Consider the following 57,304-nt stretch of genomic DNA (forward strand, 5'->3'; position numbering starts at 1 on the left):
GGTGGCCACCCCCACCCGCCCTGCCATCAATGACGGATGGCGATGGTCTTCAAGGTGGTGAAGCCGTACAACGCTTCGAAGCCCTTTTCGCGGCCGTAACCCGACTGGCGCGACCCGCCGAAAGGCAGTTCCACGCCGCCGCCGGCGCCGTAGTTGTTCACGAAGACCTGGCCGGCGCGCAGCTTGCGAGCCAGGCGCATCTGACGGCCGCCGTCGCGCGTCCAGACACCGGCCACCAGGCCGTACAGCGTGCCGTTGGCGATTTCCAGCGCCTCTTCCTCGGTGTCGAACACCATGGCGGCCAGCACCGGGCCAAACACTTCTTCCTGCGCCAGGCGGCTGTTGGGCGGCACGTCGCGGAACAGCACGGGCGGCTGGTAATAGCCCGCTTCGGGCGCGCCTTCCTTCAGCGTGCCGCGCGCGGCCACTTTCAGCCCTTCGGCTTCGGCTTCGGCCAGGAAGCCGCGCACGCGGTCCTGCTGACGGCCGCTGATCAGCGGGCCCACGTCCAGATCTTGCGCGGCGGGGCCGGTCACCGTGGCCGCGAACGCCTCCGACAAACGCTTCAATACGGTTTCGTACACGCCGCGCTGAATCAGCACGCGGCTGCCCGCCGAGCAGGTCTGTCCGGCGTTCTGAATGATGGCGGCCAGCAGCACGGGCAAGGCGGCGTCCAGGTCGGCGTCGTCAAACACGATCTGCGGCGACTTGCCACCCAGTTCCAGGGTGACCGGCACGTGATTGTCGGCGGCGGCGTGGGCCACCATCTTGCCCGTCTGCGGCGAACCCGTGAACGAGATGTGGTCGATACCGGGATGCGCGGACAAGGCGGCGCCGGCTTCATGGCCATAGCCGGTCACGATGTTCAGGGCGCCTGCCGGCAGGCCCACTTCGGCGGCAATCTCGGCCAGCTTCAACAGCGACAGGCACGCATCTTCGGCGGGCTTGACCACGCAGGCATTGCCCGCGGCCAGCGCCGCGCCCACGCTGCGGCCAAAGATTTGCAGCGGGTAGTTCCAGGGCACGATATGGCCGGTAACGCCATGCGCCTCGCGCACGGTCAACACGGTGAAGCCCGGGGTGTAGGGAATGGTCTCGCCATGCAGCTTGTCGACGGCGCCGGCATAGAACTCGAAATAGCGCGCCACGGCGGCGGCGTCGGCACGCGCCTGCTTGATGGGCTTGCCCGTGTCGGCGGATTCCAGTTGGGCCAACTCTTCCTGCCGATCCAGCAGCGCGAAGGCAATCTTCATCAACAGGCGGCTGCGCAAAGCGGGCGCCATCTGGCCCCACTCGCCTTCGAATGCCTGGCGGGCGGCCTGCACCGCGCGGTCGACATCCGCCTCGCCCGAGCGGGCGATCGACTCGAAGGGCTTGCCGTCGGACGGGTTCAGGACGGGGATGGTTTCACCGGTGGCGGCGGCCACCCATTGGTTGGCGATAAAGTTCTTCTGAGTCACGATGTGCGGAGTAAAGTAGCGGCCGAATGGCCTGGGGTGCGCGTCAAGGCGCGGGCGATGTGAGTGATGCGATGTGCTGAGTGCCGGGTGGCAAGCGCCCGAGGCAAACGCCTGGGGGTTAACGCCCGTGGCAAACGTCTGAAAGCAAATTAAGGGAGCCCCCCTAACTTGTCAATTGAATTGACAGCTTTCTTCCTAAGCTTCAGGATTTTTGGCGTCGACTTCGGGTAATCCCTTAGATATCAAGCCTCTGCCTGCCGGTTTGCCACCCGCGATTTCTGTCATGGCGACTGACAACCTTCGGATTTTTTCAACCTCTTCAGGAACGCGCCAATGAGCGATGTGCGTGACCCCCAACTGGATTCCCTGCTGGAATCCGCCTCGCGCCCCCGTCCCGAACTGGACGTGCTGGCAGACGTGGCGTCGGGCTTGGGCTATGTGCGCGCCGAGCGCTTTGCCGAGCGCGTCTATGAAAGCCTGTTCTACGCGATTGCCACCGGCAAGATCGCCCCCGGCAACAAGCTGCCCACCGAATTGGAACTGGCCGCGCTGTTCGAGGTGTCCCGCCCGGTGGTCCGGCAGGCGCTGGACCGCTTGCGCGAAGACCAGTTGGTGGATTCCATCCGAGGCTCGGGTTCCTACGTCCGCGCCAAGCCCGACCTGATGGGCGGCATGCCCGCCGTCGCCCCGGCACGCCGCGTCGGCCACATCCTGGAAGGCCTGGAACTACGCATGGTGATCGAACCCGAATGCGCCTACCTGGCCGCCCTGCGCCGCAGCAGCGACGACCTGCGCGAGATGGACCGCATGCTGACCGGCTACGAAGAGGCCGACGCATCGGGGGCCATCGCCCACCATTACGACTACGGCTTTCACCGCGCCATCGCCACCGCCACCAGCAACCAGCGCTTCGTGCAAGTGTTGAAGTCGCTGGAATACGACGTCAGCCACGCCGTCAACGTCATGCGTCACCTGGTACACAGCGAACCCTGGAAGCGCACCCGCGCCGCCATCGACGAACACCGCCACATCTACCGCCTGATCCAGGACCAAGACGCCGACGGCGCCCGCAACGTCATGCGCGCCCATATTGAAAAAGCGAAGAGCCGGATGCTGAACAGCGGCTCGGAGAGTTGATCAGGGTGAAGTATGCCGAAGCTTAAGCAAGGAACGATTGTTCCCACTCAGGAAGAGGACGAAGCCATCAATCGTGGCATCGCCGCAGACCCGGACACCTATGAACTCAGCATGGCCGAGTTCAAGCAGATGAAGATCCACAGCCCGAAGACCGACGTAACTCCGAAAAAGACCCCCATCCCCCATTGAGCGAATGCCGCGGCCAGCGTTCAGGCGCTGATCGAATGCAGCATGAGCAGGTATCATCTGGCCTTCTCCATGGCGCCCGCCAACCACGCCACGGATGAGTAGCCAGATTTGAAGCTAGATCGGTTTTTTGGAAGGCAGCACCCCTGAGAACCGCATAAACAAACGGTCTACGAAAGATATGAAACTCGCCACCTGGAACGTGAATTCCTTGAACGTACGCCTGCAGCAGGTGCTGGATTGGCTGGCGGCCAATCCGGTTGACGTACTGTGCATCCAGGAACTGAAGCTGACGGACGACAAGTTTCCCGAGGCGGCTTTCAAGGAAGCCGGCTACCACGCCGTCTGGGCGGGCCAGAAGACGTATAACGGCGTGGCGATCGTGTCGCGGGTGCCGGGCACGACGATGGTGCGCAACATCCCCGGCTATGAAGACCCGCAGCAGCGCGTGCTGGCACTGACCTTTCCCAGCCCTGAAGGCGATGTGCGCGTGGTGTGCGCGTATTGCCCCAACGGGCAGTCGGTGGATTCGGACAAGTACATCTACAAGCTGGCGTGGTTTGACGCCATGCGCAATTGGCTGGCCGACGAGATCAAGCAGTTTCCGCGTCTGGCCGTGCTGGGCGACTACAACGTCGCGCCCGCCGATGAAGACGTACACAACCCCGAAAAATGGGAAGGCCAGGTGCTGGTGTCCGAGCCCGAACGCGCCGCCTTGCGCGCCTTGCTCGACTTGGGCCTGACCGATTCCTTCCGCTTGTTCGAGCAGCCGGAGAAGTCGTTTTCGTGGTGGGACTACCGGCAATTCGCCTTCCGTCGCAACGCCGGCCTGCGGATCGACCACGTGCTGCTGTCCGCGCCGCTGGTCAAGCGCTGCGTGGCCTGCGTCATTGACAAGGAACCGCGCCGCAACGAGCAGCCGTCGGACCACGCGCCGGTCGTGGCCACGCTGGAATTCGTCTGAAAATAATTGCCCAGCGCCGTATTGCGCGGCGCTTTGAAGTTCAGGTATAGTTTTGCTCTTGCTTCATTGGGGCGGTAGCTCAGCTGGGAGAGCGTCGCGTTCGCAATGCGAAGGTCGGGAGTTCGATCCTCCTCCGCTCCACCAAACACCAGACGGAAAAGCCTTGGACACCAACATGTGTTCCAAGGCTTTTTTGTTTTTGGGGGGCTACACGGACCGCGTACTCAAACCGCATCCTTATCCAGCCGCCGCACCGCCGCGCTCAGCGTCGACAAATCAAACTCCTTTACCCCACGGCGTGCCAGGCGCATCAGCACCGTCACCACAACCGGCACGAACGCCGCCAGCAAAAACGATTCCAGCAAGAACGTGGGCTTGTCGCCCGGCGCCGGGAAGAAGAACAGCCCTACCGCCAGGCCCGCCGCCGTTGCCGTGGTGGCCGTCGCGCCATCATGCTTGCGGCTGAACAGGCCGTAGAAAACCGGAAACGCCGCGGCCGAGCACAGCAGGTCGGCCAGCAAAAATAGATACAACACGCTGTAGCCTTGCGAGGCCACGATCATCACGGGAATCGCCAGCAGCAGCACGGCCCAGCGGGCCAGTCGCTTCATGTCGCGGCCATTGGCGTGAGGCATCAGGCGGCGCATGTCCACCGCCACGATGCTGGACACCGCGCTGATCGCCGTGTCGGCCGTGCTCATGACCAGCGCCAGGCCCAGCGGAATCAAGGCAATCACGAACCAGGCCGGCGCGTGCGGCATGATGACGCTGAACAGCGCGACAGAGCTATCGCCCTGCGGCGCCAGGCCCACGAACGCCAGGCCGAAGAGACCCATCAAGAAGATGAACGGCGCGGCAAGAATACCGCCCAGCAGGAAACCATTGCGCATCGACCGCGCGTCTTTCGCGGCGTAGATGCGCTGCCAATTGCCCTGATGGAAGATGCCGGTCAACAGGATTGCCACGAAGAACGTCAGGCCCGCCTTCACGCCCACGGGGTCCGTCAAATCCAGCAATTGGGGCGCGCGGGCTTGCAACGCTTCGATGGTGGGCAGCGCGCCGCCCGCCGCCTGCCAGCCCACCACGCACAGGATCACCAGCAACGGCACGATGACCATCATCTGCACTTGGTCGGTGAAGATCGACGAACGCAGCCCGCCGTAGGTGGTGTAAAGCAGCGTCGTGCCCATCACGATGGCGGCGGTGGTCCACAGCGGCACGGGCGCCAGCATGGTGACCAGCTTGGCAATCGCCGTGACTTCGGCCGACAAGGCAATGAACAGATAGAACAGCATGATGAATAGCGCCAGCCCGTACATCGGGCGGCCATAGCGCGCCATCAGGAATTCGGTCAGGGTATGGCCGTGCGGAATCAGTTCACGCATGCGCCGCCCCAACGGAATCATCACCAGGCGCGGAGACATGGACCCCAGCGCATAGCCGATCACCGCCGCCAGCCCACCCCAGGTGGCGGCCTGTGCGGGCGAGAACAGGATCCACGCGCCCAGGGTTGACGCCATCAGCGTCAGGATGGTGCCGAACGCGCCCTGGCTGTTGCGGGCCACGATGTAGTCTTCCAGCGTGCCGCGCTTGCGACGGGTATAGAGCACGCTGGCAACGGCGAAGCCGCCTGAAAACAGCAGCAGCCACAACAAGGCGGTGGTTTGGGTCAGCATGAAAAACAGTCCTCCCTGGCCCGGCCGACAGCCGGACGCGCAACGCGGCGGCCCGTGAGAAACAGGGGCCGCTGATGGATGAAAGTCTAGGGAGGGCGCACGAACCGTGCGATGTCCTTCCCTTCGCCGGCATTACCCGGATCAGGTTCAAAGGGTTACCGCATGACGCGGAATCTCAGCCCAAACGGGCTCCCCCAGGAATTGCCGCAAGATTAGGGTCGCGGCGAGCCAATGTCAACGCATGGATTCGTGCTAAGTTCGCCCGCTTGCGGCACCTGTTTGCATGCGTGCCGGTGAACTGAAGAGCCCACCATGTCCATTGCCCATCGCTCCCCTGCCCTGAACGAACAACTGGTTATTGTCACGGGAGGCGCCCGTGGATTGGGCGCGCACATCACGCGGGCCTTCCTGCGCGAGGGCGCGCGCGTGGTGATCAATTATCTGAACAGTGCGGATGCCGCCCAGGCGCTGGCCGCCACCGCGCCCGACCGGGCGTTGGCGGTACAGGCCGACGTGCGCGACGCCGCCGCCGTGGCCGGGATGATCGCGCAGGCGCAAAGCCACTTCGGCATGCCAGTGACCACAGTGGTCAACAATGCGCTGCCCGCCTTTCAGTTCAATGGCGACGCGCGCCCCCACGCCGACACCCTGACCTGGGACAACCTGAACCAGCAGATCGAAGGCTGCGTGCGCGGCGCGCTGAACACCACGCAGGCCGCGTTGCCCGGCATGCGCAGCGCAGGCGTCGGCCGCATCATCAACATCGGCACCAACCTGGTCCAGAACCCGGTGGTGCCGTACCACGACTACACCGCCGCCAAGGCCGCGTTGCTGTCGTTCACGCGCACGCTGTCGCAGGACCTGGGCCCGGATGGCATCACGGTCAACATGGTGTCGGGCGGCTTGCTGCGCACCACCGATGCATCGGCCGCCACGCCCGAAGCGGTGTTCGACCTGATTGCCGCCAGCACGCCTTTGCGCGCCGTCACCACGCCGGACCAGTTCGCCGATGCGGTGCTGTTCTTCGCCTGCCCCTGGTCGCGCAGCGTCACCGGCCAGAACCTGGTCGTGGACGGCGGCCTCGTCAAGAATTGATCGCCATGCTGCATCTGAACCTGTTCATCTTCGGCTGCGGGCACCACCGCGCCGCGTGGCGCCATCCGGACTCCGCCGCCGAACGCCTGGGCGATATCGGCTATTACGAAGCGCTGGCGCAGACGGCCGAACGCGGCAAGCTCGACGCCATTTTCTTTGCCGACGGGCAGTCCACCGACAACATCGGCGACGGGCCGCGCTGGTACCTGGAACCGCTTACGACCATGGCCGCGATTGCGCGCGCCACCCATCGCATCGGCTTGATCAGCACGGTGTCCAGCACCTTTTTCACGCCCTTTCACGCGGCGCGCATGGTGGCGTCGCTGGACCACATTTCGGGCGGCCGCATGGGCTGGAACGTCGTCACGTCCATGTTCGACGCCGAAGCGCGCAACCACGGCTTTGAAGCCATGCCCGGCCACGATTGGCGTTACGCGCGCGCCGAAGAATTCGTCGACGTGGCCTTGCGCTTGTTCGACTCGTGGCAAGACGACGCCCTGGCCATCGACCGCAACGGCGTCTACGGCGTCCCCGAGCGCGTACGGCAGATCCACCACCATGGCGACCATTTCCTGGTGGACGGCCCGCTGACCGTGCCGCGCCCGCCGCAAGGGCATCCCGTGCTGTTCCAGGCGGGCGCATCCGACCAGGGCCGCGACCTGGCCGCCCGGCGCGCCGAAGCCATCTACGCCGTGGCCTACGACCTCCCGGCCGCGCAAGCCTATTACCGCGACATCAAGCAGCGAGTGCGCGCCGCGGGCCGCAGCGCTTTTGTGCCGATCATGCCGGGCCTGGTCACCTATGTGGGGTCGACCGAGGCCGAAGCGCGCGCCAAGCAGCGCGAGCTGGACGTGTTGTTGCCCAGCGATGCCTCGTTACGCCAGTTGGGCACGTTTGTGTTGCAGGATTGCGCCGCGTGGGAACTGGATGCCCCCGTGCCGCCGCTGCCGCCCCTGCATGAGTTCAAGGGCCCGAAGGGCCGCTACGCCACGATTCTGCGGATTATCGAAACGGAACAACCCACCGTGCGCCAATTGCTGGGGCGCCTGGCGGCGGGTGGCGGCCACTGCACCATGGTGGGCACGCCGGAGCATATTGCCGACCAGATGGAACACTGGTTCAAGAACGAAGGGGCGGATGGGTTCAACCTGATGCCGCCGTCATTGCCAGGCGGCATCGACGATTTCGTGGATCACGTCATTCCGGTTCTGCAACGGCGCGGGCTGTTCCGTACGGAATACGAACACAGCAACTTGCGCGGGCACCTGGGTTTGCAGCGGCCCGCGGGCTGACGGACCGGGCGCGCCCGTCAAGCGGAATTCCGTCTAAATCGCAACGAAATAGCAGACACAATTTATCAATTTGTACGCGACGAGGCGGCCGGCATTTTCCGTAATCAGATCAATGCTTGACGCAACACGAGCCGGCTGCCCGCCCCACGACTTGGCCCAGACTGTTGTAAGCAAGCCATAGCGCGCCCCGTTTTTAGATGTGAACGGGGTAACTGATATTTACTGCTTCAGCCTGCTGTCAGAGGGAGCGAAGCTGAATACGGCCCCAATATGTATATCCAGAACCATTACGTAGTTTTCAGTTTCATGTTTTCGAGCCGCCTTCCCTATTGTTGAGGCCTGGGCTGCTTTCACTCCCCTGAAAGCAGGCAACGCAAGCCTTAGAACCGGATGTGGATATGAAACTAACAAAAACTTTGCTCGTTGGCGCGATTTTGGCTGGCATGGCCGGTGCGGCGCAGGCGGAAACGTCCGTCACCTTGTACGGCATCGTTGACTTGGGTATGACCTATCAACGCGGCAAGGTCGGCACCACCGATTCAAACCGTGGCGTGAATGGCGGCGACTACCACTCCCGGATCGGCATGAACGACGGCATCCAGAACGGTTCGCGTTTTGGCTTGCGCGGCACGGAAGACCTGGGCGACGGCCTGTCGGCGGTCTTCACGTTGGAAAGCGGCTTTACGGCTAACAACGGCAACCGCTCGCAAGGTGACCGCCTGTTCGGCCGCCAAGCCACGGTGGGCCTGAACAGCGACCAATTTGGTCTGCTGGAACTGGGCCGCCAAACCAACATCGCATCCAAGTACTTCGGCGACATCGATCCGTTCGCGCTGGACTACCTGAACGCCAACATGGGCTTGGCCTTCAGCGCCGCGAACACGGTTCGCTACGACAACATGGTCATGTACCAGACCCCGGTCTGGAGCGGCTTCCAAGGCGGCGTCGGTTACTCGTTCTCGACGGACGACGTCGAAGGCCCGACCGGCTTCAAGACCAAGGAAAACAACCGCGCCTGGACGGCCGGCGTGCGCTACGACAACGGCCCCCTGAAGCTTGCCCTGTCCTATGACGTGCAATACCGCAAGCCGAACCAGCCGCAACCGCAGCAGTTCATCATCGGTGGCGCTTACGACTTCGAAGTCATCAAGCTGTCGCTGGCTTATGGCCGTTCCGAAGACGGCGTCTTCGCCGGACAAGACTTTTCGCTGATGGGTGGCCGCCAGCAAGCCGGTGGCACGGCCCAAGGCCAAGGCTTCACCAACGGCCGCTTCACCTGGGACGGCCTGCGCATCAACTCGTACATGGTTGGCGTGAGCGCCCCGATCGGCGCGGCCAGCAACATCTTCGCGTCGTGGCAGCGTGCTGACCCGAACAAGAACCTGTACGCCATGGACATCTACAGCGTCGGCTACACGTACGACCTGTCCAAGCGCACCAACCTGTACGCCCTGGCTTCCTACGCCGACGGCGCCGCCTTCATCAACGGCAACAAGATCAGCACTGTTGGCGCCGGCATCCGCCATCGCTTCTAAACAGGCTGCGGGCCGCCCCTGCTGAGCAGAGTCGGGGCGGCCTATCTGTACTTAGGCCATCCGTGATCGGATGGCCTTTTTTTATCTGGTGTGGGGAAACAGACGCGGCGGCGCTAATGAAAGCGGGCGCGGGAGATTCGCTGCGGGAGACTAGCGGGAGCGCCTCGCTGCGGAGGGCTAGCTGACCGACGGCGCGGGTTCGACACGCTTGGCGGCGTGCGCCGTTGCGCGGGGCGCGCCTGTCGCGCGGGTGGCGGCAATGCGGGCGGCAGTACGGGTGGCAATGCGGGCGACTCTGCGCGCAGCGAACCAGTCGTAAAGGACGACGCCGGGGTGGCGCAACAACACAGCGGCAAAAGCGATCAGTGCAACGCTTGCAATAACCAGGGTTGGCCAGGACATCTGACGCCCCTCCTTGAAGAACATTCCGGCTTGGAAACCAGACGAAAAATCGTGTGCGAAAAACTCACATACGGCGTATTTGGCAGCTACTGTACCGCACAAAACCAGCGAAATTGGCCGTTTCCCGGGTGGAAAACACTGTTCCGTAACTCAGAGAAACACGTCATGGCTGCTGCCGGATACGCCTGGAAAACGCGACGGGGTCCTCTTCCGGCGCGGTAAGAGGGCCGACCGAAGCGCGCTTGCGCAGTTCTTCCAAGGCCACGCTGTCGTCCAACCCGCCCTGCTCGTATAGGTACTCGGGCAGATAGCCCGACAGCAACAGCCTGTGATCCAGCGGCAAGCCCGGCACAATCGCGTTCACCATGTGGTAGACCAGCGTCGTGCAATTGGCGGTGACCGTGTGATAGAACCGGGGCGTTGTGACCAGCGTGTTGGCGGTATTCACGTAAGACAGGAACAGTTCACGCATGGCGCGCTCGGGCATGCGCACCGGATACAGGTAAACTCTTTCGCCGCGCGGCCCGGCGCGCACATACAGAATGTCGCGCTCTTCGGCGGCCACCACGCTCAGTTCGAACTGCTTGAAGAATCCGCCAATCTCCGAGAACTGTTCGCCGCGTTCCTTGCGGATTTCAACCGAGAACACCACGTGCCGCCCGTCGGAAAAGCCGAAGGAAACCAGCGTGTGCGCGATGGCGGGGCCTGCCCAATACGACAGCGCCATGTCCACGGACTCAAGCTGGTCCAGATCGTACTGCCGCGTTTCCCAGCGCACGGTGTAGTCGTCGTCCGCGCGCCAGTCGAAATTGCGGACGTTTTCAAGCGTGACCGTTGAGCCCTGCACGGTGCCGCGCAGCATCTTCGCCACGTCGTCGGCCCAGATGCGGTCATTGCTTGGCGCCAGGGTCTGCCACCAACCGCACAGCAGCGCCAACCCGATCACGTAGGCCCACCCCGCTTGCCGCCGCCACCGGCTTGCGCGCCACCGCGTTTTGCACCACAGCGCCAGCACGGCGCCCACGCATAACGCGGTCCACACCAGGCCCGCGGCCCCCTTGCCCCACGCGCCGCCAGGCGCTTGATAGGCCAGTGCCAAGCAGCCCCACACGGCGGACGCGGCCAGCAGCAGCGTCAACAACACCCGTCCTGCCACGGCCAACCCTCGGCGCAAGCCGCCCTGCCCCACCGGCCTAGCCACCGCCATGCTGGCTCACGATTTCCAGCACGCCGTTGATGACGAACTGGACCCCCATGCACACCAGCAAAAAGCCCATCACGCGCGAGATGGCTTCGACGCCGCTCTGCCCGATCACGGCGACGATACGGCCCGCCGAGCGCAGGCACACCCAGAACAGCACGCCCAGCAAGACGAAGACGATGACGGGGGTGACGACCACCACCCACTCGGGGTATTGCGGCGTAATGGAGGCATCCACCGAGGCCGCGCCGCTGATGATCATGGCGATGGTGCCGGGCCCCGCCGTGCCGGGCAGCGCCAGCGGCACGAACGCAATGTTGGGCACCTGCCGGGTTTGGGCGTCGGCCGCTGCTTCCGCGGCCAGCGTGCGAGGTTCCGCCGGCGGAAACAGCATGCTGAACCCGATGCTGACCACGATCAGCCCGCCCGCGATGCGCAGGCCCGGAATCGAGATGCCGAACGTGTGCATGATCCACGCGCCCGCGTAGTAGGTCACCAGCATGACGCCCACCACATAGAACGCCGCCTGCGTCACCTGGCGTTCTCGCTCTTTATAAGGAATCTGCCCGCCTAGCGACAGCAGCAAGGTCATGGACGTCAGGGGGTTGGCCAAGGGCAGCATCAGCGCCAGGCCCAGGCTGGTGAGCTTGGCCAGTTCGATCAGGTCATCAATCATGGGACTCCTGAAAAAAATGCGGGTAAATAGTGCGGGCAGAACAAGCGCGGACTTCGCCGCGCGTTGTGTAGCGCACTCTACCTTACCCATTTCCCGGTGTCGCCCCACCCGCGCCATCAGCATCAGGCTTTCTGATTATCAACATCCATTAAACTGATGCAATTGCCGTGGCGGATGGCGCTGCCTAGCATAGCTGGATAGCTGGGATAGCTGGCACAGCGAAGACGGCACGAGGCTATCGTGCCCCACCCGCAGCGCCTGTCAGCCCACCCACCGCCGCGCATTCATTTTGTGACCCGGAGTTTTCCCTTGAGCGACCTCTTTCATTTCAGCCGTGGCACCGCCCCGCTGCTGATTTCCATTCCCCATCTTGGCAGCCAGATTCCCGATGCGCAGCGCGCGCAAATGACGCCCTTGGGCTTGCAGTCCGGCGACACCGACTGGCACCTGGACACGCTGTACCAATTTGCCCAGGCCCTGGGCGCTTCCGTGATCGGCGCGCGCTATTCGCGCTATGTGGTGGACCTGAACCGCCCGCCCAACGACGAAAGCCTGTACCCCGGCCAGACCAAGACGGGCCTCTGCCCCACCCAGACCTTCCGTGGCGATGCGCTCTACCAGGACGACGCCGTGCTGACCGACGCCGAACGCGCGCAGCGCTTGCAGACCTATTGGCAGCCGTACCACGCGCAACTGCGCAGCGAAATCGACCGCATCAAGGCCGAGCACGGCACCGTGCTGCTGTGGGAAGCGCATTCCATCGCCAGCGTGTTGCCGCGCCTGTTCGACGGCAAGCTGCCCGACTTGAACATCGGCACGTCCGACGGCGCCGCCTGCGCGCCCGACATCCTGGCCGCCGTCCAGGCGCAACTGGACCCTTGCACCGACTACACCTGGGCCGTCAATGGCCGCTTCAAGGGCGGCTACATCACGCGCCACTATGGCTCGCCGGCCGACAACGTACATGCCATCCAACTGGAAATGTGCCAGTCCACCTACATGGACGAAACGCATCCCTACGGCTATCGCCCCGACCTGGCCGGCCGCGTCATCCCGGTGGTCGAAGCCATGGTGCGGGCCGCGCTGGAGCAGACCACGGCGCGCCAGCGCTAAGCACCAAGCGCTAAGCGCTAAGCGATAAACGCCAAGCGCCAGCCTTTCCTCCACCGTATCCAGGACAACCCAGGCCATGAACCGCTTTTCCTTCAGCACGACGGAAAACTATCCGGAATGGAGCCTGCTGTTGACCTGGGTGGCGGTGGTGGAAGCCGCGTCGGTGTCCGGCGCGGCGCGCCTGCTGGGCCTGTCGCAGGCGGCGGTGTCGCAGCGGGTCAAGCAACTCGAAGCCGCCATGTCGACCGAGCTGCTGGACCGCAGCACGCGCCCGGCCCGGCCGACCCCAGCGGGCGAACTGCTGTTCGATCACGCCGCGCGCCTATTGGCGCAAGCCGGCGACATGACGGAAAGCGTGCGCAACCTGAGCCGCGCCAAGCGCAACATCGTGCGCTTCGGCTGCGTGGATTCCTTTGCCGGCACCTTGGGGCCGACCTTGATCCATGGCCTGTCCGGCGCGTCGCGCCAGATTCGTTTGTGGTCGGGCATTACGCCCGTGCTGGACAAGCAACTGGAAGACCGGCAACTGGACCTTGTCGTCACCACCAGCGCCGTAGCGGGCAAGCCCACCATCCGCAAGATCAGCCTGTTCAGCGAACCCTATGTGCTGATCGTGCCGCGCACGCTGGACGTGGACAAGATCGGCTCGTTGAAAGACCTGGGCAAGCGCATGCAGTTCATCCGCTACAGCGCGCGTTCATTCATCGGCGCGGAAATCGACCGCCTGATCGAAGCGCACGACGTGATGATCGAACGCACCTTCGAATTCGACAACACGGACCCGCTGCTCAGCCTGGTCACGGCGGGCATCGGCTTTGCGATCAGCACGCCGCTGTGCATCTGGCAGTCGCGCCATTTCGTGGACCAGTTGCGGGTGCTGCCGCTGGCGCCGTATCTGGGCGTGACGCGCGCCGACGATCCCGGCCTGTCGCGCACGCTATACCTGGCCTCGCGCCAGCAAGAGGTGGGCAAGCTGCCCACCGAGGCGCGCGACGTGATCCTGATGGCGGTGGAACGCCTGATCCAGAAAGACATCGCGCCCGCCCTCGGCCTGCCGCCCGCCACGCTCTGGCGCAGCATGCGGCGTTGACGCGGGCGGGCGCTTAAGCTCTTACAGCCCTTACTGCCCTTACAGTGACGCGGTCAGCGTCGGCACGGCCTCGAACAGGTCTCCCACCAAGCCATAATCCGCCACCCCGAAGATCGGCGCATCGCCGTCCTTGTTGATGGCGACGATGGTCTTGGAATCCTTCATGCCCGCCAGGTGCTGGATGGCGCCCGAAATACCCACCGCGATGTAGAGCGCCGGCGCCACGATCTTGCCGGTCTGCCCCACCTGCCAGTCGTTGGGCGCATAGCCCGCGTCCACCGCCGCGCGCGAGGCGCCCAGCGCCGCGCCCAGCTTTTCGGCCAGCGGGTCCAGCAGCTTGAAATGTTCGGCGCTGCCCAGCCCGCGCCCGCCCGACACCACCACGCGCGCACCGCCCAGTTCGGGCCGTTCCGACGCGGCGATGTCTCGGCGCTTGAATTGCGTAAGGCCCAGGTCGGCCACGGCGGCAATGGGTTCGATCGCGGCATTGCCGCCGTCCTCGGCCGCCGCATCGAATGCGGTGGGGCGGATCGTCGCCACCACGACGGCATAGCCGCTTTTTACCGTAGCAATGGCGTTGCCCGCGTAGATGGGGCGCTTGAACGTGTCGCGCGCCAGCACCTCGATCACGTCCGACACCTGCTCCACATCCAGCAGCGCGGCAATGCGCGGGGCCACGCTCTTGCCCTGCGTGGTGGCAGCCATGAACACATGGGTGTAGACATCCACGGCCGCGGCGACCGCTTGCGCCGCCAGGTTCTCGGCCAGGCCGTCGGCCAGATGCGGTGCGTCCGCCAGCAGCACTTTCTGCACGCCCGCGATGCGCGCGGCGGCTTGCGCCACGGCCTGCGCGCCCGCGCCCGCCACCAGCACATGGATCGGCATGCCCAGCTTGGCGCCAGCGGTAACGGCGTTGCGCGTGCCGCTATTCAGGGTGTGGTTGTCGTGTTCGGCAATAACTAGGACCGTCATCAGATCACCTTGGCTTCGTTCTTCAGTTTGTCGACCAGCGCGGCCACATCGGCCACCTTGATGCCGGGCGCGCGCGCCGCGGGCTCTTCCACGCGCAAGGTCGACAGGCGCGACGCGGGGTCCACGCCCAAGCCCTCGGGCGTGTCGATGTCCACCGGCTTTTTCTTTGCTTTCATGATGTTGGGCAGCGTGACGTAGCGCGGTTCGTTCAAGCGCAAGTCGGCCGTCACGATGGCGGGCAGCGTCAGGTGCAGCACTTCCAGGCCGCCGTCCACTTCGCGCGTGACACGCGCCGTGCCGCCGTCGATCTCGATGGCGCTGGCGTTGGTGGCTTGCGGCCAGCCCAACAGCGCGGCCAGCATCTGGCCCGTCTGGCAGGCGTCATCATCAATGGCCTGTTTGCCCAAAATCACCAGCGCGGGCTGTTCTTTCTGCACCACGGCGCGCAGCAGCTTGGCGACGGCCAGCGGTTGCAGCGCGGCGTCGGTCTGCACCAGCACGCCACGGTCGGCGCCAATGGCCAGCGCCGTGCGCAGCGTCTCCTGCGATTGCGCGGGGCCGCAAGACACGGCGACAACCTCCGTCGCCACGCCCTGCTCTTTCAGGCGCACGGCCGCCTCGACGGCGATTTCATCGAACGGGTTCATCGACATCTTGACGTTGCCGATGTCCACACCGCTTTGATCGGCCTTCACGCGCACCTTGACGTTGTAGTCAACCACGCGCTTGACCGCGGTTAATACCTTCATGCAAACACTCCTGGGTCAGGGAATTTCGGATCAAATGGAACGAATAAAACAGAACAGGTCAGACGGCAGCAGGCGCTAGCACGCGCACATCCAGCACCGCTGCGGCCACGCCGTTCCGTGCCGTAGGCTGCGCAGGCGCAAAGGCCTGCCGCGCATCGATGTCACAGGACGGACCGACGATGTAGTCGCCCGCCGCCAGCGCCACGCCGGCATCTGCGGGGTGGTTCAAGCGTCCCGCCTGCGCGGCGACAACGATACGCAGCGTGTGCGTCGTGGCGCTGGCTTGCGCCAGCCCGCCCGCCTGTACCGCAGACTGCCCGCCGCCCACGCACAAGACGCTGGCCACCGCCGCGCCGCGCAACACAAACAGGTTCAGCACGCGCACCGGCCCATTCAACAGGCGCGATTGAAATCCCGCATCGCCCGCGAAGGCCGTGGCCACACCGGGTACAAGCGTGATGCGCTCGGCATCGGCAACGTCGGCCACATCCGCCCCCTCCGCAACCAGCTCCACACCGCCGCCCGTCAACACCACCGATACGCGGTCATAGCCCGGGAAGCGGGAATACGGCCCGTCGCGATCGATGTCCGCCACGCTCACCCGCCAGCGCGGCGGTTGCTGGGCGGCATCCACCGACAACGTGCGCGTGACGCCGCCGCCGTTCTTCCAGGGTTCAGGCGTAACGGCCAACCAGCTTGCGTGCAGCGGGCGCATCGCGTTACGAGACGGCGCCAAGGCCGTACTTGCCGGTCAGCAACGCACCGCTGGCAAAGCGGCCGATGTCATAAGGCTTGAGCGACACGTCCGTGGCCAGCCCCAGCGCTTCCTGCGCCAGCACGCGGCCCACGGTTGGCGACAGCTTGAAGCCGTGGCCTGAAAACCCGAAGCCCACGATCAGGCCCTGCACGCCCGGGACGCGGCCCAGCACCGGGTTCCAGTCCGGGGTGACGTCGTACACGCCCGTCCACGACGAGGCCAGGCCCGCCGTCTCGTAGGCGGGAAAGCGCGTCGCGACCTGCTCGCCCACTTCGGCCACATAGTCCAGCGGAATATCGCCTTGCTCGGCGTCGCAGTTTTGCAGCGCCTCGCCCACGATGCCTTCGCTGACCAGCATCTGGTTGCCGCCATAGCTGCGGCAATACAGCATGCCGGGCGAGGCCAGGTCCTTGAAGACCGGCATGGAATAGGTATAGGGCGCGGCGTCGCATTCCAGCGCCAGCACCGCGTGGCGCTCAGGCACGACCGGCATGGCCACGCCGGTCCAGCCCGCCAGTTCGGAGGTCCAGATGTTCTGCGTGCTGATCACCACGGGGCTGGCGTAATCGCCGTCAGAGGTGGACACGCCCACCACGCGGCCGTTTTCCACCAGCAGTTTTTTCACGTCCACGTTTTCGCGGATGGTCACGCCCCGGCGGCGGGCGCCGCGCGCGAAGCTGGTGGCCACCAGATAGGCGTCGGCAAAGCCTGCTTCCGGTTCAAAGCCGATCAGCGCGGCGTTGTCGAACGAGGCAATGGGCAGCAGCTCGCGGGCCTGGGCGGGGTTCAGCAATTCCAGCGCAATGCCTTGTTCACGCTGCTGGTCCAGCGCGCTCTGCAAGGGCGCCAGCTTGTCGTCGTCGGCGGCGGTGATCAGATAACCGCACTTGACCAGGCCGCAGGACGCTTCGTCGTCACCGACGTAGCTGGCGAAGTGGTTGAACACGTTCCAGGAACGCTGCGCCAGCTCCACGTTTTCGCGCACCGAATAATGGGTGCGCAAAATGCCGGACGACTGCGAGGTCGTGCCCGCGCCGATGGTCGCGCGGTCCAGCACCAGCACGTTCTTCGCGCCCAGCTCCGCCAGGTGGAACGCCACCGAACTGCCGATCACGCCGGCACCAATCACGATCACGTCATAACTTTTCACGACAAGGCTCCAAGGACAAGTGGCGCGAGTGTGAACCTGCGTTAGTGGGCCGATCGCAATATAAGCATCGCGAATACTTAATAAAAGCGCCGCAAGAACAGGGCGTGACAAAAGCAGATTGCTTAAGCGCGGCGAATTTTGACCATCGCCGCTCCTTATATTCATGGCTTGGCGCGGCGGCCGGGTGAAAGTCTCGTCTGCCGCACCATAGAGTGCCGGCGACATGGAATCTATCCGTCAATCTACATCCACGTAGGGGAAAAATATGAACATGAATCGCCGCGCCATGCTGGTGCGCACCGCTGCCCTGGCGGGCGCAAGCGCCCTGGGCTTTCCGATGATCGGCCGCGCCGCCAATGCGTCTTATACGTATGGCGGCTCGGCGTGGCTGGGCCACTATTCGGCCTACATCGCCATGAAAACGGGCCTGTTCGCCAAGCAAGGCCTGGACATCAAGTGGCAAAGCTTCGCCACGTCGTCCGACCGCATGAGCGCCGTGATGGCCGGCAACATCGACCTGGCCGGCACCGGCGTGGTGTCGTCGCTGGCCTTGATGGCGGCCGGCGCGCGCCAGTTTCAGGTGATCGCCACGCCCAACAACTTCGGCCGCGCCGAAGGCGTGCTGGTGCGCGAAGACGTGAAGTCGGTGGCGGACCTGAAGGGCAAGAAGATCGGCGTCACCTACGCCTCCAGCGCGCACGTGCTGCTGCTTGATGTGCTGCGCCAGGCCGGTCTGGACGCCGAGCGCGACGTGTCCATCATCAACCTGCCGGCCACCAACCTGCTGTCCGCCTACCAGGGCAAGCAGATTGACGCGGCAGTGGCCTGGACGCCCGCGTTCGACCGCATCAAGGCCGTGCCCGGCACGCACGTGCTGCTGGACGACACCGCGTTCTCGCTCTACAAGCAATACGCCATCACTCCCGGCCCGGACGTGCTGCTGACGCACGCCAAGCTGGGGCGCGAGAACCCGGAAGCGGTGAAGAAATTCCTGCACGCGGTGTTCCAGGCCAACGCCATGCTGACCGAGCAGCCCGATGAGGCCGCCGGCGTGCTGTTGGAGCTGACCGGCTTGTCGCGCCCCGAGCAACTGGCCGTCATCAAGCAAACGCAGTGGTATTCCGCCGCCGACCAGAAGGCCTTGATGGTGGACCCGGGCAACTTCGTCACCGGCATGCAGCAGTTGGCCCAGATGCTGGTGTCGCTCAAGCAGATCGACAAGGCGCCCCAGGTCAAGGACTGGGTCCAGGCCTCGTACCTGTAAACGCGGAACCCACTCGCCATGTCCGCGCGCTTGTCTTCAAAGGAAACACGGCTGATCTGGGTCAGCGTGTTTTCGCTTCTTGGCTTTCTGTTGCTGTGGGAAGGCCTGTGCCGTGCCGGCGCGGTCGACCCCATCTTTTTGCCCGCGCCGTCCCAGGTGCTTGCGCGGGCCTTGTCCATGTCGGACCAGGGCACGCTGTTCTACAACGTGCTGGCGTCCACGCGCCGCGTGATGGTGGGCTTTCTGGCGGCCGTTTTCGTGGCCATACCGCTGGGCATCTTGCTGGGCACCTCGAAGGTGGCGCGCGCCGTCTTCGACCCCATCATCTCGTTCCTGCGGCCGCTGCCGTCGATGAGCTGGATTCCGCTGTCGCTCTTGTGGTTCGGCATTACCGAAACGCAGAAGTACAGCATCGTCTTCATGGGCTCGTTCGTGCCCGCGCTGCTGTATGTGATGGAAGCCTCGCGCAGCATTGACCCGGTGCTGGTGCGCGCGGCGCGCAACCTGGGCGCCAACCGCTGGCAGGTGATGCGTGAGGTGCTGTTTCCCGGCTGCCTGCCGCAGATTCTGTCGGGCATGAAGATCATTCTGGGCCTGTCCTGGACCTGCGTGATCTCGGCGGAACTGGTCGCTTCGCGGGAAGGCCTGGGCTTCATGATCATGAACGGCAAGGAATTCTTCCAGACCGACACCGTGGTGCTCGGCATGGTGCTGATCAGTTTCACCGTGCTGGTGACCGATCTGTGTTTGCGGCTTCTTGAACGGTGGGTGCTGGCATGGCAACGATGAACGAAACGATGATCCAGCTGACCGACGTGTCCAAGGCCTATGGCGACGTGACCGTGCTGGACAAGGTCAACCTGGAGGTCAAGCGGGGTGAATTCCTGGTGCTGCTGGGCGCGTCCGGCTGTGGCAAGTCCACCTTGCTGAACCTGATGGCCGGCTTCATCCAGCCCAACACGGGCACCGTCGCCATCAATGGCAAGACGGTCACCGACGTGACCGCCGCCTGCGGCATGGTGTTTCAGCAGTACGCGCTGTTTCCGTGGCGCACGGTGCAAGAGAACGTGGAATTCGGCTTGAAAATGCGCGGCATGTCCAAACAGGAACGTGCCCCGATTGCCCGCAAGTTCATCGAGATGGTGGGTTTGAAACAGGCGGCGGACAAGTATCCGCATGCGCTGTCGGGCGGCATGAAGCAGCGCGTGTCAATTGCGCGCGTGCTGGCCAACGACCCGGACGTGATGCTGTTCGACGAGCCCTTCGCCGCGCTGGATGCCATGACGCGTCAGGTGCTGCAAGATCAGCTGCTGTCCATCTACGAACAAAGCGGCAAGACGATTGTGTTCATCACGCATTCGATCGACGAGGCGCTGACGCTGTCCACCCGCATGGCCGTAATGGGCTCCAAGCCCGGGCGCATCGTGCAAGACATCCACAATGACCTACCGCATCCGCGCAGTGCCGACGTGCAGTTGTCACCACGCTTTGTGGAATTGAAGCGGTCGATCTGGGAACGGGTGCAGGAAGAAGTCACGCGCAGCATGGAGCTGACGACCGACTAGGCGGGTCTGGTCTGGCCGCTACCAGGCCCCCTGGCTGCGGCCTTCTTCGGCCAGGAATTCCACCAGCGCGGGCAGCGACGCATCCATCGGCCGGTTGGCGTGGATGCGCATCACATAACCCCACGAGCCCGGCATGCGCAGTTGCGGCATCAACGGCACCAGGCGGCCGCTGGCAAGGTCTTCATCGATCAGCGGCGCGCGCCCCAGCGCGATGCCCACGCCCGCGGCGGCGGCCGCCACCACGGTGCTCAGGCCGCTCAAGACCATGGGCTCTTGCCAATCCGATTCGGCCAGCCCCAAGCGCGGGCCCCAGGTGCGCCAATCGGTTTCGGGGCTGTCGATATGTTTTTCCTCCAGCCAGCGGTGCCGCAGGAACACGCGGGGGTCGCCGCGTTCGGCCTCCGCGATCAGCGCGGGGCTGCACACGGGCACCACGGTTTCCGTCATCAGTGCAATGTCGCCCGGCTCGGCCAGATGCGGCCCCCGGGCTCGCACGTGCAGGAAGGCCAGGTCAATGTCCTGGCTTTTCCAGGCGGGGTCCTGGCTGGCGTGCAAGTAGACCTGCACGCCGATGTCGGGATGCAGTTCGATGAAGCGTCCGATGCGCGGCGCCAGCCACAACGCGGCCAGCGAGGGGTTGGCCGACACGTTCAGCGTGTAGCGGCGGCGGCCCCGCGCGCTGGCGCGGACGTCGCGGCAAGCGGACTCCAGAAGGGTCAAGGCCTGTTGTACCGAAGCCAGCAATTTGGCGCCCGCTTCGGTGGTTTCGGCGCGGCGCACCGTGCCGCCCCGGCGCAGCAATTGCACGCCCAGATCGGTCTCCAGCGCGCGTAGCTGATGGCTGACCGCGCTCTTGGTGACATGCAGCTCGCCCGCTGCGCGGCTCAGGCTGCCCAGGCGGGCAACGGCCTCGAACGCACGCAGCGCGGCCAAAGGCGGCGTATGCGTGGGCAGATCGGCGGATGGATTCTGGTTGGGCAGATCAGACATGGGGTTGAGTTTATCTCAACCCAAGATTGAAAAAGACTCGCTATCGCAACGGCGTCGGATCAGCGACCATGCAGGCTCTGCATGGAGCATTGATATGTATTTCGACTCTCGGTTGTGGCGCTTGACGGCGGGATTGCGCGCCGGCATGGCGGGCGGCATTTTCCTGGGCCTCTTGGCGCTGGCGGCGGGCATTGCCCGTTATGTGTTCCTGGGCCAGTTGCTGGCCCGCGTGTTCGACGGCGCGCCGTGGCAAGACTGGATCGTGCCCGCCCTGTGCGTGGGCGCCATGGTGCTGCTGCGCGCGCTGTTCGACCACTGGCGCACCGTGCAGGCCAACCACACGTCGGCGCAAATCCAGCAGACCTTGCGCGGCAAGCTGTACGACCGCATCGTCGCCCTGGGGCCGGCCTGGTTCGCCAACCAGCGCACGGGCGGCGTCATGCTGACCGTGGTGGACGGCGTGGAGCAGTTGCAAACCTTCTTCGGCCAGTACCTGCCGCAGGTCGCCATTGCGGCGGCCGCGCCCTTCGCCATCTTTGCCGTGATCGCGTTCTGGGACGTGCCCACCGCGCTGGTGTTTCTGGTGGCGGCGCTGTTCGCGCTGTTCGGCCCGATGGCGGTGCACATGCTGGACCGCCGCGCCAGCCAGGCGCGCACGCAGGCGCTGAATGCCTTCGGCGAAGACTTCCTGGACGCGGTGCAAGGCCTGCCCACGCTGAAGTCCTACGGCCAGGGCAAGGCCGGGGGCCGGCGCCTGGCGGCGCGCGCCCGCAGCCTGTCGGACAACACGTTCTGGGTGCTGTCGGTCAGCCTGTTGACGCGCGGCATCAGCGACCTGGGCGTGGCCCTGGGCGCGGCGTTGGCCTTGACGCTGGGCGCCTGGCGCGTAGCCGCGGGCGACATGAGCGTGGAAGCGCTGCTGATCGTGCTGATGGCCGGCACCGAGATCTTCCGGCCGCTGCGCGACCTGCGTTCGGTCTTGCACCGCGGCATGCTGGGCCAGTCGGCCGCCGTCAGCATCCATGCCTTGATGGACGCGCAGCCGCTGACGCCCGTGCCCAGCAGGGCCTTGGGCACGCGCAACACGGCCGCCCATCCAGCGCCCAACCCACTCGCACCCACCCACCTGTCGCCCACGATCGAATTCGACAACGTGGCGTTTTCCTACACACCCGAGCGCCGCGCGCATCAAGGCCTGGCGTTCCGCATCGCGGCGGGCGAACGGGTCGGCGTGGTCGGCCCCAGCGGCGCGGGCAAGTCCACCATCGTGCGGCTGCTGCTGCGCGAATGCGTGCCGCAGGCGGGCGTCATCCGCGTGGGCGGGCACGATGTGAACACGCTGGACACGCAGACGCTGCTGTCGCAAATTGCGCTGGTCAGCCAGGACATCACGCTGTTTCACGGCACCATCGATGACAACCTGCGCCTGGGCCGGCCGGACGCCACGCACGAGCAGGTGCGCGCCGCCGCCCGTGCCGCGAATATCGACGACTTCATCATGGCGCTGCCCGACGGGTACGCCACCCGCATCGGGGAACGCGGCCTGCAATTGTCGGGCGGGCAACGCCAGCGCGTGGCCATCGCGCGGGCGCTGCTGCGCGATGCGCCCATCCTGATCCTGGACGAAGCACTGTCATCGGTGGACACCGAAAACGAAGCGTTGATCCAGCAGGCGCTGGACCGCCTGATGGCCGGCCGCACCACGTTGATCCTGGCGCACCGGCTGGCCAGCGTCATCGGTGCCGACCGCAGCCTGGTGCTGGATCAGGGCCGCGTGGTGGAAGCCGGGCCGCATGAGCAACTGATGCAGGCGCGCGGGCTGTACTACCGCTTGATGCACGAGCAGGCCGAGGCGCACCGGAACCCGTCGGCCGGTGTGGCCACCTTGGCGTCGGCTCCGGTGCTGGATGCCGCCAAGCCCGACGATGCAGACGACGACGGCGGCACGCAAGGCCCCGCCCTGCGCCCGTTGGATGCCGATGCCGACCAAGTGGGTTGGCGCGCCACGCTGGGCACCTTGCTGTCCGTGGTCAAGCCGTGGCGCGGCACGCTGACCGCCACCATCCTGCTGGGCGTCGCGCGAGTGGCCGCCTTCATCGGCGTGGGCGTGTTCAGCGCACTGATCGTGGCCGCCATCCGCGATGGCCGCGAGATCTCCGGCCTGATCGTCGGCCTCTTGGTCTGCGCGCCGCTGGCCGCCTTGTTCCATTGGCTGGAATCCTGGCTGGCGCACGCGATGGCCTATCAGTTGCTGGCCGACATGCGGGTGAAGCTGTTCGACAAGCTGGAGCGGCTGGCGCCCGCCTACCTGTTGCAGCGCCGCTCGGGCGACCTGGTTGCGCTGGCCACGCAAGACATCGAGATGGTCGAGTACTTCTACGCGCACACCATCGCCCCGGCCATCGTGTCGGTGCTGGTGCCGCTGTCGGTGCTGGGCTTCCTGGGCGTGTATAGCTGGCCCGTGGCCTTGGCGCTGCTGCCCTTCCTGGCCTATGCGCTGGTGTCGCCCGTGCGCGGCCGCCGCCATATCGATACGCTGGGCGACAAGGCGCGGCAGGCGCTGGGCGAAATGAGCGCGCACACCACCGACACCATCCAGGGCCTGGCCGACCTGACCGCCTTCCAGGCCACCGACCGCCGCCGGGGCCAGTTCCTGAAAGTGGCTGATCAATACCGCATCCGCCGGCTGGACATCCTGCGCGATCTCTCCAAGCAAACGGCCTGGTTTGAAGTAGCCATGGGCTTGGGCGGGTTGGCCGTGGCGGTCGTGGGCGCCTTGCAGGTATCCGCGGGCGCGCTGTCGGCCAGCATGCTGCCCTTGCTGGTCTTGATTGCGATGGCGACCTTTCTGCCGGTGTCCGAGATTTCACAGGTCAGCCGCCAATTGGCCGACACCATCGCCGCCACGCGCCGCCTGCACGTGGTCAGCAACGAGCCCGAACCCGTCACCGACGGCCCGCTGGCGCCGCCGGTGGCCACGCATGGCTTGTCGTTAGCGTTTGAGCACGTCAGCTTCGCCTACCCCGGCAAACAGGAAGACACGCTGAAGGACTTGAGTTTCAAGGCGCCAGCCGGCGCAACCGTGGCCATCGTGGGCGCCTCGGGCGCCGGCAAAAGCACCGTGGCCAGCCTGTTGCTGCGTTTCTGGGACCCGCGCCAGGGCGCGGTCAAGCTGGACGGCCTGGATGTGCGCCAACTGCAATTGGACGGATTGCGCGAGCGTGTGGCCCTGGTCACCCAAGACACCTACCTGTTCAACGACACGCTGGAGGGCAACATCCGGCTGGCGCGCCCCGAGGCCACGCCCGACGAACTGGCGCGCGCGCTGGACCAGGCGGCGCTGACGGCATTCGTACAGCAACTACCCGACGGGCTGGCCACCAAGGTGGGCGAACGCGGCATGCAGTTGTCGGGCGGGCAGCGCCAGCGCATCTCGATTGCGCGGGCCTTCCTGAAGAACGCGCCGGTGCTGATCCTGGACGAGGCGACTTCACACCTGGACACATTGTCCGAGATGCAGGTGCGGACCGCGCTGGACGCGCTGATGCAGCACCGCACCACCCTGGTGATTGCGCACCGGCTGTCCACCATCCGCAACGCGGACCTGATCCTGGTGCTGGATCGCGGCACGCTGGCCGAGGCCGGCACGCATGACCAATTGCTGCGCAAGCAAGGGGCCTATGCGCGCCTGGCCAGCCACCAGGGCGGCTACACGGTCAGTAGCGCAACGTCTCAACCGACTTAGCGTTGGCGCGCACTTCCGCATCCGTGAACCAGACGCGCTTGCTGCCAAAGTGGTTGTACAAGTCGAACTGGTCGCGGGTGTGGACGGACGGCGTGCCGTCCGGCGCCACGAAACCGCTCTGCCCCGGCGCCACCACGTCCACCGCGCGCACGCCCTTGCCGTCGAACACCGTCATGTTGTTTTCGGTGCCCCGGTTTTGGGTGGCCGAAAAACTCAGCACCGCCTTGTCGTCCGCCTGCGGCACGCCCAGGAAGTTCTTCGGCGCAAACACCATCGGCGGCGCGGGGATGCGCCACGCGGCCGGGTCCTGGCCATACGCTTTTTGCAAGGCGGCCAGGGCCTCGTCCAGCGCGGCCAGGCTGACCGCTTCCGGGCGCTTGCCGTTGAAGAAGTCGTAGGGCTGGGGCACGCCGGCGTCGGGGCCGGCCAAGGCGTTGAACAAGACCTTCACGCCCACGGTCAGGTTGAGCGAACCGGTGGCCGGCGTGGCGGGGGTGGGATAGCCCGTGGCGCTGTACCACTTGAAGAAGTCGGCGGGCATCTCGTCGGCCAGCGTGCTGCGCAGCATGGCGCGCAGCCAGGCGTCCATCACGGCGGACCCGGCGTTGTCGTAGTAGCCGGGCTGTTTGTCGCTGGTGCCCATGCCGTCCCAGGTGGACAAGTCGGCCACCAGCCGCGCGCGTGCGTCATCAGCTGGCAAGCCCGCCACGGCGCGTTGCAGGAACGGCAGGAAGTGGCGGCGGTTGACGTCGGCGTAGCTGGTGGTGCGGATCAAGTCCCACATTTGCTGCGCGCTGACCTTGCCGCCATCGGCCGTCATGGCCTTCATGCGCGTTTCGATTTCGGCGTAGCGGTCGGCCTGGCCCCACACGATGGCGAACAGGTCGGTGGACGGATAGCCGCGCATGGGCTGGTTGTTCCAGTTGGCGATGTAGCCTTGGCGCGGGTTGTAGACCTGCGGGTTGGTGGCGAACGGCAGCATGCCGTCCCAGTCCATTTCACCGGTGCCGGGCACGGGCAGGCGCGGGTCATGGCCGGGTTTGCGCTTGGGATAAAAGCCGGTGTGCGCATAGCCGATGTTGCCCCGGTCGTCGGCGTAGTACCAGTTGATGGTCAGCGCGTGGCGCGCGGCCTGCTGCTTCCACTGGTCCCAATTGCGCGACTGCGTCTTGTGCGTCCAGGCCATCAGCGATTGCAACTCAAAGCCTTCCCACGCGCGCGCCTTGGCGTAGGCCACATGCTGCTTGTCGTCGAACTTGGTCACGATGCCATGCACCGTGCGGTACACGTCCATCAATACCGGCTTGCCGTCCTTGACCTGGATAAGCTCGGTGCGCTTTTCCATCGTCTTCCATTCGCCATTGTGGAAATAGCGGGTGCGGTCGGCGGGGTCGAGCTTTTCGGCGTAGATGTCCACGTCGTCGCCAAAGCCTGCCGTGGAGCCCCAGGTGACGTGCGCGTTGTGGCCAAACAGAATGCTGGGATAGGCGAACGGGGTGTTGCCCACCACGTCGTAGCCCGCGCCGTGCAGGCCGATGCCGTAGGTGTAGGCGGGGTTCCACCAGCCGAACTGCGGGCCGTTCAACAAGATGGAACGCGCGTCCTTGGCGTGCTCGCGGCCCACGATCCACATATTGCTGGTGGTGGGAAAGCCGGCGATGCCGGGCTGGCCGCTTTGCGCAAACTGCGCCAGCAGGCGGGCAGGCGCGTCGGCGGGCGCGTCTTGCAGCACGCCGCGCGTTTGCGGGTCGCGCGCCACGCGCTCCAGCATGGGCGGCGTGCCGTCGTAGCGCGGCAAGGCGTAGGACAGCTTGGCGGGCGCGCGCGCGGTGGCGGGTTGATAGGTGGCGGGCTGATAAACCCCCTCTTCTTCCGGCACCGTGGTCGGCGCGCGGCTGTCGGTCATCCAGCGCAATTGGTTGAAGATCTGCATGGCGCGCGCCTCGCCGTGCTTGTCGCGTAGCGCGGTCAGCAGCGCCAGGTTGTCGATTTCGCTATTGGCGTCCGAAAACCGGTTGGCCATGGTGCCCACGAACACCATCGCCACGTCATAGGGCGTCCAGTCGGACGGCTGGAATTGCAGGTCGTTGAATTCCTTGGGCATCAGCGTGCCGGGTTCGGCGCGCACCCGCGCAATCCATGCATTCATGCCGGCCGCGTAGCCGTCCAGAATCTGGCGTTCGGACGCGGGCAGCGCGGCCAGTTGGCGCTGGATGCGTTCGGGCGAAAAATTGCCGCGTATCGATTTGTCGAAGGCCACCATTTTTTCGCCCAACACTTCGGCCACCTGGCCTTGCGTGCTGCGACGCGCCATCTCCATCTGAAACAGACGGTCTTGCGCCACCGCGTAGCCGTAACCGTAGAAGATGCCGTACACCGTGTTGGCGTAGACGTGGGGCATGCCGTAGCCGTCGCGGCGGATGGTGACCTGCCCGGCGGCGGGGCGCTGGGCGTCGGCGGTCAGGGACGGTTGGGATTGGGGCTGGGATTGCGCGTGCGCGGGGGCTGCGCCCACGCCGGCGCAGGCTGCCAGGATGGCGGCCGACAACAAATGCTGCTTCATTGACTCTGTCTCCAAATTGATAAACCGCGCCATGCTTGCGAGCGACCTTCAGCGCGGGATGCGGCGCCTCTGCGGGCGCCGTCCGGGGACCATGATAAGAAGCCGCTACTTATAATGCCAATGCATTTATGTCATGGATTCGATGCGTAAAGCTCATGGACTTTCAGAAACTCAAACACCTGCTGGCGGTGGTCGAACACGGCACTTTTTCGCTGGCGGCGGAAAAGGTGAACCTGTCCCAACCCGCGCTTAGCCGCAGCATTCAGGCGCTGGAAACCGAGCTGGGCCTGCCGCTGCTGGATCGCGGCACGCGCCGGGTCCGCCTGACGCCCTACGGCGCTTGCGTGGCCGAGCGCGCGCGCCGCATGCGCTTCGAAGAAGCCGAGCTGCAACGCGAACTGAAGGCGTTGCACGGCGGCGATGCGGGCTCGCTGACCATCGGCCTGAGCCCCGCCCCGGCCTCGTTGCTGCTGTCGCCCTTTCTGGCGCACATGGCCGCCCACCGGCCCCAGGTGCGCGTGGGCGTCGAACTGGGCAGCACGGCGGCGCTGCTCGACATGCTGCGCGCCGAACGCATCGACGCCATGGTGTGCGATGCGCGCATGCTGTACGACGCCGCCGATATCGACACCCGCCCGCTGGCGCCGCTGCGCGCGGGCATGGTCTGCCGCAAGGGGCACCCCATCCTGGCGCACAAGCGCGTGGGCATCGAACAGGTGCGGCAATATCCGGTGGCCTCCAGCACGCTGAGCCCGGAGGTATCGCTACGGCTTGCCGAAACCTTGGGGCCAGGCGGCGCGCCCGAACAGATGGTGACGCTGCGTTGCGAAAACCTGGATGCGCTGGCCGACCTGGCGCTGCATACCGACACGCTGCTGCTGGGCGTGATCTGCGTGACGCGGCGCGAACAAGAGGCGGGGCGACTCGTGGAAGTGCCGCTGCCGCCTGACCGCCAGCGCCAGGGCCATTACGTGCTGGCGCGCCTGGCCGGGCGCACGCCCCTGGCGGCGCAAGATGCGCTGTACGAATTCACGCAGCAATGTTGGGCGGGGTTCGCCGCGTTCAAGCCCCGCGGCCCCGGCCGTTGAAAAAAACCCACAGCGGCAATACCCACACAAAGCGCCCCGTTGATTCCCTTACATCATCTCTATAGAATCAGCAATTCGGGCCTTTGCCCATTCCTTTTTCATCCACTTCACTTACCGCCAGGGAGGCCGCATGATGTTTTACCCCATGCTCACCGCCGTCCCGCGCGTATCCCCGCGACGCCATTAAGTCGTCGCCCGCGCGGATCCATCGCTAGACCGTTACCTAGCGACTGGTCCACCGCGCCCGCTCAACACCCGTAAACGCAGTTGCCGATGCCTTGGGCATCCGGCTTGTTATCCCTCTTTCCTCACAAGGACATCCTGGCGTGTCTTGTGCCGCCAGGCCATTGTTATGGCTAGAAAAAAAATCGACTTTCGAGGACAGGCCTTCAAGGACGTCCTGGGCTTTACCTTCAAGCATTGGGTCTTGCAGCCCTGGCGCACCCTGGTCATCGTGCTGCTGGCCTTGCTCTCGGCCGTGGCCGATATTCTGACGCCGATGTATGCCGGCCGCCTGGTTGACGCCGTGGCGTCCGGTTCGAGCGGCGACGCGCTGGCCTGGGACGCGGCCATCACGGCCTTCTGGCTGCTGGTGGCGCTGGGCGTGGGCGGCACGCTGCTGCGCCAGGCGGTGTTCCAGAACATCATCACGTTTACCTTGAAGATGATGAACGGGATCGTGTCCAACGCCTTCTACCGCGTGCAGCGCTTTTCCACCGACTGGCATGCCAACAGCTTCGCGGGTTCCACCGTGCGCAAGATCACGCGCGGCATGTGGGCCGTGGACATCCTGAACGACACGCTGCTGATCGCGCTGTTGCCGTCCGTGGTGATGCTGGTGGGCGCCACCGCCCTGCTGGGCGCGCACTGGCCCTTGATGGGCTTGGTGGTGGGCCTGGGTTCGGTGGTGTATATCGCCGTCACCGCCGCGCTGTCGCTGGGTTATGTGGCCCCGGCCGCGCGCTTGGGCAACGCCTGGGACACGCGCATGGGCGGAGCGCTGGCCGACGCCGTCAGTTGCAACGCGGTGGTCAAGGCCTTCGGCGCGGAAGCGCGTGAAGAGGCGCGGCTGGATCGCGTGGTGAACAAGTGGCGCCATCGCACGCGCCGCACCTGGGTACGCGGCACACTGAACGGCGGCATCCAGGGCGCGATGCTGGTGGCGATGCAGGCCGCCATCCTGGGCGCGTCCTTGCTGCTGTGGTCGCGCAACGAGGCCACCGTGGGCGACATCACCTTCACCTTGACGATGTTCTTCATGCTGCAAGGCTATCTGCGCGACGTGGGCATGCATATCCGCAACCTGCAACGCTCGGTCAACGACATGGAAGAACTGGTGGCGATGGGACGCCAGCCGCTGGGCGTGGCCGACCGTCCGGGCGCATCCGCCATCCACATTCGCGAAGGTGAAATCCGCTTTGAAGACGTGACCTTCCGCTATGGCGCGCACAACACGGCGCTGTACCAGAACTTCTCCGCGCGCATCGCGCCCGGAGAGCGCGTCGGACTGGTGGGCCATTCGGGCTCGGGCAAGACCACGTTCATCAAGCTGATCCAGCGCCTGTACGACGTGAACGGCGGCCGCATCACCATCGACGGGCAGGACATCGCCCAGGTGAAGCAGGCGTCGTTGCGCAGCCAGATCGCGATCGTGCAGCAGGACCCGGTGCTGTTCCACCGCACGCTGGCCGAGAACATCGCCTATGCCCGGCCGGGCGCGACGCAGGCCGAGATTGAGCAGGCGGCCCGGCTGGCCAGCGCGCATGACTTCATCATGACGCTGCCCAAGGGCTACGACACGCTGGTGGGCGAACGCGGCATCAAGCTGTCGGGCGGCGAACGCCAGCGCGTGGCGATCGCGCGTGCGTTCCTGGCGGACTCGCCCATTCTGATCCTGGACGAGGCCACCTCCAGCCTGGACAGCGAAAGCGAAGTGCTGATCCAGCAGGCCATGGACCGCCTGATGGTGGGCCGCACCACGCTGGTGGTGGCGCACCGGCTGTCGACCGTGCGCGCCCTGGACCGTCTGCTGGTGATGGACCGTGGCCGCATCATCGAAGAAGGCAGCCATGACCAGTTGATCCGTTTGCAGGGCGGCCTGTATCGGCGCCTGTTCGAACGCCAGGCCCTGGAACTGACCAAGGGCCTGACGGCCGCCGAAATGCTGCAAGACGGCGCCACGCCCCCGAAGGTCAAGGACCCGAATATGGACCCCAGCGTGGATCCGAGCTTGGACACGGACGTGGATGAAGGCACCTACGCCTTCGGCAAGTAGCGCGGTCCAAGTAGCATGGCCCAAGTAGCAAGGCCTCAGTCGCGCGGCCCAAGTCAGGCAGCCCGATAGCCTAGGGCATGGCGGCGGCGGCGCGGTCCACCGCCCCCCACCGCCGCGCGAAGCGCGCTTCTGACAAGGCCAGGTAGCGCTCCACCACGGCCGGCTCGGACGTGGCCGGCGTGCCGCCCGGAAACGGCGGCTTGGGGTCGTATTCGATCTGCAACTGAATCAGCTTGGCTACGTCTTCGCCACACAGCGCCGCCACCACTTTCAAGCCCATGTCGATGCCGGACGTCACGCCGCCGGCCGTGTAGATATTGCCGTCGACACACAGGCGTTCATCGCTGGGAATCGCGCCAAAGCGCGACAGCAGTTCGCGCGCGCGCCAGTGGCTGGACGCGCGCTTGCCGCGCAGCAAGCCCGCCGCGCCCAACAGCAGCGACCCCGTGCAAATGCCGAAGATGGTTTGCGCGGCCAGTCCCTGCGTGCGCGTGAACGCCACCCAATCCGCATCGACGATGGCATCATCCGTGCCCGGCCCGCCAGGCACCACCAGCAGGTCGCAGGGCGGCGCGGACGCCAGGGTTTGCGTGGGCACGAATTGCAGGCCGCGATCGCACCGTACCGGATCGCGCGTTTTTGCGACAAAATCCACGGTGAAGCCCGGCGCGTTCGCCAAGACCTCGTAGGGCCCGGTCATGTCCAACTGGGTCAGCCCTTCGAACAAGAGAAAATTCACATGCATGACGATGCTCCCTCAGAAACGCCAGCGCCCAGCATAGGCGGACGCGCCCCCGCCCGTGCGCCAGAATGCGGCCAAACCGCGCCACGGCGCGTGGTGTTCATGCTGTACGACGGGTTCCAGCCGCTGGATCTGGCGGGCCCCTGGCAGGCCTTCAGTTCCGCCAACGAAGAGGCGGGAGAAGCGCTATACCAGTTGAGCACGATTGCCGCGACGCCGGTCGTCAGCACCTGGGAACAGGGCCTGCGCATGCAGGTGGACGGCACCTTCGAACAAGACGGCGACGCGCCCATCGACATGCTGCTGGTGCCAGGCGGCCCCGGCGCGGACCACGCCAGCGCCCATGCCGAAACGATGGCCTGGTTGCGGCGTCGCGACGCCGGCGCGCCGCGCACGTGCAGCGTGTGTACCGGCGCCTTCGTGCTGGCCGCGGCCGGCCTGCTGGATGGCCGCGCCGTCACCACGCATTGGCGTTCGGCCGACCGGCTGCGGCAGAGGTACCCCGCCCTGCGCGTGCAAGACGACCGCATCTTCATTGAAAGCGGCAAGTACTGGACGTCGGCGGGCGTGACGGCGGGCATCGACCTGGCCTTGGCGCTGATCGAACGTGACGTGGGCGCGGCGCTGTCGCAACAGGTGGCGCGCCGGCTGGTCGTCTTCATGCGCCGCGATGGCGACCAGCGTCAGTACAGCCAGACGCTGCGCCTGCAAGATCGCGTGGCCGCGCCGTTCCGGGATCTGGTCGAAAGAATCGAGGCGAAGCTGTCGGCACGCTGGTCGGTGGACGACATGGCCGATGCCTGCCAGATGTCGCGCCGTACCTTCCAACGTAAGTTCGCCGCGCACTTCGGTGTGGCGCCCACCGAAGTGCTGCGGCGGCTGCGCCAGGAGCGCGCCAGCGCGCTGCAGGCCACCGGTAAGATGTCGAAAAAATCGGTCCAGCAACATGTGGGCCCCACGCACAACAGGTCCACTCCATGACAACACCCGCTGTCCACCGCAAGTCCGCGCGCCGCGCCCTCGCCGCCTTTGCCTTGCTGGCCCTGCCGCTGCTGGCGGGCTGTGACAACCCCGACGACCCGCCCAAGCTGACCCTGGAACAACGCTTGTTCAAGGATCTGGCGCCCCACCGGGAATTCAAGGGCGAGTTGAACGGCCAGCAGGTGCACTTGATCGTCCACGAGTGCGAGGTCTTCCTGAACGAGCCCGATCCCGAATCCACGTCAGCCGGCGCCCGCCGCTGGACGAAGGTGCTGGAGCCCGAGTTCTATCCGTCGTTCATGGACTGCCAGCGCCAATCCTTAAGCCGCGAAGGCCAGACGGTGGAGGCCATCATCGGCGAAATGGCGATGGGCGCGGGCGGATGCTGCGCCACCGGCGGCCGCTTCCGGTCCAAGGACGGGCGCGAATGGAAGCCGCAATAAGCGGCCTCCCCCCACGCCGCTGGCAACGCGCTACCCCGCCAGGCCCACCGACATACCCCCGCACACATACAGCAGTTGCCCGGTGATGAAGCCCGCCTGCTTGTCCAGGAACATGGCGACGCTGTGCGCCACTTCTTCCGGCTGCCCCACCCGGCGCACGGGAATGGACGCTTCCAGCGCCAGGGTCTTGGGCTGACCGGGCGGATTGGACTGATTGAACAGTTCGGTGGCGATCGGCCCCGGCGCCACGGTGTTGACGGTGATGCCGTCGGCCGCCAATTCCAGCGCCCAGGTGCGCGTCATGCCGGCCAGCCCGGCCTTGGACGCGCCGTAGACCGTGCGCCCGCCCTTGCCCAGCGCGGCGCGGCTGCCGATATTGACGACGCGCCCGTACTGCGCCTCGCGCATGGCGGGCAGCAGCGCCTGCAACAGCAGGACTGGCGCGGTCAGGTTCAAGGCCAGCGTGCGCTGTAATTCGGCCTCGGTCACGTCTTCGATGTTGGCCACCTGGATCATGCCGGCGTTGTTCACCAGATGCAGCACGCGCCGCTCGGCCGCCAGTTCGCGCGCGGCCTCGCGGGTGGCCGCCGCATCGCCCAGGTCAACCGAGCGAAACGTCTCGCCCGACAGCAAGGCATCGGGCGGCCGACGGCTGAAATTCACCACCTGATAGCCGTCCTGAATCAGGCGGGCCACGATGGCGCGGCCGATGCCCCGGCTGCCGCCGGTGACAAGTGCGATGGGCGTGTTCATTGCGCGGTAATCCCTTGGTCTTTGATAAGCCCGCCCCACTTCTTGCGCTCCGCGCGTTCGAAGGCGGCCAGGTCGTCGCCGAACAGCGTGCCGGGCTTGGCGCCCATCGTGGAGAAATTCTTGGCCAGGGCGGCGTCTTGCAGGCCGCTGCGGGCAGCGTCGATCAATTGCTTGACCACCGGCGCGGGCGTGCCGCGCGGCGCGTACAGCGCGAACCAGGCCGTCACGTCAAACCCGGGCAGGCCGGATTCGGCAACGGTAGGCAGGTTGGGCACGGACGGGTCGCGCTGCGCCGAGGTAACGGCCACGCCGCGCACCAGGCCGCCGTCCTTGATCTGCGCCAGCGAGCCGGGCAGGTTGTCGAACAGCAGGTCCACCTGCCCGCCCGCCACGGCGGGCAGCGATGCCGATGTGCCCTTGAACGGCACGTGCAGCATCGTCACCCCCGCCATCGCCTCGAAGTACGCGCCGGTCAGGTGCACCGACGAGCCCACGCCCGGCGAGGCGTAGGTCAGCTTCTTGTCGGGCGATTGCTTGGCGGCCTTGATGACGTCGGCCACCGTCTTGTAGGGCGACTTGGCGCTGACGGCGATGACGTTCGGCGTGGTGGACACCAGCGCGATCGGCACCAGGTCTTTTTCGGGGTCGAACGCCATATTGCTGTACAGGAACTGGTTGATGGTCTGCGTGCCGATCGTGCCCAGTCCCAGCGTGTAGCCGTCGGCCTTGGCGCGGGCCACGTAAGCCATGCCGATATTGCCGCCCGCGCCGGGCTTGTTTTCAACCAGCACCGTCTGCTTCAGCCCGGGTTGCAGCGCATTAGCAATGGCGCGGCCGAACATGTCGGCGCCACCGCCCGGCGGGTAAGGCACCACCACCGTGACGGGATGATCGGGATAGCCCGCGGCATGCGCCACGGGAAACGCCAGCAGGGCCAGGGCGGCCAGCGCCAGCCTGCGCCGCCCAGCGCGCGGAGGTACGGATGAGTTCATGAACTTGTCTCCTGTTGAATCCGCTGCATGCGGATTTCTTCTTGAAATCGACAACTGCTCAAAGTACGTAAATACGTACTATAGTTATAAAAACACAGAAATCGGATAGGAGACAAGCAATGAAACGCTGGACGCAACGCCCCGAAGGATCCACCTGGGGCGACTTCGGCCCGGACGATGAACTGGGCCGACTGAACCTGCTGACCGAGGAAAAAGTGTTGCAGGCCGTGCGTGAAGTGCAGGCGGGCAAGGTGTTCTGCCTGTCGCTGCCGCTGGACCTGCCGGGCGGCAACGTGCTCAACCCCCGCCGCCACGCCCCCACCCTCAAGCCCACCTTCCGCGAGGGCACGCCCTACCTGAACTTTGCGATGTCGCAAGTGCAGCCCGAGGCCGTCGACGTGCTGTCCGACGACCAGGTGACGCTGTCAATGCAATATTCCACGCAGTGGGACGGCCTGTGCCACGTGGGCGCGCTGTTCGACATCCAGGGCGACGGCGAGGCCCGCCGCGTGTACTACAACGGTTATGCCGCCGGGGTGGACGTGTTTGGCGGCGCCGACCCCGACACGGCGCCGGATGCCTGCTGCCCGCCCGGGGGCTCGTTTGCGCGCAAGCTCAGCGTTAGCCGCTATGCCGAAAAAGGCATGCAGGGGCGCGGCGTGCTGGTGGACCTTGCGCGCGCCTTCGGCCCCGGCCGCACGCTGGTGGGGCATGAACAATTGCAGGCCGCCATGCGCGAACAGAACGTGGTGGTGGAAACCGGCGACATGCTGGTGTTGCGCACGGGCTTTGCCGAGCGCGTGGTCGAAATGAACGGGCAGCCTGACCCGCACGCACTGGAGCAGACCGGCGCGGTGCTGGACGGCGCCGACAGCGCACTGCTGGACTGGATCTCCGCCAGCGGCGTGGCCGCCATCTGCGCCGACAACTACGCGGTGGAATCCTACCCGGCACGCACCTCCGGCCCCGGCCATTCGATCTTGCCGCTGCACCACCATTGCCTCTTCAAACTGGGCGTGCCGCTGGCCGAGCTGTGGTACTTGAAGGACCTGGCCGACTGGTTGCATGCCAACGGACGCAACCGCTTCCTGCTGACCGCCCCGCCCTTGCGCATGCCCGGCGCGGTGGGTTCGCCCGTGACGCCCATCGCCACGGTGTGAGCCATGACCTTGCCGTACTCGACCTTCGCCGAACATCTGGATGCACTGGCGGCCCGCCGCCCCGAAGCGACCCTGTTGATCGATCAAGACCAGCCCATCAGCGCCGCACAACTGCGCAACCAAAGCCGCGCCCTGGCCTCGGGACTGGCGCGCATCGGCGTGCGCCCCGGCCACCGCGTGGCGGTCTGGCTGCCCAACTGCGCCGCCTGGGTGGAATCTTTCCTGGCCTGCGCGCATCTGGGCGCGCTGGTACTGGCCGTCAACACGCGCTTTCGCGCCCTGGAGGTGGCCGACATCCTGGGGCGTGGCCAGGCCGACTGGCTGGTGTTCTGGCCGGGCTTCAAGGGCATCGACTTCGCGGGCATCCTGGCCGCCGTCCCGGCGTCGGAACTGACGCGCCTGCAAGGCGCGATCGCCGTTGCCGAGCCGGATCCGAATGACGTCACCCCGAACAATGCCACCCCGAACGTCGCCCCTACAACCGACGCCACTTCGACTGTCCCCGCCGCACCGCCCCCCGCATTCATCCCGGGCAAACCCACCCATCGCTACGCCGACCTGATGGCAAGCCAGCAACCGCCCCCGGCCGCGCAAGGCAACGCCGGGATGCTGTGTTTCACCACGTCGGGCACCACGTCCAAACCCAAATTCGTGCTGCATGACCAGCAAACCCTGCTGCGGCACGGCGCCACGGTGGCGCAAGCGTTTGGCTATGACGACCACAGCTGCGTGCTGGCCAGCGCGCCGTTCTGCGGCGCGTTCGGCTTTGCAACGTTGGCGGGCGGTCTGGCGCAAGGCGTGCCCGTGGTCTGCGCGCCGGTGTTCAACGCCGCCGAATCGGCCGGCGCCATCGCACGCTACAAAGTCACGCACACCTATGCCAACAACGAGGCGCTGGTTGGCATGATGCAGGCCGCGCCCGCCAGCGCCTTCGCCTCGGCGCGGCTGTTCGGCTTCGCCAGCTTCACGCCGGCGTTGGACAACATGCTGGATCTGGCGCGCGAAGCCGGTGTGCCGCTGACCGGCTTGTACGGCTCCAGTGAATTGATTGCGCTGGTGGCGGGCCAGCCCCGTGATCCGGCGGAAGGCGACGTGGCGGCCCGCCACCAACCCGGCGGCACGCTGATCTACCCCGAGGCACGGGTACGCGCCCGCGACCCGGAAACCGGCCAGGTGCTGCGGCACGGCCAGTCAGGCGAAATTGAAATCCTGTCGCCCAGCCTGATGCAAGGCTATCTGGACAACCCCGAGGCCACCCGCAACGCCGTCACCGATGACGGCTATTTCAAGACGGGCGACCTGGGCTATACGCTGACCGAGCGGCAGTTTGTGTTCCAGACCCGCATGGGCGATTCCCTGCGCCTGTCGGGCTTTCTGGTGAACCCCGTGGAAATTGAACAGGTGGTTGAAACCCTGCCCGGCGTACGCGCCTGCCAGGTGGTGGGCGCCTCCCGCGACGGCAAAATCGTGCCCTACGCCTTTGTGCTGCTGCACGGGGGCGCCCAGGCCGACCCCGCCGGCTGGACCGCCGCGTGCAAGGCCGCCATGGCCGGCTTCAAGGCGCCGGTGGGCTTCACCGTGCTGGACGCCTTTCCGTCGGTGGAAAGCGCCAATTCGGTCAAGATCCAGAAACACCGGCTGCGCGACATGGCTGAGGCTATGCTCTCGGATCCTTCCTTACCGCCCACGCCCTGACCCATGCCCGCCCGCAAGCTTTTTTCGCGCAGCCCCCAGCCGCTTTACCTGCAAGCGGCGGCGCTGTTCCGCAGCCATATCCAGAACCGCACGTGGCGGCCGGGGCAACAGATCCCGCCGCTTGAGTCGCTGATGGAAACCTATGGCATCTCGCGGGCCACCATACGCCAGGCGTTCGGTTTGTTGGAGCAGGACGGGCTGATCCGGCGTTCGCGAGGGTCGGGCACGTTCGTGAACGCGGAGCTGCCCGAAACCCCTACCCTGCTGATCCCCAAGACCTGGGCTGAAACCGTGGAGCTGAGCAATCAGCTGGGCACGGTGTCCTTGGTGGAATCCAGCGCCGATTCCCCGCTGCCCGACACGCTGGGCATGCCTTGCGAAGCGGACCGTGGCGGCTTGTTCCAGTACCTGCGGCGCGTGCACACCACGGACGCCGGCCCCTTCTGCTACAGCGAAGTGTTCCTGGAAAGCGGGCTGTTTCGCAAGCATCGCACCCGCATCCAGAAAAGCACGGTGGCGCCCGTGCTGGACCAGTTCTACGGTACCCGCATCACCGAAGCGCGCCAGGTGCTGAACGTGATCGAAGCCGGCCAGGAATCGGCCGAGTCCTTGCAGATTCCCGTGTCGTCGCCCGTGGCCGAGCTGCGCCGCTATGCCTGCATCGACGGCCGCGTGGTGTATTTCGCGCGGCTGGAGTTTCCGTTTCGTAAAGTGCGGATGGAATTCGACCTGCTGGCGCAACGCTGAGCCGGCAACGCCCCGCCACCATCGCCGCAATCAACCCCATCGCCCAAGGAGCTCATCCCACCACCCACGCCACTTTCGCGGCCAGCCCCCAAACCAGAGCGCCATCAAAGCGCCGGCAGACTTCACATGATCCGGCACAAGAGGAGACAAACCATGGCTTACGCCAACACGCCCCGGATTTCCATGCATTGCCGCAGCACGATTACCCGTCTATTCGCCGCGTCCGCCCTGTTGGCGGCAGCGGCCACCCCCGCCTGGGCGCAGCAGCCCGCCGCCATCTCTGACGACGTCGTCCGGCTGGGCCTGATCCTGGACATGAGCGGCGTCTACGCCGACGTGACCGGCAAGGGCAGCGCCACCGCGGCCGAGATGGCCATCGCCGATTTCGGCGGCACGGTGCTGGGAAAGAAGATCGACATGATGGTGGTGGACCACCAGAACAAGGCCGATATCGCCGCCGCCAAGGCACGCGAGTGGTACGACACGCAGAAGGTGGACGCCATCATGGACGTGGCCGGTTCCGCGCCCGCGCTGGCCGTGCTGGAAGTGGCCCGCGAAAAGAAGAAGATCGTGGTGTTCAGCGGCCCCGGCACCGAACGCATCACCAATGATCTGTGCTCGCCCTATTCCGTGCACTACACCTACGACACCTGGTCGCTGGCCAACACCACGGCGCGCGCCACCGTCGAGAAAGGCGGCAAGAGCTGGTACTTCCTGACGGCCGATTACGCGTTCGGCCACACGCTGCAAGCGTCCGCCACCGACGTGGTCAAGGCCAACGGCGGCACCGTGCTGGGCGCCTCGCGCCATCCGCTAGGTTCCAGCGACTTCGCGTCCTACCTGCTGCAAGCCCAGGCCAGCAAGGCGCAGGTGGTGGGCCTGGCCAACGCGGGCGGCGACACGGTCAACGCCATCAAGGCGGCCAGCGAATTCGGCCTGACCAAGGGTGGCCAGAAGATGGCCGGCTTGCTCTTGTATATCAATGACATCCACGCCATTGGCCTGGACGCCGCGGCCGGGCTGACGCTGACCGAAGCGTTCTACTGGGACATGAATGACCAGACGCGCGCCTGGTCGCAGCGCTACTACGACAAGCTGAAGAAAATGCCCAACATGAGCCAGGCGGGCACCTATTCATCGGTCATGCACTACTTGAAAGCGGTGCAGGCGGCCGGCACCGATGCGCCCGAAGCCGTGATGAAGCAGATGAAGTCCATGCCCATCAACGACTTCTTCGCCACCAACGGCCGCATCCGCGAAGACGGCCGCATGGTGCACGACATGTACCTGTTCGAGGTCAAGCAGCCGTCGGAATCCAAGCGGCCGTGGGACTACTACAAGCTCGTCGCCACCCTGCCGGGCGACCAGGCATTCATGCCCTTGTCCAAATCCACCTGCCCGCTGGTGAAGAAGTAAGCGCCTGGGGGTGGCCTCGCCCGATACGTTAGGATGAGCGCCACCCCTAGGAGATTTCCGCATGACCTCCCCCGCCGCGCCGCGCCCGCCTTCAGGCTCCAACGCTGCCCCCGTCGCTGCCCCCATTGCCGCCACCATTGCCGCCGTCATCCGCGACGGCCATGTGCTGCTGGTGCGCCGCGCGAATCCGCCCGACGAAAACTGCTGGGCCTTTCCCGGCGGCAAGATCAACGCCGGTGAGCCCCTCGAAGCAGCGACCGTGCGCGAATTGCTGGAAGAAACCGGCGTCGTGGCCGAGCCCCTGCACGTGTTCGACGCGGTGGACGTCTTCGACCGCGACGACACCGGCGCCCTGCGCCGTCATTTCATCTTGATCGCCATGCTGTGCCGCTGGCAGTCCGGCGAACCGGTAGCCGGCGACGACGCGCGCGACGCACGCTGGATTGCGCTTGCCGACCTGGACGGCCACGAACTTGCCACGAGCTTCGGCGTGGCGCGCCTGGCCCACAAGGCGGCGGCGCTGATGTCGGGGTCGTAAGTCGGCGTCGTACGTCGTCGTAATAAGTCGGCGTCCTGAGCCAGACGGCGACGACGCCGCGGTTGACCTGAACATCGCCCACCAGGCCCTTGCAATGCTGCCCGCATGATCAGGTAAGGTGTAGCCCCTTGCACCCCTTATCTCTTCATTCCTGGAGTCGTGAATGACCGGATTGTTTATCGTGGTGGCGGCGCTGGCGTTCCTGATGCTGGCGGCGTATCGAGGCTATAGCGTCATCTTGTGCGCGCCCATTGCAGCCATGGGCGCGGTGTTGTTGACGGATCCATCCGCGCTGGCCCCCGTGTTCTCGGGCATCTTCATGGAGCGCATGGCGGGCTTCGCCAAGCTGTATTTCCCCGTGTTCCTGTTGGGCGCCGTGTTCGGCAAGCTGATCGAGCTGTCCGGATTCTCACGCGCCATCGTGCAGGCCGTGCTGCGCATGATCGGCGCCGAGCGCGCCATCCTGGCCATCGTGATGGTGTGCGCGGTGCTGACCTACGGCGGCGTGTCGCTGTTCGTGGTGGTGTTTGCCGTCTACCCCTTCGCGGCCGAGATGTTCCGCCAAGGCGGCATTCCCAAGCGGCTGATGCCCGGCGCCATCGCGCTGGGCGCGTTCACCTTCACCATGACGGCATTGCCCGGCACGCCGCAGATCCAGAACATCATCCCCACCACCTTCTTTGAAACCACCACCTGGGCCGCGCCCTGGCTGGGCCTGATCGGCGCGGCGTTCACGCTGACCGTGGGCATCACGTATCTGGAATGGCGGCGCAAACGCGCAGCGGCGGCGGGCGAAACCTATGGCACCGACCTGCGCAACGAACCCACCACGCCCGCTACCGAACGCGATCACCATCCGCTGATCGCGCTGCTGCCGCTGGTGGTCGTGGGGGTGGTGAACTTCCTGCTGACCCGCTGGATTCCCGGCTGGTATCCGGCGGGCGCCGAAGTGGACCTGCCTGGCCTGGCCCAGCCCCTGCCCGTCAACGCCGCCGACCAGGTGGCGCTGTGGGCGGTAATGGGCGCGCTGATCGCGGGTATCGCGACCATCCTGATGTTTTCGTTTTCCACCATCAGGGCGCATTTTGCCGAAGGCAGCAAAAGCGCCGTGTCGGGCGCGTTGCTGGCGTCCATGAACACGGCGGCCGAATACGGCTTTGGCGGCGTCATTGCCGCGCTGCCGGGATTTCTGCTGGTGGCCGACGCGCTCAAGGCCATTCCCGACCCGCTGGTCGGCGAAGCCGTGGCGGTGACGTCGCTGGCGGGCATCACCGGGTCGGCATCGGGCGGCATGAGCATCGCGCTGGCCGCGATGGCGCAGACCTTTATCGACGGCGCGGTGGCGGCCGGCATCCCCATGGAGGTGCTGCACCGCGTCGCCGCCATGGCCAGCGGCGGCATGGACACGCTGCCGCACAACGGCGCGGTCATCACGCTGCTGGCCGTTACCGGCCTGACGCATCGCCAGTCGTATGGCGACATCTTCGCCATCACGCTGATTTCAACGCTGTCGGTGTTCGTGGTGATTTCGGTTTACTACCTGACCGGCATCGTCTGATCGAACGCGGTGGCGAACACCTGGGTTAGCCACTGCGTAAAGACGCGCACCCGCGCCGACACCTGCCGGTTCTGCGGATACAGCACCGACACCGGCATGGGCGCGGGCGGCAGATCCGGCAGCACGACGCGCAGATGCCCGGCCGCCAGTTCACGCTCGACGCGATAGCGCGGCACCTGCACCAGGCCCAGGCCGGCCAACGCCGCGCTGGTGTAGAGCTCGGCGCCCGTCACGCTGACCACGGACGCGGGCTGCGCCGTGACATTACGCCCGTCCACCATGAAGTCCAGGGGCATGGCGCGGCCGGTGGCGCTTGAGATGTAATCCACGGCCCGGTGGCCGGCCAGATCGTCCAGGCCGGTGGGTTCGCCAAAGCGCGCCAGATACGCGGGGCTGGCCACCGTCACCTGCGGCATCAAGGCGATCTGCCTGCCCGCCAGGGATGAATCCTGCAAGGTGCCCGAGCGCAGCACGCAGTCCACGCCTTCACGCACCAGGTCCACCAGCCGGTCGTCCTCGCCCAGATGCAGGACGATGTCGGGATAGCGTTCCAGAAAGCCAGGCAAGCCCGGCATGAGGAAGTATTTGGCCAGCGTACCCTGCGCATTGACGCGCAGCAGCCCCTTGGGCGCGGTGTTCAGGAAGGCGCCGTCGGCCTCTTCCAGGTCCGCCAGCAAGCGCACGCAGCGTTGGTAATAGGCCTCGCCGTCATGCGTCAAGCGCACCTGACGGGTGGTGCGTTCCAGCAGCCGCGCGCCCAGACGCTTTTCCATGCGCTTGATCAGGTTCGTGACCGTGGCGCGCGGGATGCGCAGGTCTTCCGCCGCTTGCGAAAAACTGCGCCGCTCGGCGATGCGGACGAATACCTGCATTTCCTGGAAACGGTCCATGGGTGGCTGCCGATTATTAATGCAAATGAAATTAACTTAGCGAATATAGGGTAATTATTTTCAGTTTGGAATAGTTCATGATTCGTTCCATGCAGTTTCGATTCCCTGTTTTGCCTTTGCTTTGCCTTCCCCTTTCACTGGAGCCCCCCCATGAATACGCAAACCCTTGATCACGCATCACAACGCGTCGCCCTGATCACCGGCGGGTCGCGCGGTATTGGCGCCGCCATCGTGCGCCGCCTGGCGCAGGACGGTTACGCCGTCGCCATCAACTACGCCGCCAGCGCCTCGCACGCCGAGGCCTTGGCCGACGAGATCCGCCAGGCCGGCGGCCGCGCGCTGGCGGTGCGGGCCGACGTGGCCAAGCCCGCCGAGGTGCGCGCGCTGTTCGACAAAGTGGAATCGGAATTGGGCCGCGTCAGCGCGCTGGTCAACAGCGCAGGCGTATTGAAGGTGCAGCCGCTGGCGCAGACCAGCGACGAAGACTACGACCAGACCTTCAACATCAATACCCGAGGCACCTTCAACACGCTGCGCGAAGCCGCCACGCGCCTGGCCGACGGTGGCAGCATCGTCAACGTGTCCAGCACCACCGTGGCGACCAACCTGCCGGGCTATGCCATCTACATCGCCAGCAAGGCCGCGGTGGAAAGCCTGACGCATGTGTTCGCCAAGGAACTGCGCGGGCGCCGCATCACGGTCAATGCCGTGGCGCCCGGCCCCGTCGCCACCGAACTGTTCCTGACGGGCAAGAGCCCCGAATTGATCGAGCACTTTGCCAAGATGCCGCCGTTGGAACGGCTGGGCCAGCCGGAAGACATCTCGGGCATCGTGTCATTCCTGGCCGGCCCCGACAGCGGCTGGGTCAACGGCCAGGTGCTGCGCGCCAATGGCGGCATGGCCTGAGCGCGTCGTTAGAACCGGTATTGCGCCGTGGCCACCACGGTGCGCGGCTCGCCCACCTGGATCTGCCCGGCGCTGGTGGCCGAGCCGTAGTAGGTCTTGTCGGTGATGTTGCGCATGGCCAGGCGCCAGTCCCACTTGCCGGTGCGATAACCCACCAGCGCGTCCCACCGCGCATAGCCCGGCAGCGTCGTCAGGTTGGTGTTGTCGGCGTAGCGTTCGCCCACGAAGGTCAGCCCGGTTTCGCCGTACAGGCCCTCGGCCGGCTTGTAGGTCAGGAAGACGCTGCCGTTGCGCCGCGCCACGTTGCTGACGCGGTTGCCCGCCATGCCGTTGTTGTCTTCGATGATGGCGGCGTTTTGCAGGCCGATCCCGCCACGCAGATACCAGTTGCCCGTCAGCCGGCCGGCGGCGGTCAGCTCGATGCCGCGTGAACGCTGCTTGCCGGTCAGCAGCACCAGCGTCGGGTCGTTGGGGTCGGTGGTGCGGCGGTTATAGAGTTCAAGCTGGTACAGCGCCAGCGTGGTGCTCAACTGCCCGTCCAGCCAATCGCTCTTGACGCCCACTTCCGTCTGGCGCGTGTGTTCGGGCGCCAGCTCGTTGGTGTTGCCGCGCGCGTTCGGCGTGATGCCGATGGTGCCGCCGCCCGTGGGTGAAAACGTCTTGCTGTACGAGGCATAGAAGGAATGGTCGCGCAGCGGCGACCACACCAGCCCCACGCGCGGGCTGACGCCGCGGCTGTCGTGCGACGCCGAGGCATCCAGCATGCGGTTGGTGGAATCAATATTGAAGCGGTCCATGCGCACGCCCAGCAATACCTGCCAGGCGTCGTTCAGCCGGATCTGATCCTGCACGTAATAGCCCTGGCTCTTGACCTTGTGGCGCGCGTCGCTGCTGAGCGCCATGGCGCCGTTGTGCTGCTGGGACAAGTCCGGATCATAGAGATCCAGCGCCGGCACGGGCTGCGCGCCCGGCCCGCGCGTGGCGGCGGAATACAAAGTGGGCGACCGGTCCTGGTGGGCCAGTTCCACCCCGAACAGCACGCGGTGCTCGATGCCGCCGGTATGGAACACCCCTTCGGTTTCCAGGTTGTTGGTGATGTTGCGCGTGCTTAGGTCCTGCTGCCAGCGTGTGCGCGTGACCTTGCCGGTGGCGGCGTTGTAGCCCGTCAGGTAGGTGTTGTCGAAATCACTGTCCAGCTTGAACACGCCCAGCGTGTAGCGCAGTTGCCAATCGGGCGCCAGCGTGTAGGCCAGCCGCGAGCGGAAGGATTGCGCGCGGTCGTCGATGTAGTCGCGGTCGGGGTCGCCGTAGACGGTGCTGCGGCCCACGTCCGCAGGCCGGCCGTTGACGCTGGGAATGCCGCGGTCGGGCGTGCGGTCGTAGCGGCTGTATTCGTACTGCACCAGCCAGTCCAGGTTGGGCGTGATGCGCCAGTTGATGGCGGGCGCCACCAGTTGGCGCGTGCCGCCGATCTTGTGGCGAAAGCTGTTGCTGTCTTCCTGGCCCAGGTTCAGGCGCACGCTGACGTTATCGCTGGGGTCGGCGCTGAAGTCGCCGTACACGCTGCGCAAATCCCAACTGCCGGTCTGCGCTTCGATGCTGGATTCGCGGCCCGGCTGCGGCGCCTTGCTGACGCGGTTGACGATACCGCCCTGGCTGCCCCGTCCGTACAGCACGGCGGCCGGCCCCTTCAGCACTTCGATGCGTTCAATGTTGTGCAGGTCGCGCACGTACTGGCTGTCGTCGCGGATGCCGTCCAGATAGAAATCGCTGCTGGCGTCAAAGCCGCGGATACGCACCGAGTCAAAGCGGGTGTCTTGCGCGCTGGACACGTTGGGCATGCCCGACAGTGCGTCGCTGATCGTCGTGACGCCGTAGTTCTGCACGTTTTCGACCTTCACGGTGTCGATGGTCTGCGGCACGTAGCGGGCCGGCGTCTGCGTGCGCGTGGCGGTGGTGACTTCCGGCACACGCGGGTCGTCGGCGTTGGCGCCTTCGACACTGATGGCGGGCAATTGGGCGGTCTGCGCCAGTGCCTGCGGCAAGGCGGATGACAGGGCGAACGCTACCGCCAAAGAGAGGGAGCGTGGGACAAACGGCGGATGCATCGCAAGACCTTTACGTCGGTTCAGGAAAATGAAAGGCGCGATGCTATCGAGAATTGATTCTATTTCAAATGAGACTCAATCTTGTTGCAGTGCTGCAACATCCTCATCCGAACGCATGACGGCAAGCGCACCGCAAGCGGTTTGGCGCCCTGCCCGCAAGGTCGCGAATTTGCGAGCTTGGTCATCCGTTGCGGCGATGCGCGCCTCGCCCGAGAGGCCGAGGGCTTGCTCCGCTTGGCAAGACTTTCTCTTTAATCACTCGGCGGTTCGACCTACGGCCAAGTCTGGCCAGTCGGACGAGGTTTGCATGAGACGGCACCCGGAAGCTCTGGTTTAGGCTGACCCGGCAGTACTCCGACTCACCTTGATCGATTGGACGAAAGCAAATGAATCAACTCATTCATACAGACTGCCACCCCTTCACCGCCGCGGGCAACATGAAGCAAATCTCGGCCTTTTATGAGGAGGGACGCCGAGTCATGTGGATGATGCTGCGCGCACAACCGCGGCCGTGCTTTAACCACGAACTCATCGACGAAATCATGACCCTGGCGCGCGCCGCCAAGGACTCGGGCCTGCCCATCGACTTCTGGGTCACCGGTTCGCTGGTGCCGCAGATCTACAACGTGGGCGGCGATTTGAATTTCTTCGCCGAAGCTATCCGCAACGGCAAGCGCGAAGCGCTGCGGGCCTATGCACGCGCTTGCGTGGACTGCGTGCATGCAGCCTCGCGCGGCTTCGACACCGGTGCGATCTCGTTGGCGATGATCGAGGGCACGGCGCTGGGCGGCGGCTTTGAAGCCGCATTGGCACACCACTTCGTGCTGGCGCAGAACAATGCGCGCATGGGCTTTCCGGAAATGGCGTTCAACCTGTTTCCGGGCATGGGCGGCTATTCGCTGGTGGCGCGCCGTTCGGGCATGAAGCTGGCGGAAGAGCTGATCAGCTCGGGCGAATCGCATACGGCGGAATGGTTCCACGGCAAGGGGCTGGTGGACACCTTGTTTGAACCGGGCGAGGCCTACCGCGCCACGCGCACCTTCATCGATGTGATGCGGCCCAAGCTCAACGGCATGCGCGCCATGCTGCGCGCACGCCAGCGCGTGCTGAACCTGTCACGTTCCGAACTGATGGACATCACCGAGGATTGGGTCGAGGCCGCATTCTCGATCGACCCGAAAGACCGTGCCTACATGGAACGCCTGGTGCTGGCGCAGAACCGCCGCAGCGCCGTCAGCAGCGAGGCCGTGCAGGAAGCCACCATGCACTGAGCGCGCCCCCGCATCGCGCGGGCTGCATCAGGCGATCAGATGCAGCCGGCGCCGCTGAGCCAGCCAGGCAACGAATTCAGTCGCGGGCATGGGCTTGGCGTACAGATAGCCTTGCTTGGCGTCCACGCCCAGCGTATCCAGGAAGGCGGTTTCCTCAAGCGTTTCCACGCCTTCCGCAATCACCTTCAATTCCAGCGTGCGCGCCACGGCCACGATGGCGCGGGCCAGCGCTTGCGACACCGGGTTCTCGTTCACGCCGCGCACAAAGCTGGCGTCCAGCTTGATGGCGTCCAGCGGAATGCGCGCCAGTTGCGACAGCGACGAATAGCCGGTGCCGAAGTCGTCCAGGTGCACGCGCGCGCCCAATTGGCGGAACTGCTTGATGAGATCGATGGCGGCGTCTTCGTCATCGATCAGGCAGCTTTCGGTGAGCTCGATATCCAGCATGCAAGGCTCCAGGCCCGCATCGCCAATGGCGCGCATGAAGTCGCTGACCACGCCCTTGTCGTCCAACTGCCGCGCCGACATGTTGATGGCGATACGGATGTTCAGGCCGTCGCGCTTCCAGGCCGCGGCCTGGCGCGCGGCTTCGCGCATCACCCACACGCCCAGCGGCGAGATCAGGCCGGATTCTTCCGCATAGGGAATGAAGGTGCCGGGGCAGACCATGCCACGATCGGGCGAGCGCCAGCGCAACAGCGCTTCGACGCTGTGGACTTCACCGGTGCGGCCCACCAGCTTGGGCTGGTAATACAGCATCAGGTGATTCTCGGACAAGGCCTTGCGCAGGTTGGTGTCAAGCCACACGTAGTCGGCGTTGCGGCGGTCCATGTCGGGCTGGAACACGCGGTAGGTATGCCGCCCTGCTTCCTTGGCCACATACATGGCGATGTCGGCGCTGCGCACCACGCTGTCCAGGTCGGCGCCGTGGTCGGGGTACATGGCGATGCCGATCGAGCAACTGGTGTAGACCTCGATCAAGCCCTGGCGGAACGGCTCGCGCAGCCGTTCGATGATGCGTTCGGCAGTGGCTTCCAGTTCCCAGGCCTGCGCCTGTTCCTGCAATACGATGAATTCGTCGCCACCCAGGCGGGCCAGCGTCTGGCCCGGCGACAGGCAGGTTGAAATCGCCACCGACACAGCCTTGAGCAGGCGGTCGCCGAAGCCGTGGCCATAGTGGTCGTTGATGCGCTTGAAGTTGTCCAGATCCAGAAACAGCACACCGCCGCGCCCGTCCTGCCCTGCCGCCAACGCCGCTTTCAAGCGCGACGTAATGGCATGCCGGTTAGGCAGGTTGGTCAGCATGTCGGTATTGGCAAGCACGCGCAGCCGTTCCTGCGCCTGGCGTTCTTCGGTGATGTCGGTGCCCGAGCAGATCAGGTACACACGCTTTTCACCGCTGCCGCTGGTGACGAACTTGTTGCGAAACAAAAAGAGCCGTGGGCCCTTGACCGTGTTGATGAGGCGCTCGACCTCATACGACTGGCCGCGTTTGTAGAATTCCGCGATATTGCGGCGCGAAGCAATGGCCTCTTCGCGCGTCATGAACATTTCGAACACGCTACGCCCGACGATGTCTTGCTCGCGCTTGCCGGTGTATTCCTCGCTGAGCTTGTTGAAGCGCTGCACGCGGCCGTTCTGGTCCACGATGACGATCACCGAATTGGCTTCGGACACCACCGTCTCGGCAAACGACAGGCCTTCGACCAGGTCCTTGGCGACGGATTCGGTATCGGAATAGGCGGACGCGGTGCCGGCCCATTCGTTCGGATTGATCTTGCGGCCCACCAGGTGCAAGCGCAGCAGATCGCCGTACAGCAAGATGTCGATGCGCACGCTGGAGGTAATCCCCGTCAGCGATCGAACCGTGTCTGCCTGATCCGGCCGCAGCGCCAATGCGATGTTGGTCGCCCCCTTGATGGCGGCCAACTGTATGGCGTCGCTATCGGCCGACAGACGCCAATAAGGGCTGTGCGTACCGAACTGCGTGTACAGGATCGACTTTTCGTCTTGATTCTCTGTCATCGTGGTATCCCCCCACTGTCCTAGGCTGGACCGCAAAGTACATTACGGCCTAGTCCGAACAGGGTCAATACCCGTTTGCGGTGCAACAAACGCTGTATTACGGATTATTGCAACGGCAGTCTGAACCGGCGGCGTGCCCACCTGCTTCCCCGCGCCCTTTAGTGCGCCGGGTTCCCCTGCGACGAACGTCTTGTTGCGCGGCCCCTTTTGGCGTCGCACAAAAAATAACGCCGAAGACTTCGTTCGGAAATCTTCGGCGTGTGGCGTAAATGGTTCAGCCGAGAGGCGCAGCGATCAGGCTTACTCTGGCTTCACGCCGGCTTCGTCGATCACCTTGGTCCAGCGGGCGACTTCCGCCGACACCCGTTTGCTCGCATCGGCCGGCGTGGTCCAGGTGGCGATGGCGCCCTGGTTCAACAACGACGCCTTCACCTCTGGCTTGGCCAGGATTTTCTTCAACTCGCCATTCAAACGTTCGATTACCGGCGCCGGCGTGTTGGCGGGCGCAACGATGCCGAACATGGAGCTGACCTCGAAGTCCTTCAGGCCCGCTTCCGCCGCGGTCGGCACGTCCGGCAACGCGTCCACGCGCGCGGGGGACGTCACCGCCAACGCGCGCAGCTTGCCCGCCTTGATGTTGCCCTGCGCGGCAGGCACGGTTTCGATCATGCTCAACACCTGGCCGCCCATCAGGTCGGTCATGGCGGGGCCGCTGCCCTTGTAGGGCACGTGCAGGATGTCGACGCCGGCGGCGCGCTTGAACATTTCGCCCGCCAGATGCTGCGGCGAGCCGTTGCCGGCCGAGGCCATGGTGATGTAGCCCGGCTTGGACTTGGCCAAGGCAATGAACTCGGACAAGGTCTTGGCCTGCACCGACGGGTTCACCACGAACACCAGCGGCACCGTGCCCACGATGGACACCGGCGCGAAACTCTTTTCCACGTCATACGTGACGCGGCCACGGTACAAGGCGGCATTGATGGAGTGGCTGGTCAGCGCGCCCATCAGCAAGGTGTAGCCATCCGGCTGGGCCTTGGCGACCTGGTCGGCGCCAATGTTGCCCGCCGCGCCCGCGCGGTTTTCCACGATCACGGACTGGCCCAGCGCGCCCGTCAGTTCCTGCGCCAGCACGCGGCCGATCACATCGGTGGCGCCCCCAGGCGGGTACGGCACGATCAGGCGGATAGGCTTGTCCGGGTAGGCAGCGGCGGACAGGGCCGGGGCGGACACGCCGGCACACAAGGCCAGCAGGGATAGCAGGACGGCACGGCGTGGCCGCAGACGCAGGTCTGACATAAGGTCTCTCTCCAGCCGGGATGAGTATAGGAATGGACGGACGCCCGGCTCGTCAACCGCGCCAGTTTAGGAGCGTGAACTTGATTGAAGAATCAGAATTTTTCTATCGACTGATCGGTAATTTCGATCAATATTCCGGCATACAGGAACCGCTTGCCGTCGCTTTCAAAGGCTGGATATGATCTTGGACCTGGATTATCAATAATATTATCGGGACTGAAAATGACGGACGAGACCAAGGGCGCCAAGCCCGCGATGGGCCCTTTTGATAGCGACAGCGCCACCGCGCAGGGCGTGGCGCGCGGGCTCACGAACTACGGCGACAAGGGCTTTTCGCTGTTCTTGCGCAAGGCGTTCATCAAGGGCGCCGGCTTGTCCGATGACGCCCTGGCCCGTCCGATCATCGGCATCGTCAACACCGGCAGCAGCTATAACCCCTGCCACGGCAACGCGCCGCAACTGATCGAAGCCGTCAAGCGCGGCGTCATGCTGGCCGGCGGTCTGCCCATGGACTTCCCGACCATTTCGGTGCACGAGAGCTTCTCGCAACCCACCAGCATGTACCTGCGCAACCTCATGTCCATGGACACCGAGGAAATGATCCGCGCGCAGCCCATGGACGCCGTGGTGCTGATCGGCGGCTGCGACAAGACCGTGCCCGCGCAACTGATGGGCGCGGCGTCCGCCGGCGTGCCCGCCATTCAATTGGTCACGGGGTCGATGCTGACCGGCTCGCACCGTGGCGAACGGGTCGGCGCCTGCACCGACTGCCGCCGCTACTGGGGCCGCTACCGCGCCGACGAGATCGACGCGCCGGAGATCGCCGACGTCAACAACCAATTGGTCGCCAGCGTGGGCACCTGTTCGGTGATGGGCACGGCCAGCACCATGGCCTGCATCACCGAAGCGCTGGGCATGATGGTGGCGGGCGGCGCGTCCGCCCCGGCCGTCACCGCCGACCGCGTGCGCGTGGCCGAACGCACCGGCGCCACCGCCGTCGCCATGGCGGCATCGCGCCTGACGCCCGACCAGATCATCAACGGCAAATCCATCGAGAACGCCTTGCGCGTCTTGCTATCGATTGGCGGGTCCACCAACGGCATCGTGCACCTGACCGCCATCGCCGGCCGCCTGGGTATCGACATCGACCTGGCGGGCCTGGACCGCATCAGCCGCGAAACTCCCGTGCTGGTGGACCTGAAGCCGTCGGGCCAGCACTACATGGAAGACTTCCACGACGCCGGCGGCATGCTGGCGCTGCTGCGCGAACTGCGCCCCTATCTGCATCTGGACGTGATGACCGTGTCCGGCCGCACGCTGGGCCAGGAACTGGACGACGCGCCCGCGCCCTTCAAACAGGACGTGATCCGCACGGCTGCGTCGCCGATCTACCCCGTGGGCGGCCTGGCCGTGTTGCGCGGCAACCTGGCGCCGGGCGGCGCCATCATCAAGCAGTCGGCCGCCAACCCCAAGCTGATGGAACATGAAGGCCGCGCCGTGGTGTTCGAAGACGCCGAGGACATGGCGCGCCGCATCGACGACGACGCGCTGGACGTGACCGCCGACGACATCCTGGTGCTCAAGCGCATCGGCCCGACCGGCGCACCGGGCATGCCCGAAGCCGGCTACATGCCGATCCCCAAGAAACTGGCGCGCGCGGGCGTGAAGGACATGGTCCGTATTTCAGACGGCCGCATGAGCGGCACGGCGGCCGGCACCATCGTGCTGCACGTCACGCCCGAATCCGCGATTGGCGGCCCGCTGGCTTACGTGCAAAATGGCGACCGCATCCGGCTGTCGGTGGCCAATCGGGAAATTGCGCTGCTGGTGGACGATGCCGAACTGGCGCGCCGCGCGGCGGAAAAGCCCATCACCCGGCCCACCGCCGACCGCGGCTACCGCAAGCTGTTCCTGCAAACCGTGACGCAGGCCGATCAGGGCGTTGACTTCGACTTCCTGCGCGCCGGCGTTACGCATGACACGGTGCCGAAGAAATAGGCCGACTCGATGTAAGCCGTTGCGAAGCGGCCGATGCGAAGCAGCCGTTTCAAAATAAGCAGACCAACGTAAGCCGACTGAGCAAACGCCCGCAAACATGAACGCCATCACGCCCGACGCCCTGCAAGCAGAGGCCCCCGACGCCACGCAATCCGCGGTGGCAGCCCTGGAAGAAGACATCGTCTTCGGCCGGCTGCACCCGCGCGAACGCCTGACCGAAGACGAGCTGATGGCGCGCTTTTCCATGAAGCGTCATGCCGTGCGGCAAGTGCTGACCGAGCTTGAATTGCTGGGCGTGGTGGAAAAAAAGCGCAACGTCGGCGCCGTCGTGCGGGCATTTTCCGCGCGCGAAGTCATGGAGCTGTACGCGCTGCGCGAAGTGCTGGAAGTGCACGCCGCCAGCCAGATGCCGCTACCCGTTCCCGAAGCGCGACTGGCGGCCTTGGTCATGGTGCAACGCGAACACGACGCCGCCGTGGCCGACGGCGACGCACGCCGCGTATTCCGCAGCAACCAACGCTTTCACCGCGAATTCTTCGGCCTGCTGGACAACGCCGTGCTGGGCCAGGCGATTGAGGAATACGCCCGCCGCACCCACCCGATCCGCTTCGGCACCCTGGTTGCGCCGGCCTACCGCGAACGCGCAAGGCAGGAACACTGGGCCATGATCCAGGCGCTACGCGCGGGCGACCGGGACGCGCTGATGGCGATCTGCCGGAATCATTTGCTGCCTTCCAGAGACGCCTATCTGGCGTCGGAGCAGACGCGGTTGCGGGCGTGAAAATCCGCGGCGCTTCATAGATCAGGCAAGGCTGAAAAGAGAAAATCCGCGTTACCGATCGCGGCGGTGCTTAGGATAAACGCAGGGCATTTCCATTAATGATGCCTGAAGGCACCACCGTCTACATTTCATAATCGTCCTATAGCTCTACCCCAACGATGTGCCCGACGATATCGGGATCACATTCCGGGGGGGGGCTATCGTGACTCATCAATGCGACCTGCGTTTTAGTTTCGGCGTCGTCGGCGGCTTGGATTTCGAGCTTATTGAGTTCACGCTTGATGAGGCACTTTCCGAACCGTTTCGCCTGGACCTCGAACTGGCCAGCGACGATGCGTCGATCGACTTTTCCCGGATCCTGGATCAACCCGCGCTGCTGACCATCTGGCGCGACGACACCCCGGTGCGCTATGTGCACGGCGTGGTGTCCCGCTTCGAGCAAGGCACAACCGGCTTTCGCCGCACGCGCTATCGGGCCACCGTTGAACCGCGGTTGGCCCGCGCAGGCCTGTGTTCCGATTGGCGCATCTTTCAGCTGTTGTCCGTGCCCGAGATTCTGCAACTCGTGCTGAAAGAGCACGGCATTCTCGACTACGAGCAGACGATTACGCACGAGCACCTGCCGCGTGAATACTGCGTGCAGGCAGGCGACACGGACCTGCACTTTCTCGAACGCCTGGCCCGCGAAGAAGGATTTTTCTACGCCTTTCATCACCACGCCAAGGGCCACCGGCTGGTGCACAGCGACCGGCTGCACATACACGGCAGCATTGACGGGGACCCCGTGCGTTATCAACCCGCGCCCGGCGGCGACCAACCCGAACCCGCGCTACGGCGGTTTTCTTATGCCGAGCAAGTCCGTACCGCTCGGCAGACCCAGCGCGACTACACCTACACCCACCCGCAATACGCCCAGGAGCACAGCCGCGACGGCGGCGACCTGCATCATCAGCACGCGCGCTACGAACGCTACGACTACCCGGGCCGCTACAAGCGCGACGAAGCGGGCAAACCCTTTACTGAAAACCGACTGCGTGGCCTGCGGCGGGACGCGCGCGTCGCAACCGTCGAAGGCGACGATCCGCGCCTAACTCCAGGACTTTCATTCGAACTGGTCGGCCATCCGCGCACCGACCTCAACCAAGGCTGGCGCCCGATACGCATGCGACATCACGGCGTCCAGCACACCAGCCAGCAAGAAGACGGCGCCGATGCCGAACGAGGCACACGCTACGGCTACACGGCAGAGCTCGTGTCCAAGCACGCCGAATGGCGGGCCGAGCCCTTGCCCAAACCCAGGATCGACGGGCCGCAGATTGCCACGGTGACCGGGCCCGCCGGCGAGGAAATCTATTGCGACAGCTATGGACGGGTCAAGGTGCAATTTCCCTGGGACCGCCTGGGCAAGCATGACGAGCACAGCTCCTGCTGGATACGCGTGTCGCAGAACTGGGCGGGCGCCACTTGGGGCCACATGGCCATACCTCGGATCGGACAGGAAGTCATCGTGAACTATCTGGACGGCGACGCGGACCAGCCGGTCATCACCGGCAGAACGCACATGGCGCTGCAACTGCCGCCCTATGAACTGCCGCGCCATAAGACACGCATGACCATCAAGAGCCAGACCCACAAGGGCCAGGGCTATAACGAGCTGCGCTTTGAAGACGAACGCGACCAGGAAGAAATCTACGTCCACGCGCAGAAAGATCAGAACATTCACGTCAACCACGACGAAAGCACGTTTGTCGGGCATGACCGCAGTGAAAAAGTAGAAAACGACGAAACCATCGTGATCGGCCACGACCGCGAAGACACCGTGGGCAATGACGAGCGCGTCGACATCGGCCAAGACCGCCGCCACCGCATCGGCCAGGACGACCTGCTGGAAATCGTGCGCGACCACACCATCATTACTGGCAAGGACCGCACGGAAGAGGTCGGCAACAACCGTCGCGACAAGACGTTTGCCAATCACTGGGTAGAAACGGGCGGCCACGTCGAGCACCAGGTGCAGGGCCATCACCACATTGAAGCCCGCCAGGCCATTGAACGGAATACCCCCATTTACCGCCTGCGGACCCGCGAACGGATCGTGCTGCAAAGCCCTGGCGGGTCCATCACCCTGGACGAGGGCGGCATCACACTGGATGGCGTGGCGATCAAAATCAAGGGGCCGCTCAGTCAGCAGGGTGCCGGCGCCGGCCTGCCCCTGAACATCGACGGCGCGCCAAACCTGGACGAACCCGTTTGCCTGAGCTGCTGGATCAAGGCCGCAAAGGAGCGCACCGCGCTGATGAAGGTAAGCCCATGATTCCGCAGCAACTACAACGTGCGTTGGAGGAAGACATCCACGCCGCGCCGGCCGGACAAACGCGGTACCTGATGGTGCTGATCGATATGGCGGGGTTATCGGATGCCCAGCGCGGCAGGATCCGGAACGACATGGCTGGCCGGATGCATTCCCTGCTGTTGCATCCTGATTTTCTGGCCTTGCGACCGCTAGGCGCAATGCTGGTGGGATCGGACGACAGCAGCCCCAAGTCGCGAGATGCCCTGCTGTCGATCGCGGGCGCCTACGATGCCGACATCGTCCAGGCCTGGATCACCAGCGTCCTCAGCCCTGCCGACCTGGCCACCCATTTGAGCCAGGCCTGTTTCGCGCTAGGCAAAGACGGCGAACGTTACTTGCTGCGCTATTACGACTCCTTGATCACACCCGTCCTGTACCGCACGGCGGATGCCGCTTGGGTCGCCAGCGTCTTCGCACCGGTAATTTCATGGTGGTTCGCGGGCGCCAACATCCAGCACCCGCAATGGCACCGCATTCCCGGCAGTGCAAACGCACGCTGCCGGCCACCCAGCCCGCTGGTGCTGACAGAAACGCTGTGGAACGCCTTGGCGGGCAATCCACTTCCCCACCGACTGCTGGACGAACTTGAACAAGTTTCGCCAGACGTTTTCTCCACGCAATGCCGTGGCGTCCGCCTGGCGCAGATCCGGTCTCATCTTGCCTCGGCGAATCAGATTGGACTGAACCGCCACGACGATCTGGTTGCCTACGTATTCACGGCACTGTCGCGGCCGGCGGCCAGCCTGCAAGCCGACCGCGCATGGCAACACGCGCTACAGCAGGCTGTTGCTGGCGAAGCGCCGCTAGCCGTCACCACTCCGATTCCCACTCCACGCAACAGGACTGCCCGATGACGACGCCAACCCTTGAGTCCCTGGTGCCGCAAATCCTGCGCATCGCCGACAGAACCCGTTGCGATGCCGGCCCCAGCCCCGTGGTCGCGTGCAAGAGCGAAGTCGCCATCCTGCCCCTGCGCTACGCCGTCCTGACCGACGCCGACCCGGCCCTTGAAGCCTTGGCGCCAGCGTTGCCGCGTCACCTTGCGTCCGGGTTACCGCCACTCCAGGGCGAGTACGCGCGCTATGCCGTGCGCACGATACGCAGGGGCTATCTCTACCTGTTCACGAAGCGCTTCCAGGACGACTGGTCCTGCGAAAGCGCCTACCGCACCTATGACAGCGGTCTATTGAAGCGTGTTTTTCCGTATGCCCCCCAGCGCTTCGAACGCGAGCCACTCCACGCGCAGCGAGCCAGCGTGCACGATCTATACGGCTCGGCCGAGAGCGGCCCGGGCGGCTGGACCCTTTGCCTGAAAGCCCCTGAAGACATCGAAGAACTTCGCGCCCTGTTCACGCCCGACCCCTTGACGACACGCATGCTGGACTTGATATCCAGCTTCAGTCCGCTGCGCAATCAACTGCAAGCGTTCGATATCCGCAGATTGATGATGTCGTGCTCGCGGGCAGCCGACGTGCTGGATCCCAGCATCATCAATGACACGTTGGCCGACGCCATCGCGCAAGACCAGCCGAACACCGCGCCAGTTCTGGCCAGCCAGTTGTATTCCGATCCTGAAAACCGCTACGCGCGCAACGTTGTCGCCCTGGACCTAAAGGAAAGCGCGCGCCGTGCTCGTGGCTTTGGAATCGTGCTGCATGACGCCATCGGGATCACCCAGCAGCTCAATAGCTGGCGCAACGACGCCT

The 57,304-nt window shown here is 65.2% G+C and carries 48 protein-coding genes, 1 tRNA gene and 1 riboswitch (1 of these 50 only partly in view); of the genes, 31 read left to right on the forward strand and 18 right to left on the reverse strand.

Annotated features, from left to right (window positions below):
• Positions 1 to 26: 26 nt before the first annotated feature.
• Complete coding sequence (locus tag ACE04A_RS19310) at positions 27 to 1,463, reverse strand: aldehyde dehydrogenase family protein (protein WP_485813811.1); 1,437 nt, start codon at positions 1,461 to 1,463, stop codon at positions 27 to 29.
• Positions 1,464 to 1,793: 330 nt separating this feature from the next.
• On the opposite strand from ACE04A_RS19310, the gene ACE04A_RS19315 reads away from it, so the two are divergent.
• From ACE04A_RS19315 to ACE04A_RS19330, 4 genes are all read left to right on the forward strand, one after another.
• Positions 1,794 to 2,597 carry a FadR/GntR family transcriptional regulator gene (locus tag ACE04A_RS19315; RefSeq protein ID WP_485820411.1) on the forward strand — a complete coding sequence of 268 codons (804 nt, stop codon included), beginning with the start codon at positions 1,794 to 1,796 and terminating at the stop codon, positions 2,595 to 2,597.
• A gap of 12 nt (positions 2,598 to 2,609) precedes the next feature.
• Complete coding sequence (locus ACE04A_RS19320) at positions 2,610 to 2,786, forward strand: hypothetical protein (protein ID WP_448717150.1); 177 nt, start codon at positions 2,610 to 2,612, stop codon at positions 2,784 to 2,786.
• Between the two features lie 178 nt (positions 2,787 to 2,964).
• Positions 2,965 to 3,747, forward strand: coding sequence for an exodeoxyribonuclease III (xth, locus tag ACE04A_RS19325; RefSeq protein WP_259248900.1), 783 nt, complete (start codon positions 2,965 to 2,967; stop codon positions 3,745 to 3,747).
• A gap of 68 nt (positions 3,748 to 3,815) precedes the next feature.
• Positions 3,816 to 3,891, forward strand: a tRNA-Ala gene (locus ACE04A_RS19330).
• Between the two features lie 80 nt (positions 3,892 to 3,971).
• On the opposite strand, the gene ACE04A_RS19335 is transcribed toward ACE04A_RS19330, so the two are convergent.
• Positions 3,972 to 5,423 (reverse strand): sodium:solute symporter family protein, encoded by a 1,452-nt coding sequence (locus ACE04A_RS19335; protein WP_259248902.1) that lies wholly within the window; start codon positions 5,421 to 5,423, stop codon positions 3,972 to 3,974.
• Positions 5,424 to 5,524: 101 nt separating this feature from the next.
• A riboswitch (TPP riboswitch) is annotated at positions 5,525 to 5,629 on the reverse strand.
• 106 nt (positions 5,630 to 5,735) lie between these two features.
• Between ACE04A_RS19335 and ACE04A_RS19340 the strand changes: the two genes are divergently transcribed.
• The 3 genes from ACE04A_RS19340 (at position 5,736) to ACE04A_RS19350 (ending at position 9,345) form a co-directional block, all read left to right on the forward strand.
• Positions 5,736 to 6,518: a 3-oxoacyl-ACP reductase gene (locus tag ACE04A_RS19340; RefSeq protein WP_259248904.1), complete on the forward strand. Its 783-nt coding sequence runs from the start codon at positions 5,736 to 5,738 to the stop codon at positions 6,516 to 6,518.
• A 5-nt stretch (positions 6,519 to 6,523) separates the two neighbouring features.
• Positions 6,524 to 7,810 (forward strand): LLM class flavin-dependent oxidoreductase, encoded by a 1,287-nt coding sequence (locus tag ACE04A_RS19345; protein ID WP_485820412.1) that lies wholly within the window; start codon positions 6,524 to 6,526, stop codon positions 7,808 to 7,810.
• 398 nt (positions 7,811 to 8,208) lie between these two features.
• Positions 8,209 to 9,345: a porin gene (locus ACE04A_RS19350; protein WP_259248908.1), complete on the forward strand. Its 1,137-nt coding sequence runs from the start codon at positions 8,209 to 8,211 to the stop codon at positions 9,343 to 9,345.
• Between the two features lie 177 nt (positions 9,346 to 9,522).
• Here the strand turns inward: ACE04A_RS19350 and ACE04A_RS19355 are convergent, their stop codons facing one another.
• From ACE04A_RS19355 to ACE04A_RS19365, 3 genes are all read right to left on the reverse strand, one after another.
• Complete coding sequence (locus ACE04A_RS19355; protein WP_279994536.1) at positions 9,523 to 9,747, reverse strand: hypothetical protein; 225 nt, start codon at positions 9,745 to 9,747, stop codon at positions 9,523 to 9,525.
• A 163-nt stretch (positions 9,748 to 9,910) separates the two neighbouring features.
• On the reverse strand, positions 9,911 to 10,954 hold the full coding sequence (locus ACE04A_RS19360; protein WP_448717154.1) for an Lnb N-terminal periplasmic domain-containing protein: 1,044 nt from the start codon (positions 10,952 to 10,954) through the stop codon (positions 9,911 to 9,913).
• Positions 10,941 to 11,624 (reverse strand): MarC family NAAT transporter, encoded by a 684-nt coding sequence (locus ACE04A_RS19365; protein WP_279994534.1) that lies wholly within the window; start codon positions 11,622 to 11,624, stop codon positions 10,941 to 10,943. The genes ACE04A_RS19360 and ACE04A_RS19365 overlap by 14 nt, the downstream gene beginning before the upstream one ends.
• 309 nt (positions 11,625 to 11,933) lie before the next feature.
• Here ACE04A_RS19365 and hutG point away from each other — a divergent pair, with 309 nt between their 5' ends.
• Together hutG and ACE04A_RS19375 are read left to right on the forward strand one after the other, a co-directional pair.
• Positions 11,934 to 12,737, forward strand: a complete 804-nt coding sequence (hutG, locus tag ACE04A_RS19370; protein ID WP_050447943.1) for an N-formylglutamate deformylase — start codon at positions 11,934 to 11,936, stop codon at positions 12,735 to 12,737.
• A 76-nt stretch (positions 12,738 to 12,813) separates the two neighbouring features.
• Positions 12,814 to 13,827 carry a LysR family transcriptional regulator gene (locus ACE04A_RS19375; protein WP_127184213.1) on the forward strand — a complete coding sequence of 338 codons (1,014 nt, stop codon included), beginning with the start codon at positions 12,814 to 12,816 and terminating at the stop codon, positions 13,825 to 13,827.
• 39 nt (positions 13,828 to 13,866) lie between these two features.
• On the opposite strand, the gene ACE04A_RS19380 is transcribed toward ACE04A_RS19375, so the two are convergent.
• From ACE04A_RS19380 to ACE04A_RS19395, 4 genes are read right to left on the reverse strand one after another with little or no spacing between them, the layout of a single operon-like run.
• Entirely contained in the window at positions 13,867 to 14,799 is a 933-nt protein-coding gene (locus ACE04A_RS19380) for an electron transfer flavoprotein subunit alpha/FixB family protein (RefSeq protein WP_448717155.1), read from the reverse strand.
• The gene (locus ACE04A_RS19385; RefSeq protein WP_279994528.1) at positions 14,799 to 15,548 is read right to left on the reverse strand and encodes an electron transfer flavoprotein subunit beta/FixA family protein; all 750 of its coding nucleotides are present in this window, start codon (positions 15,546 to 15,548) and stop codon (positions 14,799 to 14,801) included. The genes ACE04A_RS19380 and ACE04A_RS19385 overlap by 1 nt, the downstream gene beginning before the upstream one ends.
• A 58-nt stretch (positions 15,549 to 15,606) precedes the next feature.
• Positions 15,607 to 16,263, reverse strand: a complete 657-nt coding sequence (locus ACE04A_RS19390) for a HutD/Ves family protein (RefSeq protein WP_448717157.1) — start codon at positions 16,261 to 16,263, stop codon at positions 15,607 to 15,609.
• A 4-nt stretch (positions 16,264 to 16,267) separates the two neighbouring features.
• A complete protein-coding gene (locus ACE04A_RS19395; protein WP_448717159.1) occupies positions 16,268 to 17,455 on the reverse strand; it encodes an NAD(P)/FAD-dependent oxidoreductase in 1,188 nt (395 codons plus the stop codon).
• 265 nt (positions 17,456 to 17,720) lie between these two features.
• Between ACE04A_RS19395 and ACE04A_RS19400 the strand changes: the two genes are divergently transcribed.
• Genes ACE04A_RS19400 through ACE04A_RS19410 form a run of 3 tightly spaced genes read left to right on the forward strand, consistent with a single transcriptional unit; the run spans position 17,721 to position 20,284 of the window.
• Complete coding sequence (locus ACE04A_RS19400) at positions 17,721 to 18,719, forward strand: aliphatic sulfonate ABC transporter substrate-binding protein (protein WP_259248930.1); 999 nt, start codon at positions 17,721 to 17,723, stop codon at positions 18,717 to 18,719.
• Positions 18,720 to 18,737: 18 nt separating this feature from the next.
• Positions 18,738 to 19,508, forward strand: coding sequence for an ABC transporter permease (locus tag ACE04A_RS19405; protein ID WP_448717160.1), 771 nt, complete (start codon positions 18,738 to 18,740; stop codon positions 19,506 to 19,508).
• A complete protein-coding gene (locus tag ACE04A_RS19410) occupies positions 19,496 to 20,284 on the forward strand; it encodes an ABC transporter ATP-binding protein (protein ID WP_167401008.1) in 789 nt (262 codons plus the stop codon). Before ACE04A_RS19405 ends, ACE04A_RS19410 begins: the two co-directional genes overlap by 13 nt.
• An 18-nt stretch (positions 20,285 to 20,302) precedes the next feature.
• Here the strand turns inward: ACE04A_RS19410 and ACE04A_RS19415 are convergent, their stop codons facing one another.
• Positions 20,303 to 21,274 (reverse strand): LysR substrate-binding domain-containing protein, encoded by a 972-nt coding sequence (locus ACE04A_RS19415; protein WP_448717162.1) that lies wholly within the window; start codon positions 21,272 to 21,274, stop codon positions 20,303 to 20,305.
• Positions 21,275 to 21,368: 94 nt separating this feature from the next.
• On the opposite strand from ACE04A_RS19415, the gene cydC reads away from it, so the two are divergent.
• Positions 21,369 to 25,019, forward strand: coding sequence for a thiol reductant ABC exporter subunit CydC (cydC, locus tag ACE04A_RS19420; protein ID WP_485820413.1), 3,651 nt, complete (start codon positions 21,369 to 21,371; stop codon positions 25,017 to 25,019).
• Here the strand turns inward: cydC and ACE04A_RS19425 are convergent.
• Positions 24,991 to 27,582, reverse strand: a complete 2,592-nt coding sequence (locus ACE04A_RS19425) for a penicillin G acylase (protein ID WP_448717165.1) — start codon at positions 27,580 to 27,582, stop codon at positions 24,991 to 24,993. The two genes, cydC and ACE04A_RS19425, sit on opposite strands and share 29 nt — an antisense overlap.
• A gap of 155 nt (positions 27,583 to 27,737) precedes the next feature.
• On the opposite strand from ACE04A_RS19425, the gene ACE04A_RS19430 reads away from it, so the two are divergent.
• Positions 27,738 to 28,670, forward strand: coding sequence for a LysR family transcriptional regulator (locus ACE04A_RS19430; RefSeq protein WP_259248942.1), 933 nt, complete (start codon positions 27,738 to 27,740; stop codon positions 28,668 to 28,670).
• A gap of 352 nt (positions 28,671 to 29,022) precedes the next feature.
• On the forward strand, positions 29,023 to 30,945 hold the full coding sequence (locus ACE04A_RS19435; protein ID WP_448717167.1) for an ABC transporter ATP-binding protein: 1,923 nt from the start codon (positions 29,023 to 29,025) through the stop codon (positions 30,943 to 30,945).
• A 70-nt stretch (positions 30,946 to 31,015) separates the two neighbouring features.
• Here the strand turns inward: ACE04A_RS19435 and ACE04A_RS19440 are convergent, their stop codons facing one another.
• On the reverse strand, positions 31,016 to 31,690 hold the full coding sequence (locus tag ACE04A_RS19440) for a DJ-1/PfpI family protein (protein WP_485820414.1): 675 nt from the start codon (positions 31,688 to 31,690) through the stop codon (positions 31,016 to 31,018).
• Positions 31,691 to 31,780: 90 nt separating this feature from the next.
• Here ACE04A_RS19440 and ACE04A_RS19445 point away from each other — a divergent pair, with 90 nt between their 5' ends.
• Both ACE04A_RS19445 and ACE04A_RS19450 read left to right on the forward strand, forming a co-directional pair.
• Positions 31,781 to 32,668 (forward strand): GlxA family transcriptional regulator, encoded by an 888-nt coding sequence (locus tag ACE04A_RS19445; protein WP_448717192.1) that lies wholly within the window; start codon positions 31,781 to 31,783, stop codon positions 32,666 to 32,668.
• Positions 32,665 to 33,111, forward strand: coding sequence for a hypothetical protein (locus tag ACE04A_RS19450; protein WP_279994513.1), 447 nt, complete (start codon positions 32,665 to 32,667; stop codon positions 33,109 to 33,111). The genes ACE04A_RS19445 and ACE04A_RS19450 overlap by 4 nt, the downstream gene beginning before the upstream one ends.
• A gap of 30 nt (positions 33,112 to 33,141) precedes the next feature.
• Here the strand turns inward: ACE04A_RS19450 and ACE04A_RS19455 are convergent, their stop codons facing one another.
• Positions 33,142 to 33,864 carry an SDR family NAD(P)-dependent oxidoreductase gene (locus ACE04A_RS19455; RefSeq protein WP_448717170.1) on the reverse strand — a complete coding sequence of 241 codons (723 nt, stop codon included), beginning with the start codon at positions 33,862 to 33,864 and terminating at the stop codon, positions 33,142 to 33,144.
• A complete protein-coding gene (locus ACE04A_RS19460; protein WP_485820415.1) occupies positions 33,861 to 34,856 on the reverse strand; it encodes a Bug family tripartite tricarboxylate transporter substrate binding protein in 996 nt (331 codons plus the stop codon). The genes ACE04A_RS19455 and ACE04A_RS19460 overlap by 4 nt, the downstream gene beginning before the upstream one ends.
• A gap of 119 nt (positions 34,857 to 34,975) precedes the next feature.
• Here ACE04A_RS19460 and ACE04A_RS19465 point away from each other — a divergent pair, with 119 nt between their 5' ends.
• The 6 genes from ACE04A_RS19465 to ACE04A_RS19490 all read left to right on the forward strand — a co-directional run bounded on the left by ACE04A_RS19465 (position 34,976) and on the right by ACE04A_RS19490 (position 41,970).
• A complete protein-coding gene (locus ACE04A_RS19465; RefSeq protein ID WP_448717173.1) occupies positions 34,976 to 36,016 on the forward strand; it encodes a cyclase family protein in 1,041 nt (346 codons plus the stop codon).
• Positions 36,017 to 36,019: 3 nt separating this feature from the next.
• Positions 36,020 to 37,711 carry an AMP-binding protein gene (locus ACE04A_RS19470; protein WP_485820416.1) on the forward strand — a complete coding sequence of 564 codons (1,692 nt, stop codon included), beginning with the start codon at positions 36,020 to 36,022 and terminating at the stop codon, positions 37,709 to 37,711.
• 3 nt (positions 37,712 to 37,714) lie between these two features.
• Entirely contained in the window at positions 37,715 to 38,458 is a 744-nt protein-coding gene (locus tag ACE04A_RS19475) for a GntR family transcriptional regulator (protein WP_046804777.1), read from the forward strand.
• Positions 38,459 to 38,611: 153 nt separating this feature from the next.
• The gene (locus ACE04A_RS19480; protein ID WP_485810321.1) at positions 38,612 to 39,874 is read left to right on the forward strand and encodes an ABC transporter substrate-binding protein; all 1,263 of its coding nucleotides are present in this window, start codon (positions 38,612 to 38,614) and stop codon (positions 39,872 to 39,874) included.
• A 61-nt stretch (positions 39,875 to 39,935) separates the two neighbouring features.
• Positions 39,936 to 40,412: an NUDIX hydrolase gene (locus ACE04A_RS19485; RefSeq protein ID WP_448717177.1), complete on the forward strand. Its 477-nt coding sequence runs from the start codon at positions 39,936 to 39,938 to the stop codon at positions 40,410 to 40,412.
• 163 nt (positions 40,413 to 40,575) lie between these two features.
• A complete protein-coding gene (locus tag ACE04A_RS19490; RefSeq protein WP_448717179.1) occupies positions 40,576 to 41,970 on the forward strand; it encodes a GntP family permease in 1,395 nt (464 codons plus the stop codon).
• On the opposite strand, the gene ACE04A_RS19495 is transcribed toward ACE04A_RS19490, so the two are convergent.
• On the reverse strand, positions 41,949 to 42,860 hold the full coding sequence (locus tag ACE04A_RS19495) for a LysR family transcriptional regulator (protein WP_448717180.1): 912 nt from the start codon (positions 42,858 to 42,860) through the stop codon (positions 41,949 to 41,951). The genes ACE04A_RS19490 and ACE04A_RS19495 overlap by 22 nt on opposite strands.
• Before the next feature lie 150 nt (positions 42,861 to 43,010).
• Between ACE04A_RS19495 and ACE04A_RS19500 the strand changes: the two genes are divergently transcribed.
• Positions 43,011 to 43,766: an SDR family oxidoreductase gene (locus ACE04A_RS19500; RefSeq protein WP_448717182.1), complete on the forward strand. Its 756-nt coding sequence runs from the start codon at positions 43,011 to 43,013 to the stop codon at positions 43,764 to 43,766.
• Positions 43,767 to 43,774: 8 nt separating this feature from the next.
• Here ACE04A_RS19500 and ACE04A_RS19505 read toward each other — a convergent pair whose 3' ends face one another.
• Positions 43,775 to 45,874 carry a TonB-dependent receptor gene (locus ACE04A_RS19505; protein ID WP_485820417.1) on the reverse strand — a complete coding sequence of 700 codons (2,100 nt, stop codon included), beginning with the start codon at positions 45,872 to 45,874 and terminating at the stop codon, positions 43,775 to 43,777.
• Between the two features lie 386 nt (positions 45,875 to 46,260).
• On the opposite strand from ACE04A_RS19505, the gene ACE04A_RS19510 reads away from it, so the two are divergent.
• Positions 46,261 to 47,145, forward strand: coding sequence for a crotonase/enoyl-CoA hydratase family protein (locus ACE04A_RS19510; RefSeq protein ID WP_100855262.1), 885 nt, complete (start codon positions 46,261 to 46,263; stop codon positions 47,143 to 47,145).
• 27 nt (positions 47,146 to 47,172) lie between these two features.
• Here ACE04A_RS19510 and pdeR read toward each other — a convergent pair whose 3' ends face one another.
• Both pdeR and ACE04A_RS19520 read right to left on the reverse strand, forming a co-directional pair.
• Positions 47,173 to 49,170 carry a cyclic di-GMP phosphodiesterase gene (pdeR, locus tag ACE04A_RS19515; RefSeq protein WP_279994496.1) on the reverse strand — a complete coding sequence of 666 codons (1,998 nt, stop codon included), beginning with the start codon at positions 49,168 to 49,170 and terminating at the stop codon, positions 47,173 to 47,175.
• A gap of 300 nt (positions 49,171 to 49,470) precedes the next feature.
• Entirely contained in the window at positions 49,471 to 50,466 is a 996-nt protein-coding gene (locus tag ACE04A_RS19520; protein WP_485820418.1) for a Bug family tripartite tricarboxylate transporter substrate binding protein, read from the reverse strand.
• 32 nt (positions 50,467 to 50,498) lie between these two features.
• Between ACE04A_RS19520 and ACE04A_RS19525 the strand changes: the two genes are divergently transcribed.
• The 6 genes from ACE04A_RS19525 to ACE04A_RS19550 all read left to right on the forward strand — a co-directional run.
• Complete coding sequence (locus tag ACE04A_RS19525; protein WP_485820419.1) at positions 50,499 to 50,648, forward strand: hypothetical protein; 150 nt, start codon at positions 50,499 to 50,501, stop codon at positions 50,646 to 50,648.
• Between the two features lie 40 nt (positions 50,649 to 50,688).
• A complete protein-coding gene (locus tag ACE04A_RS19530) occupies positions 50,689 to 52,464 on the forward strand; it encodes an IlvD/Edd family dehydratase (RefSeq protein ID WP_279994492.1) in 1,776 nt (591 codons plus the stop codon).
• A gap of 97 nt (positions 52,465 to 52,561) precedes the next feature.
• On the forward strand, positions 52,562 to 53,245 hold the full coding sequence (locus ACE04A_RS19535; protein WP_448717186.1) for a GntR family transcriptional regulator: 684 nt from the start codon (positions 52,562 to 52,564) through the stop codon (positions 53,243 to 53,245).
• Between the two features lie 202 nt (positions 53,246 to 53,447).
• Positions 53,448 to 55,559 (forward strand): type VI secretion system Vgr family protein, encoded by a 2,112-nt coding sequence (locus tag ACE04A_RS19540; protein WP_448717188.1) that lies wholly within the window; start codon positions 53,448 to 53,450, stop codon positions 55,557 to 55,559.
• Positions 55,556 to 56,452 carry a DUF4123 domain-containing protein gene (locus ACE04A_RS19545; protein WP_448717189.1) on the forward strand — a complete coding sequence of 299 codons (897 nt, stop codon included), beginning with the start codon at positions 55,556 to 55,558 and terminating at the stop codon, positions 56,450 to 56,452. Before ACE04A_RS19540 ends, ACE04A_RS19545 begins: the two co-directional genes overlap by 4 nt.
• Positions 56,449 to 57,304, forward strand: partial view of a T6SS effector BTH_I2691 family protein gene (locus ACE04A_RS19550; RefSeq protein ID WP_485820420.1) — the start only. The gene runs 1,871 nt beyond the window's last position; the window shows 856 of its 2,727 coding nt (coding positions 1–856); it begins with the start codon at positions 56,449 to 56,451; its stop codon lies off the right edge, out of view. The genes ACE04A_RS19545 and ACE04A_RS19550 overlap by 4 nt, the downstream gene beginning before the upstream one ends.

It is taken from the genome of Achromobacter colocynthidis, assembly GCF_057334535.1.

Bases quoted from the DNA above. Each gene is read 5' to 3' on its own strand.
- ACE04A_RS19455 (WP_448717170.1), bottom strand. From the start codon at position 33,864: ATGAACACGCCCATCGCACTTGTCACCGGCGGCAGCCGGGGCATCGGC.
- ACE04A_RS19365 (WP_279994534.1), bottom strand. From the start codon at position 11,624: ATGATTGATGACCTGATCGAACTGGCCAAGCTCACCAGCCTGGGCCTG.
- ACE04A_RS19335 (WP_259248902.1), bottom strand. From the start codon at position 5,423: ATGCTGACCCAAACCACCGCCTTGTTGTGGCTGCTGCTGTTTTCAGGC.
- ACE04A_RS19475 (WP_046804777.1), top strand. From the start codon at position 37,715: ATGCCCGCCCGCAAGCTTTTTTCGCGCAGCCCCCAGCCGCTTTACCTG.
- ACE04A_RS19510 (WP_100855262.1), top strand. From the start codon at position 46,261: ATGAATCAACTCATTCATACAGACTGCCACCCCTTCACCGCCGCGGGC.
- ACE04A_RS19535 (WP_448717186.1), top strand. From the start codon at position 52,562: ATGAACGCCATCACGCCCGACGCCCTGCAAGCAGAGGCCCCCGACGCC.
- ACE04A_RS19410 (WP_167401008.1), top strand. From the start codon at position 19,496: ATGGCAACGATGAACGAAACGATGATCCAGCTGACCGACGTGTCCAAG.
- ACE04A_RS19400 (WP_259248930.1), top strand. From the start codon at position 17,721: ATGAACATGAATCGCCGCGCCATGCTGGTGCGCACCGCTGCCCTGGCG.
- ACE04A_RS19545 (WP_448717189.1), top strand. From the start codon at position 55,556: ATGATTCCGCAGCAACTACAACGTGCGTTGGAGGAAGACATCCACGCC.
- xth (WP_259248900.1), top strand. From the start codon at position 2,965: ATGAAACTCGCCACCTGGAACGTGAATTCCTTGAACGTACGCCTGCAG.
- ACE04A_RS19390 (WP_448717157.1), bottom strand. From the start codon at position 16,263: ATGCGCCCGCTGCACGCAAGCTGGTTGGCCGTTACGCCTGAACCCTGG.
- ACE04A_RS19340 (WP_259248904.1), top strand. From the start codon at position 5,736: ATGTCCATTGCCCATCGCTCCCCTGCCCTGAACGAACAACTGGTTATT.
- ACE04A_RS19505 (WP_485820417.1), bottom strand. From the start codon at position 45,874: ATGCATCCGCCGTTTGTCCCACGCTCCCTCTCTTTGGCGGTAGCGTTC.
- ACE04A_RS19465 (WP_448717173.1), top strand. From the start codon at position 34,976: ATGAAACGCTGGACGCAACGCCCCGAAGGATCCACCTGGGGCGACTTC.
- ACE04A_RS19315 (WP_485820411.1), top strand. From the start codon at position 1,794: ATGAGCGATGTGCGTGACCCCCAACTGGATTCCCTGCTGGAATCCGCC.
- cydC (WP_485820413.1), top strand. From the start codon at position 21,369: ATGTATTTCGACTCTCGGTTGTGGCGCTTGACGGCGGGATTGCGCGCC.
- ACE04A_RS19435 (WP_448717167.1), top strand. From the start codon at position 29,023: ATGGCTAGAAAAAAAATCGACTTTCGAGGACAGGCCTTCAAGGACGTC.
- ACE04A_RS19405 (WP_448717160.1), top strand. From the start codon at position 18,738: ATGTCCGCGCGCTTGTCTTCAAAGGAAACACGGCTGATCTGGGTCAGC.
- ACE04A_RS19500 (WP_448717182.1), top strand. From the start codon at position 43,011: ATGAATACGCAAACCCTTGATCACGCATCACAACGCGTCGCCCTGATC.
- ACE04A_RS19345 (WP_485820412.1), top strand. From the start codon at position 6,524: ATGCTGCATCTGAACCTGTTCATCTTCGGCTGCGGGCACCACCGCGCC.
- ACE04A_RS19485 (WP_448717177.1), top strand. From the start codon at position 39,936: ATGACCTCCCCCGCCGCGCCGCGCCCGCCTTCAGGCTCCAACGCTGCC.
- ACE04A_RS19375 (WP_127184213.1), top strand. From the start codon at position 12,814: ATGAACCGCTTTTCCTTCAGCACGACGGAAAACTATCCGGAATGGAGC.
- ACE04A_RS19355 (WP_279994536.1), bottom strand. From the start codon at position 9,747: ATGTCCTGGCCAACCCTGGTTATTGCAAGCGTTGCACTGATCGCTTTT.
- ACE04A_RS19460 (WP_485820415.1), bottom strand. From the start codon at position 34,856: ATGAACTCATCCGTACCTCCGCGCGCTGGGCGGCGCAGGCTGGCGCTG.
- ACE04A_RS19520 (WP_485820418.1), bottom strand. From the start codon at position 50,466: ATGTCAGACCTGCGTCTGCGGCCACGCCGTGCCGTCCTGCTATCCCTG.
- ACE04A_RS19495 (WP_448717180.1), bottom strand. From the start codon at position 42,860: ATGGACCGTTTCCAGGAAATGCAGGTATTCGTCCGCATCGCCGAGCGG.
- ACE04A_RS19470 (WP_485820416.1), top strand. From the start codon at position 36,020: ATGACCTTGCCGTACTCGACCTTCGCCGAACATCTGGATGCACTGGCG.
- ACE04A_RS19480 (WP_485810321.1), top strand. From the start codon at position 38,612: ATGGCTTACGCCAACACGCCCCGGATTTCCATGCATTGCCGCAGCACG.
- pdeR (WP_279994496.1), bottom strand. From the start codon at position 49,170: ATGACAGAGAATCAAGACGAAAAGTCGATCCTGTACACGCAGTTCGGT.
- ACE04A_RS19425 (WP_448717165.1), bottom strand. From the start codon at position 27,582: ATGAAGCAGCATTTGTTGTCGGCCGCCATCCTGGCAGCCTGCGCCGGC.
- ACE04A_RS19385 (WP_279994528.1), bottom strand. From the start codon at position 15,548: ATGAAGGTATTAACCGCGGTCAAGCGCGTGGTTGACTACAACGTCAAG.
- ACE04A_RS19450 (WP_279994513.1), top strand. From the start codon at position 32,665: ATGACAACACCCGCTGTCCACCGCAAGTCCGCGCGCCGCGCCCTCGCC.
- ACE04A_RS19380 (WP_448717155.1), bottom strand. From the start codon at position 14,799: ATGACGGTCCTAGTTATTGCCGAACACGACAACCACACCCTGAATAGC.
- ACE04A_RS19430 (WP_259248942.1), top strand. From the start codon at position 27,738: ATGGACTTTCAGAAACTCAAACACCTGCTGGCGGTGGTCGAACACGGC.
- ACE04A_RS19530 (WP_279994492.1), top strand. From the start codon at position 50,689: ATGACGGACGAGACCAAGGGCGCCAAGCCCGCGATGGGCCCTTTTGAT.
- ACE04A_RS19350 (WP_259248908.1), top strand. From the start codon at position 8,209: ATGAAACTAACAAAAACTTTGCTCGTTGGCGCGATTTTGGCTGGCATG.
- ACE04A_RS19415 (WP_448717162.1), bottom strand. From the start codon at position 21,274: ATGTCTGATCTGCCCAACCAGAATCCATCCGCCGATCTGCCCACGCAT.
- ACE04A_RS19440 (WP_485820414.1), bottom strand. From the start codon at position 31,690: ATGCATGTGAATTTTCTCTTGTTCGAAGGGCTGACCCAGTTGGACATG.
- ACE04A_RS19320 (WP_448717150.1), top strand. From the start codon at position 2,610: ATGCCGAAGCTTAAGCAAGGAACGATTGTTCCCACTCAGGAAGAGGAC.
- ACE04A_RS19490 (WP_448717179.1), top strand. From the start codon at position 40,576: ATGACCGGATTGTTTATCGTGGTGGCGGCGCTGGCGTTCCTGATGCTG.
- ACE04A_RS19360 (WP_448717154.1), bottom strand. From the start codon at position 10,954: ATGGCGGTGGCTAGGCCGGTGGGGCAGGGCGGCTTGCGCCGAGGGTTG.
- ACE04A_RS19525 (WP_485820419.1), top strand. From the start codon at position 50,499: ATGGACGGACGCCCGGCTCGTCAACCGCGCCAGTTTAGGAGCGTGAAC.